Genomic DNA, 57671 nt, shown 5'->3' on the forward strand with positions numbered 1-57671 from the left:
ACCACCCCCGAAATCCTGCGCTGTCTCAAACGCTATCTTGCACGAGAAGTGTTCCGCGCCTTACGCACCGACTACCGGGCGATGGCGGCTTGACATCTATAGGAGCGTCCTTGGCGATCTCCTTCAATGCCGCTTTCTCCAGCTCGGCTTCGGCGAGAAGCCTTTTCAGGGTGGAGTTTTCGCGTTCGAGGTCTTTCAACCGTTTGGCGTCGTCGGCCTTCAGCCCGCCGAACTGGTTTCGCCACCGGTAGTAGGTGGCTTCGGTGATTTGGAGAGTCCGGCACACGTCGGCGACGTCTTTGCCCTCGCCCAACAGCCGATCAGCCTCGCCCAGTTTCCGCACGACCTGTTCAGGGGTGTGCCTCTTGCGTGTCGCCATGGTCTTCGAGCCTTCCTGCCCACTTCGTGGGCCGCAAGGCTCTCACAGTCGCCGGACCGAAATCACGGGGTCAGGTCAGTGGCTCGGCTGCGACGGCCGAGGGCTGGGGCGCGAGTCTCGCGTATCTGAACGAGTCAGGTTGTGGGACAGTCGATTTCGTATCGGCGCGATGTCGTGGGTGCCCTTCGAGGTGGGCGGACCGGCTGCCCCTACGATCCGCACCCGGCGTGCTGGCCGGTACGAGCAGAGGGCGGGCCGAGGAAGCGTCGGGCCCTCCCTCCGTCGAGTCAGGCGGTCTTGCCCGAAAGGCTGCCGAACACCATCTTCTGTACCCGGCCGAGCAGGGCCTGCACGATGAATTGTTCAGCGGACCCCAATATTTCTTGCCTTCCTTCCATCGAGACCGGTGCGCCTCGCGACGAGCATCGGGTTGCGGGACACGAGGCACGCCGGGTGTGAACATCGTTGCTCTCGTAGAAGACCTTATGGGTAGCCGAGAGTTAACAGAAACCAATTTTTTGCGATGCCCCGACAACAAAAAATTGTGCGGTTCCGGCCACAGCCGGCACCGGGCGACATCCAACGCGCCGCGTACCGAACCCCGCAAGACAAAGTCAGCCCACAGACCACCACGCCCCGCTCGACAGGGACCGAGCTGACCACCATCCGATCCGGCCGGCGCGTCGTCATCGCCACACCCCCGTCCTGAATATGAGGCCCCACGCCCCGGCACATCCGACGTGGGCACCACCGTGCCGACACGATCATCGGTCGCAGCCACCCGCGAGATTCTCGACCAGACTCTGGCTGCGAGGCACCCCAGCCCTGATTACCTAATGGGATGGCCGGCCGCGCAAGGCGATCGAGTACTGCCAGTCCGAAGCCACATACGTGCCGGAGTCCCGCTGGGGGCCGTGGCCGGTCTGATCGCAACAGCCGGTGCCGCGAATGTCGGCGGCGCCCATGTCGGGCCCGGCTTGCACAGATGTCCCACCGCGAAAGCCTCACGACAGCAGCCGGACTCAACGCCCGAGGCATCGTTCAGATCGTCATCGCATCGATCGGACTCCGGATGGCTGTATTCGGGCCGGCCACCTAAACAGCCCTCGTGCTCGTTGCCGTCATCACCTCAGTAATGACCGCCCTGCAGTACGCATCCTGATCAAGAGGATTCCGGAAACCACTGCGGAGGGGCTTCATGGAACCCTGTATCCGACGTAATAGGACTGGCACCGGCGCAGATATCCAGCACAGAAGGCTAGACCACTGGCCGACCGCTTGCCCTGCTCAAGATCGGCTGGCTTCTGAAACCGCTACAGTCCAGTCTTTCGGCTCCGTCACGGCCCGATTCGTGAAGTACACAGTGCCGCAACAGCTTCCCACGTCCCTGTCGTGCCCGCTTGCTACCGTTCAGAACGATCACAATGAGCACTGTCCGGGGAGGGCGAGCTAGTGCAAGCAATCGTGGGCCTGATAATCATCGGGCTGATCCTGTTGGTCATCATCGTGGCGGCAGCGAACTGGGTGCTGATCGCATCGGTCGCCGGTGTCGTGCTCGGGGCGTGGGGTCTGGTCCTGTTGATCCGGCACATACTCATGAGGCAGTACTTCGCTAGCGAAGAGTTCCTCGCTCACAAGGCGGCGATCGCCTCGTTCGTCACTGACCACAACGAACTCGCCCGCTACGTCGCCGAGATCCGCAGCCGGGGCACGTTCACCCTCGGCGGGTCCTCCAGTGGCGCGCAGGCGCATCTCGCGTCGTTCCAGAACACCAGCCGGCACAAGTACCGGCGCGACCGCAACATCGCCACCTATCAGACGCCGTTCGTGCACCATTGCTCGTTACAGGTGGTCCGCAACGCCAGCCGCGAACCGATCAAGTACCTCATGAAGTACTTCAACATCAAGGCCACCGAGACCGACCTGGCCGCCGTGGAGAGCCTCGGCGATGCCATCACCCGCCTCGAGGATGCCGTCACCAGCCTTCGGCAGCGCGAGGCCAGCATCACCCAGGCGATCAACCCTCCCAAGTTCATCAGGAAGTACTACGCCGGCGAGTTCATGAGGCATGTCGGGGTCGAGTTGTCGCCGATCACGGTGCCGTACCCGATGTACGTCTTCGAGTACGTCAGTGCCGGCGGGAACAGCTCTCAACGCGCGCCCGTCACGCTCAATCGAGAAGCGATCGACGCGCTGATCGAGACGATGTCGGCGAAGATCAAGTTCCGCAAGAGCGCGGAAGGGCAGCGGGCGCTGATGACCACGAGGCTGCGGACGATGATCAAGGAACGCGACTGGTACACCTGCAGGTACTGCTCTGTCTCGCTCGCTGACGAGCCTCACCTGCTGCTCGAGGTGGACCACATCATTCCGGTGTCCAGGGGCGGGCTGACCACTCCTGACAACCTTCAGACATTGTGCTGGCGGTGCAACCGCACCAAATCGAACAAGATCATAGCCGGGTAGCGGATCCGCGGCTCCCGAGCTTCCACACAGTCGGGAGGCAGGCCCCTCGCTGACAGCGGGTCAATCCGCTCGTGGATAGGCGAATTCCGCGTCAATCGTCAGCGTTCCCCAGGAAAACTGCTCGTCGACCCCGTTCCCATCCTTCTAGCGCCCCACCGGGTGTGTGGTTTCAGGGCATAGGAAACCCATGTCTCGCGACATCGGAAACACCCACCGAACCGAAAACGGTTGCCAGGCATGCCGACCGCCCGCCTGGTCATCACCGCCGTCATCATCGAACACCGCACCCAGGCCGAGGTCGCCCGCACCTACGTGCATCTCACCGGGCTGGGTCTCCAAACTCGTCGCCCGCTACCACGCCGAAGACGACACCGCCCTCGAGCCCCGCTCGCGGCGCCCCCACACCAGCCCGAACGCCACACCACCACACGTCGTGGACCTGATCATCGGGCTGCGCCGCGACCTCGCCGCCCGCGGGCTCGACGCCGGCCCCCACACCATCGCCTGGCACCTGCGTCACCACCACGGCCACACCGTGTCCCCGGCGACGATCTCCCGCACCTGACCCGCAACGGCCTGGTCGAGCCCCAGCCCCGGAAACGCCCGCGCTCCTCCTACATCCGGTTCCAGGCCGACCTGCCCAACGAAACCTGGCAATCCGACTACACCCACTACCGGCTGGCAGGCGGCCGTGACACCGAGATCATCACCTTCCTCGACGACCACTCCCGCTACGCCCTGTCAGTCACCGCCCACCCGCGTGTCACCGGCCTGACCGTGGTCGAGCAGTTCGGCAAAACCACTGCAGCCCACGGAATCCCGGCCTCCACACTCACCGACAACGGACTCGTCTACACCACCCGCTTCGCCGGCGGCGGCACCGGCGGCCGCAACGGCTTCGAAACCGAACTCGCCGCACTCGGCGTCACCCAGAAGAACTCCCGGCCCAACCACCCCACGACCTGCGGCAAGGTCGAACGGTTCCAGCAGACCATGAAGAAGTGGCTGAAAACCCAGACCCCGCAACCACGTTCACTACCTGAGTTGCAGGCCTGCTCGACGAATTCACCGACCACTACAACAACCACCGGCCCCACCGGTCCTTGCCCCACCACAGCACCCCAGCCACCGCCTACCGAGCCCGGCCCAAGGCAACACCAGGCCCAGGCACCGGCGCGGGAGACCACTTCCGGGTCCGCCACGACACCGTCGACACCGCGGGTGTCGTCACGCTGCGTCATAACGGGCGCCTGCACCACATCGGGATCGGCCGAACCTACACCTAGCGCCCCGCCGGGGAATCGAACCTGCGACGGTCATCCGCCGGTCGCTCCATCAGGTTGGGCATAACACAGCAACCTCGAAGACCCGCATTCGGGGCGACGCCGCGAAAGCCAAGGGCCGACCATACAGACGGATACAACCGAAGTGCAGTGCGCGGCAACGAAACCCGAAGCGGTCTCAGCGAAGCGGACAGCAGGCGGTGTTCCAGATCCTTCACCGAAACCCGCGGATGGCCGCGATACCTCCAGACTTGGACTACTCAGCTGTGCCGTGGGCCTGGGCTACGACCCAGGCCGCGATCTGGGCTCGTGAGGTGAAACCCAGTTTGGTCAGAATGTGTTCGACATGCCCCTGCACGGTCCGTTGCGAGACGACCAGACGATCGGCGATCGCCCAGTTGGTCAGCCCCTCCGCGACGAGGCCGGCAACCTCACGTTCGCGCGCGGTGAGGCCCCCGCACGAACGATCGGCAGACGAGGTCCCTCGGGGTTGCTCGCCGAGCGCGAAAGCAACCGCGGCATCGAGACTCATCGCGGCTCCCTCCTGCCGGGCCGCATCGAATGCGCGTACACCCAGTACCCGGCGGCTGCGCTGCTCGCATTCGTCACGAAAGGGGCGATGATGGCGAAGAATTGTGGAGCTGCCGGCCAGTCGTCCCAAGGCGTCCGACGCGCCCATGAGGACAGCCGCACGCCGGACATCACCCTGCTCCGCGGCGATCCAGGCCAGCGTCTCCAGGCAGCCGGTGGCGACGAGCGGATCGGCGACCGTGCGAGCCAATCGAATTCCCGACGCAAGCGAGCGTGTGGCCCGATCGGGCTCACCGCGTCGCCATTCGGCGAATCCAGCTGACCACAGTGTCCACGACCGATAGAGCGTTTCACCCGCGGATTCGGTGAGGTCGATTGCTTTCTGCAGGCAGGCGAGGGCTCGGACGGTATCACCTTGTAGTGCGTAGGCCCATCCCAGCGAGATCCGGGCGTCCAACTGCATCCTGACATCACCGCAGAGCTCATAGGTTCGTAGCGCGTGTTCCAGATCGGCGACCGCCTGGGACGGATCACCCTCGCCACTGGTGAGTGCGTAGTCCGCCTGGATGTTCGCGAGCAATGCTGGGACCATCGGGTCGGCCGTTTGCTCGATCAGGCCGGCCAGTTCCGTGACGTGGCCGACGGCGGACCGCAGGTCACCCTGAAGCCCTGCCATCAACGTGGCGGCGTGGAGCGCCTTGGCCCGGTCCACCGTCGAGCCTGCGGACGGGCGGGCGAGAACCCGTTCGTACCATCGACGTCCCTCGCTGATCCTGCCCCGCGACATCCAGAACATTTGCAGCGTGACAGCGATGCGCAGCCCGCTGTCCTCGGCATCGGTGAGGCTGAACTCCAGCGCCTCGGAGATATTCGGGAGCTCTCGTTCCAGCCGGTCGACCCAGTACATCTGCTGCGGTCCGATCCAGCTGGCACCCGCCTGCGCTACCAGACGCTCGCACCATTGCCGATGCCGTCGACGCAGCAGATGATCCTCACCGGACTCCTCGGCCTTCTCCTGACCGAACGCACGGACCGTCTCGAGCATCTGGAACCGCACCGACCCGGCCACTTCCTTGCGGACGAGGATCGACTTGTCCACCAGACCCGACAACGTATCGAGCAGTTCCGTCTCGGTCGTGTCCGCAGAACACACCTGCAGGACCGCGTCGAGTTCGACCCCGCCGGTGAACACCGACAACCGGCGCCACAGCCGCTGTTCGTCCGGCGTGCACAGGTCATGACTCCAGTCCATGCAGAAGTGCATCGTCTGCTGTCGCCTGGGTGCGCTGCGGCTGCCCCGAGTCAGGAGAGCGAACCGGTCGTCGAGCCGGGTCAGGATCTGTTCGACCGACATCGTCCGCGTCCGCGCCGCAGCCAGTTCTATCGCCAGCGGCAGGCCCTCCAGGCGCGCACAGACTCTGGCGACGGGCAACCGGTTATCGCCGTCGACTTCGAATCCGGGCACGGCCGCAGCGGCCCGCTCCTCGAACAGTGTGACCGCGTCGGAGCGTTGCGCCGCGCCCCCCAGCGGCGGCTCGGCGGACGTATCGGGTATCTCCAGCGGCGACAGCGGATAGACGACCTCCCCTCCGATATCGAGGGGCTCCCGGCTGGTGGCCAGGATCCGCACGCCCGGGCAGGCGCGTATCAGCGATTCGGCCAGCTGGGCGACCGCCACGATCATGTGTTCGCAGTTGTCGAGTACCAGGAGCACATCCTGGTGGGCCAGTAGCTCGATCAGTGTGTCGAGTGGCGGTCCACCGCCGTGGTCGAACACCCCGAGAGTGGCAGCCAGCACGTTCGGTAGTGATTCGTCGGCACGCAGGTTGCCCAGCTCGATCAGCCAGGTCCCGTTCGCGTACTTCTGCCGCAGGTTGTGCGCGACCCGCAAGGCCAAACGTGACTTGCCCACGCCCCCGATCCCGGTCAGCGTCACCAAATGCGAGCCGGACAACAGGTTCTTGACCTCGGACTGCGGGGTCCTGCGATCGACGAAGCTGGAAAGCTCCACAGGGAGATTTCCGGTCCCCGCCCGCAATCCATCGGCCCGGAAACGCGTCACCCTGCGCGGCACGGCATCTTTCGAAGTGGCGGCAAGCTCCTGTGCTGCGCCCGACTCGGCAGGCAGCGCCATCTGGTCGACCGAGAAACCGTGATGTCGCTGGAGCTGCCGCAGCTGTTCACCCAACTCCACGACGGTGGGCCGGTCGTGCGGGTCACGAGCCATCGCCGCCTCGATGGCCGCGCACACATCGTCGGGGATGCCGGATTCGCGCAGGTCCGGGATCGAATGGGTGGTAATCCGCACGAATTGATCCACAACTTTCTCGCCGGTGCGGCGTTCGAATGCGGCGTGCCCGGCGAGTGCCGAGAACAGTGTGGCGCTCAGCCCGTACACATCCGAGGCGGGAGTCTGTGCTCGGCCGCCGAGTACTTCGGGTGCGGTGTAGGCGGGTGTGCCCGCGATCGACCCGGATGCGGTCTCGTAACCGCCGGTGAGGTGGGCGATCCCGAAGTCCGTCAACGCGGGTTCGCCGTAGTCGGTCAGCAGGATATTGGCCGGTTTGACGTCACGATGCACGACTCCCATCCGGTGGGCCGTCTCCAGTGCCCCGGCCGTCTTCACCGCGAGGTGGAGGGCCTCGTCCAGCGGCAGCGGACCGTCGCGCCGGATGTGGTCGTCCAGGGAGCCTCGGGAGTAATAGGGCATCACCAGGTAGGGATGCCCGGTGGCGGTCTCGCCGATCTCGAGCATTCCGGCGATATTCGGGTGACCGGTGAGCCGGCCCATCGCGCGCTGCTCACGCAGGAAACGCACCCGATTCTCCGGGAGCTCACCGGTAAGAACCTTGACCGCCACCGTGCGGTCGGCACTGGCCTGGCGGCATCGGTACACCACGCCGAAGCCGCCCCGCCCGATTTCCTCGGCATCGTCGAATCCGGCAGCGCTCAATTCCGTGATGACATCAGCACCGACATCACGCTGCGTCGAGAGGGGATCGCCGTCAACCACCGGTCGCTCGCAACAGTGGCACACAGTCAGCCTATCCCCGCTGTCGTGAACATGCGTTCGGTCGATCGCGAGTTCCGGGCCGACCGACCCGGCCTCCCCATTCTCCGAGCCCCCGTAACTGTTGCTGACGACCTTGGCGCCCCGCTCTGTCGGCGGAATCTACTTGCCGGCGCTGACGCTGCCGAACAAGCCCTGCAGGGCACCAGGGAGCAGCGATTGCAGGGCACTACCGGTCGATCCGGCGGCCGTGACGCTGACCGTGCTCGCGGTCGTCGCACCGCCGTAGTTCGCGGTGATGGAGTGGCTGCCGGCCACGGCCGGAATCCACGAGAAGGCGGCCTCGCCGTTGCTGTCCACGGTGCCGCCGGTCAGCGTGGTGACCTGGCCCACCGTGGCGCCGGTCACATGCGAGTCGAGATTCGGCTCGTCTCGCACCGCATCATGCGTAATACGGTGCGAGACGAACCATTGGAGCGAGTTTCATACTCCACCACAGACGTTTTCGGCGAAGACCACGGAAGGGAAACCACTGTTCATGGATTGCCGACAACGAACCGTTGTGCAATCCCTGGCATGTCAGCGGCGGGATTCACCTTGTCCGCGCTGCTGGCATCACCGATGCTGCACCCTGGTTCGACGATGTCCTACTCGATTTCTGCATGTCCGATCCATTGATCCAGACGATCCGGCGAAGCTGGTAGGCAGCCCGGCCAAACAAGGCGGTTGCGCAGGATCTACGCGCAGGCCCGCCTGTCACCGGCCGTCTACTCGGCCGTGTCGTGGACCGGGCGCGGCGACTGGCTCCTGGCGGTGAGCAGTGCCTATCCCCCGGTCAGTACTAGCTGACAGCGCTGTCAGGCGACAGGTAGGTGTCCAGTTCGGGGACACCGTGCCGAGAACCATACTGGGCCACAGCTTCCCGCGACGAGCCGGTGGCGGGCGCCGAGCAGGGAACCGGCGATCGCGCCGGCGCCCGTCCAGATGCGCAAGAGCAACATCGCCACCGACAGCGCAAGCCCAAGGCTCGCAACGACACTCGCCGCCGACGCCCTGCGCACCTCGCTCGGTCTGATGGAAGATCAGCCAGTTTCCGCTACGCCGGCCGCCACCACTGGGACCGGATCAGCAGGACCTCGAGCCGGTCTACACGGCACCGACCGAAGCCGCGGCGAAGGAACGGTCCACCGAGTTCGCCGCGGCCCAGGGCGGGCAGTATCCGGCGATCGTGCGGCTCGGGGAGAACTCGTGGGCCGAGTTCGTGCCCTTCCTGGCCTACGACATCGAGATCCGGAAGGTCATCTGCTCGACCAACGCGATCGAGTCGTAGAACACTCGCTACCGGCGGCCGGTCCGGACTAGCTAACGCTCCACAACGCGAACACCCTGACAGCGGTCGGGCCGCAGATCCGGGTCCAACCGGTCGGCACCCGCGCGGCAAGCGGGGTGCTATAGCGGCAGCCGCCGCGCGGAAGACCCCTGTCATGCGAGCGACTGTGGATCGCCCGCTCGCAGCCAATAGCGGACATCCATCAGGGCGGCCGTCGCGGTCGGCCCGAACGACCGGAATGCGGCATGAGCGGATGTCGCCGAGAAGCGCCGATCAGTTCTCGGCGTCGACGATGAACCTCACCGATACCGTCGGCAGATCCAGCTCGCGCCGCGCTGCGTGAATGAAGCGTTCGAACGCCTCCCGAACCGGAAGCCGTGCATCGTTCCATTCGGCGACCGTCAACATACGTTCCTGCGCAGCTGCGGCGAGTTCAGTCATCGCACGATCCACGTCCGATGTCGCTTCGACGACACCGACCGCTCCATGTAGCCACACAGCTGTGCAGGCACTGTCCCACGGCTGGAAACTGCTGGTGCGAGCCTCACGGACCATGTCCGTGGTTGCCGACTCTTTGGGGTCGGCAAGAGCAATCGCACGAATAGTCTCGTACGTGATCCGGAACTGCTCGGCGAGACGTTGGTAGCTCGCGGTCTTCTGGTCACGACGCCACCGGGAGGACTCCGCCCGCGAGTCCCAGAGCCGACCGACCCCGATGCCGACAAGCCCCGCCACGGCCGCCAATATCGCCGAAGTCATCCGCGCTCCCCCGTAGTCGTAGCGGCGAGCTTACCGGCTGAACACCCTTGCAGCGCAGCAGAATATGCGGCACCCGGCACGTGCGACCGCGCGTGATGTCCACGGAACTCCTTGTGCTGGTAGGCCACAATCAAGACGAGCCCAACGGCATCACAGAATTCGACACGAGCGGACGCCGACGGACGGCGCAGGGACACCCTGACATAGGGGACGCATACCTCGCCGGATCGACGGAGCAGACAGGTTGCTCGATCGGGTGTTCGCGCACTGTGGGCTTGTGGGCCTAACGTGCCACAACGCGAACACCCTGACGGCGGTCGGGCCGCAGGTCCGGGTTCGACCGGTCGGTAACCGTGCGGCGAGCGGAGGTCGATAGCGGCGGCACGCTGCTGTCGTTCGACTGCGGATCGGCCCGCTCAGCGGCAGAAGCGGATGCTCAGACCGCGAGTTGCGGTCAGCGGTCAACGTCGTCCTCGAGCGCTGCCCAGGTCTTGAAGAATTCACACAGGGGTTCTCGAGTTCGTTGGCGGTTGAGCCTCGAGTTGCGTCAGCCCACTCCGGGAAGACCCGCTCAGCGATCCGATCACACGATCCGCCTGCGGACAGAACTCGAGGCATGCCCGACAACGTCAAACCTGACGGCCAACGTCCCACCGAACACGATCAGAGCGGTTCATGATTGCTGCTGGTCGGCGCCGGCGCTCACCGCGTTGCGCATCTGCGTGTGGGCGTGGTCGGCGGCGGTGGCTGGGTTGATCACCAGCAATCGAAGTCGCCGATCGCGTGGGCCGAAGACATCCATCACCTGGGGTGGCTGGTCCGGAAGCGGTCCGGTGACCTCGATCCCGTCGGGGGTGTCGATGCGGCGTTGGGAAAGGCTCAGCGCATTCCAGTCGAAACTGATCCGGACGGTCGCGCCCAGTCGCGGGGTGAGTGCGGTGACCAGGTCGTGCAGTTCGCTGGTGAGGTTGTCGGTTCTGGGCCACCAGGCGCCGTCGATGCCGCCGGATTCCTCGTCCGGCTCGCGCAGCAGCAGCCGAGGTGTGCGGGTCGGCGTGTCGAATGGTTGCCCACCGTCGGCGCCGGCCTGAAATCGGCCAAGACCGCGGTCGGCGGCGACACCACCTCCGCGCTGCGGCGGGTGCTGTGTCATATCAGGCCTCCGGCCAGGGCCGGGGATCCTGATGCGCGCCGGTTTGCCGGGTCCATCGGCGCGGGGTGACCGCCTTCGTCGTCCCAGCGACGCAACGCGGCGTCGTTCTGGAGGTACTCGAGGCTGCGCCGGGTGTCGGCGGCCACGAGTTCGTCGGCGGTGAGTTGATTGCCCGGTCGGGATGCGGCCGACAGCAAGGCCTGGGCGGTGGCGTTCGGGGTGCCCGCGGGGATCACCAGCAGGACCAGACGGGTGCGGTCCAGGCCCAGAACGCAGAGTGTGTGGGCAGGCAGGTGCCGGTATCCGTCCAGGTGAATCGACCGCCCGCCGATCGTCGTGCGCCTCGGTGCCGGCTGCCAGGCGTCCACGTTGTACATGATTCGGTCGATGCTGTCTGCCCGCCGACCCAGCAGCACTGCCAGATCGGAAAGCTCGGCGACCAAGTCGGTCGTGCGGGGCCACCAGGCCCCATCCACCGCCGCCGGGCGGGGTGCTCGCCGTGCCGGTGACCGCCGTGACGACGGCGGGTCGCTGCAGAGGGCAAAGCGCGAAGAGCGGTCCAGCAGGACCGGCTCGTGTTGTAGCGTCATCATGACGCTCCTGACCGGGGCCGCGTGGCGGCCCCTGTTCATTCGCCGGGCGACGACCAGACCAGGGGTGGTCTCGTACGAAAAGCCCCCGACACCTCCATGCTACCCGGGTATGTACCGGCCTGAGGTGCACGCATGCACGGTGACGTGCGCTCTTTCTACCGAGTTTGTCTGCGTCGGTGGTGTCGTGGGGAGGACACTCGAGACATGGAAGGCAACGATCGTCGGCGCCCGCGCCGGTCCGGCCAACCCACTGACACGCAGTCGGACACCGCCCCGATTCGCTGCTGTTCAGCAGGGTCCGGTGCGGGTCGGTGACCCTGACCGCTCGCGCGTGGGATCTCGGGTACGCGGCCGGCTGGCGCCTGGTGCGGGCCCTGCCACAGCAGTGGGCGATGCGATCGTTCGAGGTCGCGGCCGATCGCGCGTCCCAGCGAGGTGGACCGGTTCAGCTACGCCGAAATCTGGCCCGGGTGCTGTCCACCACCCCGGCGCAGGTGCCCGACGAACTCGTGCGCGCGAGCATGCGCTCCTACGCACGCTACTGGTGCGAAGTATTCCGGCTGCCGTCGATGGATCCGGTGTGGCTGGCCGAGCACATCGAAACCGCGGCCACCGGGCTCGAACACATCCACGAGTCAGTCCGGGGCGGGAGCGGGGCCGTGCTGGCACTGCCGCACAGCGGCAACTGGGACCTGGCGGGAGTGTGGTTGGTACAGCGGGTCGGCACTCCGACCGTCGTCACCGAGCGGCTGCGACCGGAGTCGTTGTTCCGGCGTTTCGTCCGGTTCCGCGAGCGGCTGGGATTCGAGATCATCCCGCTCACCGGCGGCGCCGTACCGCCATTCGAGGAGCTGACCTCGCGGCTGCGGCAGGGACGGATCGTCGGACTGCTCGCCGACCGGGACCTGACCGATGCGGGTGTTCCGGTCACTTTTTTCGGCGAACCGGCCCGCATGCCGGCAGGCCCAGCCCGGCTGGCGATCGACACCGGTGCACCGCTGCTGCCGGTGCACTGCTGGTTCACCCCCGACGGCTGGGGATTTCACGTCGACGCGCCGATCGACACCGTCGGCGGCGTGCAGCCCACGGCTCAGATCCTGGCCGACCGGTTCGCCACCGGAATCGCCGCGCATCCCGCCGACTGGCATATGCTGCGATCGGTGTGGACCGCCGACCAGCTCATCCGCCGGCAGGCGCGCGGTAATCCGCGCCACTGATCCGGAACAACCGTTCATCAGCGCGCACCGCGTCCCGGTCCCGCTGACACCGCCTGCCCCAGACGGCCACCTCCGGGGCGTAAGCTCGACAGTATCCGGCGGCAACACGCGCGCTGACCAGCAGAGGTTGCGTCGTCACCGGATTCGACGATCCGGCCTTCCGACAAGGCTGTGACAGGAGCGTCCGATGACGCCATCACCACTACCCCTACCACCGCAACCTCTCGCGTCGACATCGCGCCTGCATCTTCATGCGGATCCGAAGGACTACATCGACGCCACCTGGCGGCCACGATCGAGCAACCTCGACACCGAGCTCCCCGATCTGCTCACCGCACTCCAGTTACGTACCGGTCCGATATCCCGCGTGGTGTACGACCCGACCGTCTGGTCACCCGCCGGCTCGCATCTGCTCATGAACGAGCGTGAGATCCGACTCGATCCATACCCGTTCGAGCTGTTCAACACCATTTACGTGTACGGAACCAACGGCACCGTGATCGTCCTGCAGGTCGTCCACCCGAGCACCGACCCCATGCCCCCAGCGCCCGGCGAACCATCCCGATCCACAGCACCGAACATGGCGAGCGGGAGCCACGAACCCCGCCCCATCACCAACCACGCTGCGATGGGCACCTGCGCCGATCAGTGACTCAGCCCGCCTCGGCGTCGGGTGTGGCGGCACCCGAGCCGGGATGCGCCATGGTGGCTGTGAGGCCGGCCAGCAGGATGTCGAGCCCACGCTCCAACACGGCCTCGCCGTCGTAATCGGCCAGCAGCGGGGCGAGTTGTCGCAGTAACGGGAATTCGGTGACCGGTAGCCGATACAGACCGAGGCGCAGCACTTCGTCGGTCTCTTCCGGATGCTCCACCAATTCCTGCACTTCATTGAGCACATGGCCGTAGAGGAAACCGAACAGCGCGCGACAGATGCGCAGCGCGTCGGCTGCGGGAAACCGGCGCGGGTGAGCAAAGTCAGTATGTCCTCCAGCGGGCGCACGACCGCTCGGGGACGTTGCCCGAGCCGTGTCGCCAGTGGTCACGTCACCAGGAGCGGCACCACCCGCGGATGCGCCAACGCCAGTGCGCGGAAATCACGGGCGACCGTCCGCAACCGGCCGGCCCAGTCCGGGTCGGCGCTGTCCACTTTCAGCTGCCCGAAGACGATCTCGGCGACACCGTCGAGCACCGCCGCCTTGTTCGGTACACGCCGGTAGATCACCATCGGGTCCCGGCCCACGGCCTCGGCCAGACGGCGCATCGACAACCCCTCCACGCCCTCACGATCGATGATCGCCAGTGCCGCCGCCAGCACTCTCGCGCGCGTGACCTGGCCGACCACACCGCCGATCGCGGCGCGACCAATGTCGGCACTGGAGGTCACCAAACTGGTCATCACGCAGTGGGCTGGAGCAGGCGCGCAACGCGGGCCGCGGATCCTGGTCACCGGCACGGTGGCCGAGGTGTTCCGCGGCAGAGCCTCGGTCACCGTGCCCGGTATCGATGACGACGTCACCCTATTCGGGGATGGTCCGATGCTGGTGCTGCCGTGCGTACCGGAACTACCGTTCTCGGTGTGCTGATGGCCACCCGCAGCGGCGGGCAACCGCCCTATCCCGGCGAGATCGCCGAACTGTGTGGAGGGTTCACCGGACAGGCCGCGCTGGGGTTGCACCTGGCCCGGACCCAGCAGCGGCTGCGGGAACTGGCCGTGTTCGCCGACCGCGATCGCATCGCCCACGACCTGAACGATCACGTAACCCAGCGAGTCGTCGCGATCGGGCTTTCGCTACAAGGAACCATCGGGCGCACCCACCACGCCGACATGCGCCAACGACTCTGCAGCGCGGTGGACGGCCTGCAAGAGGTGGTCACAGACATCCGTGACAGCGTCTACGACCTGCACGCCGACCCGCACCGCACCCGGCTGCGCCAGCACCTCGCCGACATCGTGCGCCAGCACACCGAGCACTCCGACATACAGGTCACGACCGAGTTCTCCGGGCCACTGGACGCGGTGCCGGCCGAGCTGGCCGACCATGCCGAAGCCGTCGTCCATGAAACCGTCAGCAACGCTGTGCGCCACTCCCATGCCGACGCCCTGACCATCGCCGTCATCGTCGACGACGCCCTCACCATCACCGTCGAAGACAACGGCATCGGTATCCCCGCCGACCCCACCCCCAGCGGCTTGTCCAACCTGGCCACCCGCCGGCACCTCGCTGATCGTGATCAGCGCAAGCGCGGATCCGGCACGGACAGCGCGGCATGCACACCACCCCTGCATCCATTTGCGCAGCTCGCTGGGTGTCAGCGAGTAGGCTGAACAATATCCGGAGGCACCTCGCACGCCGACCAGCCAAGGTCGCGTCGTTTCCGATTCGAATTCCGGCCCCGGCGGGGGCTGCGACAGGAGCCTCTCATGGCGCCACGATCGACGAGTTTGCCCCCCGCACCACCTCGTCGCCTACCGCCTCATACACCACGATTGCGATTGCGAGTGCGTCCGCGCGGCGATGGCACCGGATATGTCGACGGCATCTGGTGGCCGCGCACGCAGCACCTCGCCGCCGAACTCCCCGGACTGATCACCGTCCTCCGGCCGCGTCTGGGACCGGTATGGCGGGTCGTCTACGACCCCACCGGATGGTCAGCCTCCGCTCGGCGCCTCCAGCTCGGCAGTCGTCGGATCCGCTTGGACCCCTATCCTTTCGTGCTGTTCAACACGATGTACGTCTGCAGTGCGCACGGCATCGTCGTCGTGCTACAGGTCATTCCCTCCACCACCGACGGTAATGTGGCTGATGCGGCGCTGGCAGCCGACAACGCCTACCAGGACATCGACCAGACCAGCGCTCAACTGGCGACATGGGGTCCCGACAGCAAGCACTTCATCCAAAGATAAGGCGTGTCACCGCGCGAACCCAGACCGGTGACGGCTGCGTCGCGAACGGCCGGCCCAGTGGTCGTTCGTCGGCTGACGCTCAATCGCCGCTGTCGCAGCATATTTCGCGAGAACGCCGGTGGCTGCGGCGGTGCGCCCGCATCGGGTCGACGGGCCGTTCCGGTTCGATACCGCGACGCAACTGGCTGCCGCGGCCGATGCGGCCGTAATCGCGACGACATCCAGTGCGGCCAAGGCGGACAGGTTACGGAAGCTGGGCGTCCACCGCTGGCGTCCGGTGATCGACCGCATGTTCATCCTGCGGTCAGCTCCCGCAGGCGCTGACCTACGTCGAATCCGGTGGCGGTATCGGCAAGGCCATCCTCAGCCACAACTGACCGCCAGCACCAAAACGGAGGTCACCGGTGATTGCCGGTTCTGTCCGAACTATCGCGATCCGGAGTTTCATCCCTACCATTCAGGGTAAGCCGACACCAGAAGCGCAATTTCGCGGCATTGCCGCTCATGCTCGCCGAGGGTATTTGCCCGAATCCTGCGGGAGTCTCACACCCAGATGAGGCTCACCGATTCGACCTTTGGGGTGAGACTTCTGCCATGATTTCCCGACGCCACGGCGTAGCCGCAGTGCGGGGTTGGGGCGCGGAAACAACCGCACCGCCATATCCCCCGGCAACCTGGCACGCCCGCACGATCGGCGTGCGAATCGCGGCCCGCTCTCAGGACCTGCCGACACTGCGATGCCTTACCGAAACAGTCTGCTACATAGCCGATTTCAGAGTCGACGAAGTGTGCGACCTGGCGATCGCCGTGGATGAGGTCGCAGCCGCACTGATCAGCCAGGCCGTGGAAAGCGCCGTGCTGGCCTGCGATTTCGATTACGACTCGGCGCGCATGCACGTCACGGTCACGACAGATGTCACTGCCCCTGACGCGGTGGACGAGCATAGCTTCGGCTGGTATGCGGTGTCCGCGATCACCGACTTCTTGTCGGCAACAGTCGACCCGTACGACCCCCTCGTCGGCGGGTATCGCGTTGCCGTCGAGTTCAGCCGATCCCGAGGTGAGATCGATGACGACTGATCGAGATCGAAGCGCCGCGGCACCGACGGCTACGGATCGGAAACGTGCGTAGCCTCGCGCCCAGCGGCCCGATTCGGGAGGAGTTGTGCGCGCACCGCGAGCACTGCTGGTCCCCGCCGACTGCGATCGCCGAGCAGGCAGCCCGCACGTCGACAGGAATCGCTGCTCCTCGAGGCACTTCGCATGCTCGATGCAACCTGCCTGCTCGCCGCCAGCCTATTCGGCGAGTCGGACAACCGTATGTGCCGCAAATCTCGCGATACCGGCCCGCTCGGGCCCATAGCCGAACCACCCGCCATATGCTCAGCTGCGCAACGGCTTTCGGAGTTTCCGAACAGAATTGCCCACGCTGCTCAGAGCTACCGGCCTATCGCTCGTCGAGGGACGGACAACCGGAAATGGCGCTTTCGCCTGCGCAACCTCGACGGACAGACGCTCGCTGCGGGATCCCGACGCCCACGCCGACAACTGAACCGTCTACTTTCGGTGCCGCGATCGAGGAACCTACCATCGGACAGCGGCGGGGCGGCCGCAGGCGGTTCATTATCGAGTGCCGGTCACCCTCTTCGGCGATTGGGCCTGCATGCCGGCCGGTCCGGCCCAGCTGCCGATCGACACCGGTGCACCACTGCTGCCGGTGCACCGCTGGCTCACCCCAGACGGCTGGGGCTTCCACGTCAGCGCGCCGATCGGCACCACCGATGGCGTGCAGGCCACGACCCAAGCCTTGGCCGACCGGTTCGCCATCGGCATCGCCGCGCACCCGGCCGACTGGCACATGCTGCAACCGGTGTGGAACGCCGACCATCGTGCCCGCGAGCAGGCGCGAAGTAGTCCGCACCACCGATCCGGCCGCGATCGAGCAACCTCGTCGCCGAGCTCCCGTCGTGTTCCGCAACTGGAACCGGTAGGGCGCGAGGCTGATCGAACGAACTCCCACCGTCATCTGCCGCGGCGGCGGAGACCAGCTGTCAGGGTCGTAGACGATCCGATCGACCGGCCCGATCCGTACGGTCGACACAGTCGACAAATCTGGGAGCTCAGTAGCCAGATCGGTGGATATGGGCCACCACACGCCATGTCGAAGTAGCGTCGATACCACCGGCGACGATCTTGGGTGTCGGCGTCGAGGACGTCGGGACGGATCGCGCGTCGGCCTCGGGTGGAGGCATCAGGCATCCAGTTGAGGACTACCCGCAAGGAGTCTTGATACGTGATGACCTCGATCCGAAACACCCGTCTTGTCGATGACCAGAGCGCTTTCGCGAACATGCGGGCGGCCGAGAAGGCGTTCCGTGTCCAGCAGGATGTTCTGGCAGCGAAAATAGTTGCGGGACATTCGCGAAACACCGCCGACTGCGCGCAACTGCTGGCCATGCTCGGCCTCGATCTCTCCGAATTGAGCTGACACCTAGCCAGAACCCGGCCACAGCGCGGCATCGTCGCCACCGGGACCCGGACGAGGTCGACCCGCAGTTCCGGACGCCGTCGATGCCGGGATACTCATGCGCGAAAAGGACCACATAGAGCTGATGCGGTAGACGGTTGCGCTACGGCAGTCCCAACCGTCTACCGGGGACTGCGTCGAACTCGACCGTTTCGTACACGAGCACGAAGAAGAGTTGCGCCGCCGCGACCACCACACCCGCTGACTCGTCACACGCGCCACTGCCGGAGATCGAACCCGCGAAGCGGTGGCCTGCCCCGCTGCGCGCCATCTGGGCGGTCATTTCCGCCCGTTCGGCTTCGCCCGTCGTCGTCGAAGCGCGGCGCTTGGTCAGCCGCTGGCCGATCCCGTTGCGCCACCGGTCAATCCGGCGGCGGCGACATCGGCCGTGCCGGCAGTCGTCGCGGTACCCGTGCCCGAGTAGTCGGCGGTGATCGGCTGGCAGCCGCGCTGCGCGGCTACGGGTACGCGGTCCCACCGAATTCGGCGAACTTCTCGTTCATACCCTGCGATACCGAACACATGGCGCGCCTCGCCGCCATACTGAGCCGTTCCGGCATCTCGGTCAAATCCTTCGATGGCGCGGAGATTCGCACCACCGTCGCCGACCGATCGGCGTCCGACGCAGTAATGCAGCTTCTCGCCAGATAGAAGATCGGCATAGACGGACCACAGGTACCGAACCGCCCGACACCATGGAACGATGACAACTGAATCTAATCCGTGGGGTAAACGCGGGGTCGGTGAAATAAAACAGGTCAGGCCCGGATTGAATCCGGGCCTGAACTGCATAAATGAGTGGGCCTAACGTGCCACAACGCGAACACCTTGACGGCGGTCGGGCCGCAGATCCAGGTCCAACCGGTCGGCACCCGCGCCGCGAGCAGTGTTCACTGACAAGAGGTCATCGTAGGCATGTACCAGGTATCCGCCTGCGGCACTCGGGGCTGCTGACGGAGGTGTCGCACCTGCGACCTCCCTGAGACGGTCGGCGCGAACGCCGGATAAGCGGCATGCTCCGGTTTCGATAGCGGCGCAATCAACAAGCCCACACGAAGGCATCCGCCGACGACCCCACAGCACATCGGGCAGGTGGGGTGGTCGGCGTATCGCGGGTTCAGTGGTGTGCGGAGCCTGCGGACGATCCGGATTTGAGGCCGGCGGCCGATCCGCTGGGCAGGCGGAGGTGGGCGTCAGGGATGCCGGTGCCGTCCGGGTCGTTGAGGTCGCCGCCTGTGTCGGGGCTCCGGCCGGGGTCGACGTTGCGGATGGTGAGATATTTCCACAGTCCGCCGACCGCGCCCGTGCCGCCACCGGCGATAGTGCCGGTGATACCGCCGCCGCTGGCGAACGCGGCGACCGCGGCCGGCACGGTGGCCAGGCATCCTGGGCCGACGACGAGACAGGAGGCCAGGCCGACGGCGCCGCCGACGAGAGCTCCCGCGACAGTGCCGATGACCAGCCCGGCGAGGGTGTTGCGGGTCAAGCCGCTGGCCAGGTCGTCGAGGGCGCGTTGTTCTTCCAGCGGGGAGGCGATCTCGGTGGCGGTTGCCGGGCGCAGGCTCGTCAGGTCCGGAGTGAGGGTCACGGTGCGGGCGTCATCGGAGAGGCTGTAGCCGAGGTCGCCGCGCTGGTCGTCGAGCAGGAACCCCAGCGGCAAGGCAGCCAGCCGGGCGCCGGAGAGGTCGCTGATCTGCAGGGTCCGGTCAGGGCCCGCGGCGATGGTGGCGCGGTCGACGGTGAGGACGACCGCACCGCCGGTGAGGGTGGCGTGGTAGGCCGGGTCCGCTGGTTGAGCGTCGGCGGTGGTGGCGGCGGCCAGCACGAGCGAGGCGGCGGCGGCGCCGGCGAGGCCGAGAGAGCCGATTTTCACGAGGTCTCCTGAAAGAGGGTGCTGTCTAGCGGGATTCGTCGGCGGCGGAGGTCTGCTGCCGACGGTTGTTGTAGTAGTCGCCGTACTGGGAGGTGCCCGGCGGGGCCTGCAGAGTCTGCATGTACTGATAGAGGGAATAGGCGGCGATCGGGCCGCCCCCGACGGCGAGTCCGGCGATACCACCGATGCCGCCGACCAAGGCGACGACCGGCAGGACCGCGACGACGCAGCCCAGCGACAGCACCAGGCACGATGCCCCGGCGACGGCGAAGCCGACCCCGATACCGGCGGTGGCACCGATGACGGTGCCGACAAGGCTGCCTAGGGAGGTGCCGATGCTGACACTGTTGATCAGGTCGTTCATCGCGAGCTGGTTCTCCACCGGCGAGGCGATCGATTCCAGCGTGGTCGCCTCGACTCCGCTGGTGTCCGGAGTCAGGCGCAGCGTGCGGCCGTCGGCGGAGATCTCGTGGCGGATCGCATGCGCGACGTCGGCGAGGGTGTAGGACAAGGGGATCGCGTCGAGTGGCTGCGCTGCGGCGTCGCGCACCGTCACGGCGCGGCCGTCACCGGAATCGGTGAAACTGCCCTGATCCAGGGTCGCGACGATGTCCGTGCCGTCCACGCTCGCGTGGTAGTGCACCGGAACGGGTGCGGGCGCGGTGTCGGCGTGGACGACGGTGGCGGTGGCGACTTCGATGCTCGCGGCCGCCATCAGCGCGGTCAGGACGTGTCGGCTGTTTCTCATCGGTTTCCTCATTCACGGTGTGGGCGGGCGCGGCGGTCGCTCACCGGGAAGCGTCTGGGCCGCAAGGTCAGAGGATGCGTCCCTTGCGCCGTCGAGCGCAGCGCGCATCCTCCTGCCCGGCTGAATGCCCTGAGTCACAACCATGCGAGAGAGTGACGTGTATCTCAGGTGCGGGTCCGAAGCTAACACGTTTCACTACACTGTGTCTACTAGTAGATTCACTGTTGATTAACGCGGATGTCACCTGAACCCTTGGGCACCCCCCAATGTCGGTGTGCGTCAATGCGCTCCGCTCACGCCGGTCGTGGTCCGCCGGTCTGATGGCTACTATTGGACACATCGTCTGTATTCATCCTTCGTGTCCATTTTCGATAGGATGTCGACCATCGTTGAGTAGCCGGAAGGGGCCCTGGTGGTATCCGAAGATCGCCGCAGCCGCCGCAGCCGCCGCCTGTTGCGGGAGGCGTTCGTGTCATTGACCCTCGAACGCGGCTACGCGTCGGTGACCGTGGAGGACATCACCGAACGCGCTGATCTGAGCCGGGCCACCTTCTACGGCCACTACACCGACAAGGACGCCCTCCTGGACGCGGTCGTCACCGAACTGATCGAGGAGATGCAGCGGCGATTGCAGCCCCTTGTCGCGAACTCCGTGAAGGGGTTCACCGGCAAACCGGTCTTGGAGTTGTTCCGGCACGCTGCCGAGGAACGCGACGCCTACCGGGTCGTGCTCCGCGGCGAAGGCGACGGACGCGCGCTGCGCCGCTTCGTCGAGGACCGCGCCGCCGCCACCGCGACCGTGTTCGCCGACCGCGCCGCCGCCGCGGGCGTCGAGCTGCGGATCCCCGCGGACATGCTCGCCCGCGCCTGGGTCGGAGAAATGGTGCAGGTGATGGCCTGGTGGCTCGAGCAGGGCATGCCCCAGTCGGCCGAGCAGATCACCGACGAGCTGCTCAACCTGTCCTTGCGCGGCCGCTACTGGGCCTCGGGCTTCGGAGACATCCCGCCCGCACGCCCCTGACCGGCCCACCGGTCGCCGATCGGCCACCGGGTCCGACCGGTTCCCGGGCCCCGCCCTCGCCGCCATTTCACAGCAGGCGGGGTTTGTTGCCTGGGCGGATCCCATCGGCGACCGGGGGCCCAGGCCCGGACAACGTGGCCGCCGAATTGCCAGTGCACGGCTGCGCTGATCACCTGCACCCGTTTCCCCGCGCCAGCCCGCGGCAGTGTCCGGCAGGAGCCGGCTCCGGCTCCGGACCTCCTTCATCGCACGCTTCGCTGGCCGCCGGGGCCAAAGCCCTCGGCGTCGATCCCGAACCGCGCAGGCCTCCGCCGCGCCGTTCGCGCCGGCTTCAGCCCGGGCGGCCGCCGATAGCTGTTGCGTCACTTCATGGTCGGGAGTGAGACCTGCGACCGAATTCGGGCGGTTCGACCAGCACCGAGGACATCGCCGGACCGCTGTTGGCGTTGCCGCTGTCACCGTCAGGCCTCGAGCCTCGATTCTCCAAGCCCTTGTCCACGGCCTCTGGATGATGTTTCGCCTTCACACGCGAGTTAGCCGTTGCAGCTTCCCGACCACACCTGCCATTCCTGTGAACTTCCACAGGTTTCTGGACATCATGTCTGTTTCTAGTCATGATGTTTAACAGGGGGTTGAGTGTTGGATCGCGACAGATCAAGGACGAACGACGTGTGCAGCCCCACCAGCGAACAGGCCACCGAGGTCTCCGGCCCCCACCCGGCCGAAAGTGGCCAGAGGGATGCCGGGCCGATCGACTACCGGTTCAGCCTGGCCAACGAGCGCACTTTCCTGGCGTGGATCCGTACGGCGCTCGGATTGCTGGCCGGTGCGGTGGCGGTGCAGACCCTGGCCGAGCAGTTCTCGACCTCGGGCTTCCGGCGCGCCGTCGCCGCGGTGTGTGCCGGTTTGGCAGTCGCGATCGCGGCGTACGCGCACCGGCAGTGGAAAAGCGTCGAGTCCGCCATGACCCGTGGCGAGCATCTACCGGGATCGGCGCTCGTGCCGGTGCTCGCGATCGGAGTCGGCGCGGTCGCGCTGGCAGCGGACGTCGCAGTGCTGGCGTCGTGAGCGTGGCAGTGCCATGGCCGGCGGATACAGGTCTAGCGGTCGAACGGACCGCATTGGCCTGGCGGCGCACCGCGCTGTCGTCGGTGCTCGCCGCGTCGGTGCTCACCCACGCCGCGATCAACGCCACAACGGTCGCGTTCGCTGTGACAGCCGCGGCGGCAGTCGCCGCGCTCGCCGTCACCGCAGCCTGCTGCTACCGCCGAAACCTCACACTGCGGGCACGGCGCCCACACCGGATCAGCCCGGTGATCGCGACCGTCGCGGCCGCGGCGACTCTCGCCGCAGCCACCGCGACCCTCGGCCTCGGCCTGTGAACAGCAACTCTCTGGAAGGAGAACCCGCCATGCACCCACCCACACCCGGCCACGAGCCGAACCGCGAGCCGACCGGCGGATGCTGTTGCGCCCCGGCACGTCCGGGCTCCAGCCCGACCGGCGAGAATCCCGCGCCATCACGCCCCAGCACCGCCCTCGGCGCTCCCGAGCCGCTCACCGCGCTGCCGGCCGCCACTGCGGCCTCGGCACTGGTCCGGCTCCCGGGCGGCCAGTTCTGGATGGGCAGCGAGGACCCCTACTGTTATGCGGCCGATGGAGAGGGACCGGTGCGGCCGGTCCGGGTTTCGGAGTTCGCCATCGCCGCGCACACGGTCACCAACGCCGAGTTCGCCCGCTTCGTCAGTGCGACCGGGTATCTCAGCGACGCCGAACGTTTCGGCTGGTCATACGTGTTCGCCGGATTCCTGCCGGCGACGCTGCGCCGCAACGCCCGCCGCCCCGACCACACCCCATGGTGGTGCGCGGTACCCGGGGCCAGCTGGAACGCACCGGAAGGCCCCGGCAGCAACGCCGACGACCGCGCCGACCACCCCGTCGTGCACGTGTCCTGGCACGACGCGCAGGCCTTCTGTGCGTGGGCGGGAGCGCGACTGCCCAGCGAGGCCGAATGGGAGTACGCCGCACGCGGCGGCCTCGAGCACGCCCGCTACCCGTGGGGCGACGAACCAGAGGACGAAGGCCGCTACCGCGCCAACATCTTCCGCGGCCGATTCCCCGCCCACAACACCGCCGCCGACGGCTACCCCGGCACCGCGCCGGTGAAGGCGTTCGCACCCAACGCCTTCGGCCTGTACCAGATGGTCGGCAACGTGTGGGAATGGTGCGCTGACAACTGGTCCAGCGAGCACACCGACGGCCCGGCTGTCGATCCGCGCGGGCCCGCCCACGGTGAGACCCGTGTGCTGCGCGGCGGGTCGTATCTGTGCCACGACAGCTACTGCAACCGCTACCGCGTCGCGGCCCGCATCCACAACTCACCCGATTCCTCCAGCGGCAACACCGGATTCCGCGTCGCCGCCTGAGCACCCATCCACCTCCGGGCCTTGCGTCACCCGTTACGGCCCGGCCGCACCGAAAGGGGACATCACCATGTCCGAACAACCGATGAACGTACTGGTCGTCATGTCCGACCAGCACAATCCGAAAATCCTCGGCGCCGCAGGCAATCCGATCATCTCGACCCCGAACATGGACGCGCTGGCCGCGCGCGGCACCCGTTTCTCCAACGCGTATTGCCCGAGCCCGATCTGCGTGCCGTCACGGGCGTCCTTCGCGACCGGGCTCTATCCGCATCAGACCGGGTACTGGGACAACGCGATGGGCTACGACGGCGCCGTCGAGGGCTGGGGCCATCAGCTTCAGCGTGCGGGCCGCCGGGTCGAGTCGATCGGGAAGCTGCACTACCGCAACGCTTCCGACCCGACCGGGTTCGATGTCCAGCATCTGCCGATGCACCTCGCGGGCGGGATCGGGCAGGTGTGGGGGTCGGTGCGCGACCCGCTGCCGCGCCGCGACAACGCCCCGCTCATGGTGTCGATCTCCGGTGGCGCGGAATCGGACTACACCCGTTACGACGGCGCGGTCACCGACCGCACCTGCGAGTGGCTGACGCACGACGCCGGCGCGGAGCCGTGGGTGCTCTACACCGGGCTGTTGGCCCCGCACTTCCCCTACCTCGCGCCACCGGAATACTTCGAAATGTACGACCCCGCGCAGATGCCGGTCCCGACGATGCGGCCCGAGCACGGCCACACCCGCCACCCGTGGGTCGAGACATTCGCCGGAGTCCTACCGGGCCTGGACCACTCGAACACAGAGGAGGAGCGCCGCCGCGCCGCGGCCGCCTACTACGGGCTGGTGTCCTACCTCGACCACAATCTCGGCCGTATCCTGGCCGCCCTCGAAGAGTCCGGCCAGGCCGACAACACCCTGGTCGTGTACACCAGCGACCACGGCGACATGGTCGGCAGCCGAGGCCTGTGGGGCAAATCGCTGATGTACACCGAATCCTCCGGTGTCCCACTGATCATGGCCGGGCCCGGCGTGCCGACCGGGCAGGTATGCGACACCCCGGCCAGCCTCGTCGACCTGTATCCCACGATCCTCGACGCCGCCGACGTCGTCCCGTCCGGTCCCGCCCGGCCGGGCCGGTCACTGCGCGAACTCGCGACCGGCCCCACCGATCCGCAGCGAGTGGTGTTCAGCGAGTACCACGCCATGGGCGCGCCGAGCGCGGCGTTCCTCATCCGCAAGGGCGACTACGCGCTGCACCACTACGTCGGCTACGGCCCCGAGCTCTACAACGTGGCGGGCGACCCGGACCAGACCCGCGACCTGGCCGCCGATCCCGACCATGCAGGGATGGTCGCCGAGCTGACCTCGGAACTCACCCGGATTCTCGACCCGGAGACCAGCGAGGGTGTCGACAAGCAAGCCAAGGCCGATCAGGCGGCTCTGGTGGACCGCTTCGGCGGGCCCGAAGCGGCCGCAGCCTTGGGCACCCCCGGCGAGACCCCGCCCCCGGCCGTTGGCTAACGCCCCACGCGCAGCCCTCGGCGCACCTCCGCACGGCACGTCGAGCGCGCCGAGGCCTGCGTTCCCCCTTATCAGAGAGGATTTCACATTGTCGACTGCACAGGTCGCCGACGTCATCATCGTCGGCACCGGATTGGCCGGCCTGGCCGCGGCCGCGGAGTTGGCCGACGCCGGCCGCCGGGTCCTGTTCGTCGAACAGGAGAACGCCGAAAATGTCGGCGGGCAAGCATATTGGTCGTTCGGCGGCCTGTTCTTCGTCGACAGCCCCGAACAACGCCGCGCCGGAATCCGTGACTCGCACGAACTGGCATGGCGCGACTGGCAGGCCACCGCCGGGTTCGACCGCGACCGCGACGATCACTGGCCCCGCCAATGGGCCGAGGCATATGTGGACTTCGCGGCCGGGGAGAAACGCGCCTGGCTCGGTCGCATGGGCTTGAAAGTTTTCCCGGCGGTGGGTTGGGCCGAGCGTGGTGGGGCGGGCGCGGACGCGCCCGGTAACTCGGTGCCGCGGTTCCACATCACCTGGGGCACCGGGCCCGCATTGGTTGAACTGTTCACTCGGCGCCTAGCCCCGGCCGTGGCGGCCGGGCGGGTGCGATTCGCGCACCGCCACCGCGTCGACGAACTGATCGTCGAGGCCGGCGCGGTGGCCGGGGTGCGCGGGTCGGTCCTGGAACCCAGTGATGCCGCGCGCGGCGTCGCATCATCGCGAACTACAGTGGGAGACTTCGAGTTCCGCGCCCAAGCGGTGGTGGTCGCCTCCGGCGGCATCGGCGGCGATCCGGCCTTGGTTCGCCGGTTCTGGCCGGCGCGGCTGGGGACTCCGCCCCGGCACATGCTGACCGGGGTGCCCGCCCATGTCGACGGCCGCATGCTCGCCGTCAGTGAGACCGCGGGCGCGAATCTGGTGAACCGCGACCGCATGTGGCACTACACCGAGGGCATCACCAACTACGACCCGATCTGGCCCAACCACGGCATCCGCATCCTGCCCGGGCCTTCCTCGCTGTGGCTCGATGCCACCGGTACCCGGCTGCCCGCCCCGCTGTTCCCCGGTTACGACACCCTCGCCACCACCGAGCACATTCTGTCCACCGGCCACGATCACACCTGGTTCATCGCGACCCAGAAGATCATCGAGAAGGAATTCGGGCTCTCCGGGCAGGAACAGAACCCCGACCTCACCGGCCGCGACCTGCGCAAACTACTGCAACGCGCCAAAGGTGGGGCGCCCGGTCCGGTCGACGCGTTCACCCGGCGCGGGGTCGACTTCATCGTCCGCGACACCCTGCCCGAGCTCGTGGCGGCGATGAACGCGCTGACCGGGGAGAATCTGCTCGACTACGAGCGCGTCCACGCGCAGGTCGCGGCTCGCGACGCGCAGCTGGCCAACCCGTACGGCAAGGACCCGCAACTCGCCGCGATCACGGTGGCGCGCAAGTACCTGCCCGACCGGATCATTCGCGTCGCCGCGCCGCACCGGCTGCTCGATCCCGCCGCCGGCCCGCTGATCGCGGTGCGGCTGCACCTGCTGACCCGAAAGACGCTCGGCGGCATCGAAACCGACCTCGGCGCACGTGTCATCGCTCCCGACGGAGGAGTGCTGCCCGGCCTGTACGCGGTCGGAGAGGTCGCCGGATTCGGCGGCGGCGGTATGCACGGCTACCGCGCCCTGGAGGGCAGCTTCCTCGGCGGTTGCCTGTTCTCCGGCCGCACCGCCGGCCGCGCCCTGCACGCCACCCTCTGACTTCCCGACGTATCGAAGGCGTTGACTCGCATGACAATTCCCCCCGAACCCAGCACCCCGGCCCCACCCGGCCCTGGCACCACGTCCGCCGCGGTGCCGGGAATGCGGGCGTTGTGGTCGAAGGTCCGTGAGATGGGCGGTGCCCGCCACCTCGTCGACGGCGCCGCACCCGTCCTGGGCTACGTGGCCGGCTTCTCGATGGCCGGCATCGTGGCCGGGATCACCGCCGCCGTCGGGACAGCTCTGATCGTGGGGGTGGTGCGGCTGCGGCACGGCGACCGCCCCAAGGTCGTGGCCGTCTCCACCGCGATCGTGCTGGTGTTCTCGGCCTTGGCCGCCACCACCGGCCAAGGCCGCGACTTCTTCCTACCGCCGCTGATCCTCTACGCCGCACTCACGGTCGCGTTCGCGCTCAGCCTCGCCGCCACCCCGCTCACGCTGCCGATCTGCCGCAAGCTCCGGATCGAACCCATCGAGACGTCCGATCCGGCCGCGCGGGCGCGGTTGCACCGGCGCCTGACCGCCGCCTGGGCGGTGTTCTGTGCCGCGCACGTGCTGATCATGACCCCGGTGTACCTGGCCGACAACGTGGTACTGCTGGGGACCCTCGCGCTGATCCTCAACAAACCCGCCCTGCTCACCGCCTCCGCCGGCACCTGGGTCTGGGTCCGTGGCAGCGGCCGCCGCAGCTCGGCTCACACCTGAACCACCCGCCCGGCCCTGGCACACCACTCCGTGAAAACGAGACAGCCACAAGGAGATCCCGATGACCCTCCAGCACGACAACCTCTCGCCCACGCTGCTCGCCTGGGCCGAGCAGGGCCGCGTCGTCAACCCCAACGGCATGGACATCTTCGTCACCGAACACGGCCCCCGCCAGGCTCCCACCTTGCTGTTCATCCACGGGTTCCCCACCTCCAGCCACGACTGGCGGCACCCCGTCGCGTTGCTGGCCGCCGACTACCATTGCGTCGCCCTGGACCTGCCCGGATTCGGGCTGTCCGACAAGCCGATCGCCTACAGCTATTCGCTGTTCCAGCAGGCCGACACGGTCGAAGCCGTCGCCGCCGCCCTCGACCTCGCCGATGTCCACGTGATCTCCCACGACATGGGCACGAGCCTGCACACCGAACTGCTGGCCCGTAAACACCGCGGGACCCTCACCTTCACGCTGGCGTCCTCGACCTTCCTCAACGGCAGCATCCTGAAAACCCACGCCCAGCTGACCGAATTCCAGAAGATGCTCGAAACCCCCTCCCGCATCCCCGAAGCCGTGCAGGTGTGCGCGCAGATGCTGCCCGACTACGTGCCCGGCCTGAAGCAGATCATGACCCGCCCCGACCGGATCAGCGACGACGACGCCCAGGTCATGACCGAACTCATGGCCTACCGCGGCGGCAACGCCCGCTTGCCCAACGCATACGGCTACGTCCGTGAGCGCTACCTGCACCAGCAGCGCTGGCTCGAAGCCCTCATCCACGAATCCGAGACCGCGCCCGTGCAATTGGTGTGGGCGATCGACGACCCCGTCGCCGTGATCGCCATGGGCCGCTCGCTGGCCGAGATGGCACCCAACGCCTGTTACACGGAAGTCCCGGACAGCGGCCACTTCCTGCCCTTCGAAAACCCGCAAGCCGTCGCCGCCGCCGTCACCGCGTTCGTGCCCATCAGCCACTGATCGCCCGGCCACCTCCGAACACTCTGTCCCACAACCAGATCCACACCGATCCCCGCACTCTGGAGAACCGATCCCTATGTCCGCATTCTGGCCGCTGTCGGCAACCGTGCTCGCCTGCCTGGCCGCGCTCCCCGCCGTGCCCGCCGCCGCTGCTCCCACACCCAGCACCGGCGTCATCGAATCGATCGAACCCCTGCCCACAGCGGCGACACCACCCGGCTCGGTCGACGCTGCCCGCATCATCTATTCGACCACCACCGCGGGTGGAGCGCCCGCCACCTCCAGCGGCGCGGTCTACTTCCCACCGGGCCAGCCACCAGCAGGCGGCTGGCCGATCATCGCCTGGGCACACGGCACACTCGGCTTGGCCGACGAATGCGCCTACTCCGTGCGCGGACCCGCCGAGGTCGACCGGGACTGGGCCTACCTCGGCGCCTGGCTCAACCAGGGCTACGCCGTTGTCGCCTCCGACTACGCGGGCCTCGGCACCCCCGGCGGGCAGCCCTACCTCAACGGCAAAGTCGAAGCCGCCAATATCGTCGACGGCGTCAAAGCCGCCACCCGCCACTACCAGAACTTGTCCAACAAATGGGTTGTAGTCGGCCAATCCCAAGGCGGAGAAGCCGCCATGTTCACCGCCCGCTATGCCACCGAATTCGGCGGCGGCGAACTGGACTACCGCGGCGCGGTCGGCACCGGGGTCCCCGCCTACAACGAAGAACTCATCGGTCTGACCGGACCGGCGTTCCCGCCGATCAAACTCAGCGGCTACAACACCCGCGCCACTCTCTACGTCCTGAACGGACTGGCCACCAGCCACCCCGACCTCGACATCGACTCCTACCTCACTGACGCAGGCCGCTACTGGTTCACCCGCGCCCAACAGATCTGCGGAGACGACATGTACACCGAACTCACCGATGCCGGAGTCTCGCTGAAAGACCTGCTGGCCCGCCCGCTGGCCGATCTTCCGCCCGGGGTGCTGCACGACGACCTCGCCCTGCCCGAAACCGGTTTCGACAAGCCGATATTCATCGGTCAAGGCCTGCGCGACACCAACATCATCATGCCCAACACCCTGCGCTACGCGGCCACCCTGACCGCCAACCATCAACCCCTGACCCTGCACACCTACCCCACCGACCACCCCGGCACCGTCAACGCTTCCCTGGTCGACTCGATCCCCTTCGTCGCCAAAGCCTTCGCCTGACCCCATCACCAGCGGCGGGCCGGACCACCACCGGCCTGCCGCCGGACCCGGCCATTGACCGCGGCTCACCATCCGGCCGACGCCGACAGGCAATCTCAGCATCGCCCCTGTATCGGTTCCCAACCACTCCTTGCGGCCGCCCGCACCTAGCTTCCCCGGCGTGGCCAGGTTGCCGAGGAGATGAAACGTCGCCACCCAATCCAAGTGTTCGCACACTGAACAGAGGACTCAAGCTGCGTGCCCCTGACCTGCGACTTCGTCTTCAAGTGGGCCTAACGCTCCACAACGCGAACACCCTGACAGCGGTCGGGCCGCAGATCCGAGTCCAACCAGTAGAGGGCGACGCATTCGGGGACATGCTGATCGACGAGCTCGGGGCGCCAGGGGTAGCGGAGATCGTCGAGCGTGACGACGGCCACATCTTCGCAACACCTGCCGCTCGCTACGTCGCCGTCGGCGAAGAGTGGCCAGAGCTGGACCGGGCGGCGGTCGCGGCGTGTGCGGGACGTGTTCTCGACGTCGGTGCCGGCGCAGGTCGGGCGAGCCTGGCCTTACAGCAGGCCGGTGTTCCAGTGCTGGCGCTGGACACCTCGGCGGGCGCGATCGCGGTGTGCGGCAGCAGGGGCGTATCCGACACCTTCCACGGCGAAGTCGGTGAACTGGCGAATCAGGACCAGCCGGTGTGGGACTCGGTATTGTTGCTGGGCAACAACCTCGGCCTGCTTGCATCACCGAAGCAGGCGCCGCAGTTTCTGGATGCGCTCGCGGCGGTGACCAGCCACGGCGCGCGGATCTACGGTCGTGGCACCGACCCGTACCGGACCAGCGACCCACTGCACCTGGAATATCACGACCGCAACCGGACCGCAGGCCGACCAGGAGGGCAACTACGGTTGCGTGTGCGGCACCGCCGCACCGCCACCGGGTGGTTTGATTACTGGCTAACCTCGGCCGATGAACTCGTCGAAGTGTTGGCGGCGACACCATGGCGGCTCGAAGACCTGCACCACAGCGACCAGCAGGATTACCTCGCCGTCCTGGTCAAGCGGTAGACGGTACGGCCGAGTGGCGGACCGCTTCATGGCATGGGAATTCGGTTGCCGACGGCCAAGTTGGCGCGTTTGCTGAGGTGATGACACGGCGATTCCCAGACTGTGTACCACTTCTCCGGGATGGGCGGCTACTGCTGCGCGAGCACCGCGCCGACGACCTGCCGGCGATCGTCGAGCAGTGTAATGACGCGGGCATGCTCCGGTACACCACAGTGCCCAGGCCCTACGGTCCAGACCAAGCCGCCGAATTCCTGGCACGCGTCAAGTCAGCATGGGGCCGGGAATCCCGAATTGTGCGTGCGATATCGACGAACGATCGGACCAGAGCGCTTTCTCGGCAGCCGCGCCAGCCGACCGCCACCTCGTTCGGCGGCACATCGACGATCGGGATCAGCCGCACGCCGGGAAACGGGATCCACCGCGCGTACGCCACCGTGATCACCACTCCGGCTCCGGTGGCGACCTTGGGCAGCTCCTCGAGCAGTGAATTCGAACGCGAGACCACAGGCGCGGCGCCTCCGCCGCGATGAGCCCGCAGCTCCCAGAATGCATTCCAGACCGGGTCGCCGGTGGTCGCGCCGAGCAGTGGCTCGTCCAGCAGTTCCCTGGCGCGGACCGAGGTGCGGCCGGCCAGGCGGTGCCGCGCGGGAACCATCACCATCAGCGGCTCGGCGAACAGTGTGTCGAATCAGACCCCGTCGTCGGCGAACGGCCTGCGGGCGAAGGCCACGTTCATAGAATTTCTCCTTTCCTTCAACGAGATCGGTGCGTCTCATCACGTGCATGGGATTGCGGGGATGCACGGCGCGCCGGGTGTGAGCGTCGTTGCTCTCGGGGAAGACCTTAAGCGGGGAGAAGGGCGAACGGAAACCACTCTTCGTAGTGCCTCGACAATGAACTGTTGTCTAATTCCGGTTACCGGCCAGTCCGCCGAACCCCAGGCCGACCCGACCCCGGCCGCCGCCGGGGCAGTTCCGGTTCGACACGCCCACCGGCCGACGCGATCCCACGATGCTGCTCCAATTCCAGCAACCGACGCACTCGCTCCACTACATCACCTTCGCAGTCGATTCACTGCTCCATCAGCTGGGCATGAACCCCGCCCCTTGCCGACCGGCTCACACCATTGCGGAACGGCGCCGCACCACCGGAAACAGCCCCGCAACCACTGATTCAAGGGCCTCTTCGCGGCGGACTATTGTGTTCGATGAGGCCCGACTCGCGCCTAAACCACAGTAATTTCTTGTGACCTATCCGGAAACTGCGGTTTCTCTTGCGCTCCGTCGAATTTTAGTATTTCCCGATGTGAGCGGAACGGCTCACGGTCGCATGTAGTTCGACGTCACTCGAGGAAAATCCCCTCCCCTATGCATGCGCCTCCGAGCTCGAATAATCGGTCACTGACCGAGTCGATACCCGCCGGCCGCCCTACACGGCGGCCGATGACATGCCCACCACTCAGCCAGCATTCGAAGGAAAGCGATGACTCAGACCGTCGCGACGCACCACGCCGCGCAGCGGGGCCGGCCCCGGCCGCCCACGGAGGAGATCGATCGGCGCCGGCCTGCGCTGCCGTCGCTGACCGGAGCCCGATGGTGGGCGGCGTTCGCCGTATTCCTCCTGCACGCCATGGTGTTCCTGCCGGTCTACCCGTTCCAATGGTCGGCCCTGTTCCGCCGGATCGACTGGTTCGCGCCCATGCAGCTGGGCGCGTGCGGAGTCACCTTCTTCTTCGTGCTGTCCGGCTTCATCATCTACTGGTCGTTCAAACCCGGCACCGACGTGCGCGCGTTCTACCGGCGGCGGGTCCTGAAGATCTATCCGTCGCATCTGGTCGGTATGGCGGCCTTCATCCTCGCCGCCGGTGGCATTCCGTGGTCACACCTGCACGTGTGGCTGCCGAACCTGCTGCTGGTGCACACCTGGGTGCCGACCTGGACCCTGGTCGGCGGACTGAACGTGCCGTCGTGGTCGCTGGGCGCGGAAATGCTCTTCTATCTGACCTTCCCGTTGTTTCTGCCGGTACTGCGGCGGATCCCGTCCCACCACCTGTGGCTGGCCGCCGCAGTGATCTTCGTCCTCATCGTCGCCCTGCACACCTCCTACTACCTGTGGGTGGACGGCCCGAAGGGCATCACCAACGAATTCGCACCCCGACTGCGGGCACCGCACGACGTCTCACCGCACTTCGAACCGCACGCCGACCCGCGCTGGTTCACCCTCGACACGATGGCGCCGCCGCGCTCCTACTGGCTGAGCTACACCTTCCCGCTCACCCGGCTGCCCGAATTCCTGCTCGGCGTGCTCACAGCGCGGATGGTGCTCGAGGGCAAGTGGCGCAACACCCGGATCTGGCCGCCGTTGATCGCGCTGGCCGCCTCGTTCGTGGCGACCTGGTTCGTGCCGGTGAACTACAAGATGGGCGTGCTGCTACTGGTTCCGACGACCGCGGTGATCGCCACGATGGCAGCCCGGGACCTGGCCGGCGTCCGGGGACTGAACGCATCACCACCAATGGTGTGGCTGGGCAATGTGTCCTTCGCCTTCTACCTGATCCAGTACCCGGTCATGGCCGCGGTCACGCGCTTCCTGATCGGCGGCCACTCGTTCGGGTTCCTGGGCTGGCTCGGCTTCGCGGCGCTGTGCCTGGCGCTGTCGGTCGGCGCCGGCGCGCTCATCTACCACTGGGTCGATTTGCCGATCATGCGGAATCTCGCGCGCGGCAAAGAGAGGCCGAGGGCGGCCGCGGCTGCTGTACACGCCGCATAGGAACCCACACGATTCCCCCTGCCCCACAGCCAATACAGATACATCACTTGTCGATTGAAGAACCATGAACAAACCCGGTAAGCGGCTCCTGTGGATCGGTCTCGCGGTCGTTGCCGCTGCTGCACAGCTCGGGGCGGCAGGGGCGGCCCATGCCGACGATGCCGCCACACCCGGCAAGTCCCTTGTCGTCCTGGGTGATTCGATGGCCGCGAACGTGCCCTACGAGTGGCACACCGGCGGGACGATCTGCAACCACGGGGCGACGTCGTGGCCGAATCAGCTCAGTACGCGGCTGGGGACGGGTCCCGACGACTTCGTCGACGAATCCTGCACCGGCGCGACGATCGACAGCGGACAGGACTACACACTGACGGTCCAGGCCCGCGCGGCGGCGGCCGCCGACGCGTTCGGTCCGCAGACGAAGATGGTCGCGCTCCAGTTCGGGCTCAACGACACCTGGCGTGACGGTGAACCCAACCCGTACTCCCAGGTCTTCGTGAACTGTGCGATCACCGCCGGGCTGCTGTGCAGCAACGACGATCAATCCTGGGTGACCGACGACCACGGTCTCAACGGCAGCCACTACGCCGACAAAGTGCGAAAGGTGGTGCAGTACATGCGCTACTACGCGCCCGCCGCCAAGATCGTCCTGGTCGGCTATCCGCAGGAGTTCGTCCCTGGGCAGAACACGCTGTGCGTGGACCTCGGCCCGGTCCAGATCCAGGAGCACAACGGCGCGGTGGCGGGATACTTCGACCGCTTGGAGGCCGCCCAGCGCGACGCCGCTCAGCTGCTCGGCGTCGAATACCTCGATGTGCGCGCACTCAACGCCGGTCACGAGGAATGCGCCACCGATCCATGGGTGCAGACCTTCGACCTGCCCGACGTCGGGCTGCCGCTCGTGTTGCATCCGCGACCGCAGCTCGAGACCGCGGTGAGTGAGGCGCTGGCCGCCGAGGTCGCCGGCTGACACCCCGCGCTTCTCGGTGAGACAGTCAGCAGTGGCTCGTCGTGAAGGTGGCCGGGTCGATCGTGTCGGCCATGCGCCGGTAGCCCGCCGGGCTCGGATGCAGGCCGTCGGGCTCGCGTACGGCGCGAGCAGTGCCGCCGGATTCGCTGGATCCCTGAGTACGGCATCGAAACTGAAGCTGAGACCGTTCACTACACCAGGATCGAGACGACGCCGGATGGTGGTTCGAGGTTCACAGACGAGCAGCTCCCGCTGTCGGTGCGTCCTGTGGCGGCTGGAGTGGAACCCATGGCAACCGGCGAATTGGCCACTGCGGGAGTGGTGTTCGTGCGCAGCGGTGGATTCGACAGCGCACCCCATACGGCACCGGCGCGGCAATCGGTGGTGATGACTCGCGGCACGATCGAGGTTACCGTCACCTCAGGACAGACGCACGTGTTCGGTCTGGGAGATCTCTTGCTGGCCGCCGATGTCGATGGGCTCGGGCACAGCACGGTCACATTCGGCGATCCGCCGTTCGAAGCTCTGTTCATCGCAGCGCGCGAAGATGCATGAACCAGGCGAGCACTCGCAATTCGGTATGAGCGCGCCCTGCCGGCGGGCGGGAGTCGTTCGGGCGCGGGGGTGGTGGAACAAATGCAGGTCGGGCCCGGCATCAAGCCGGGCCCGACCTGCATTTGATGGGTGGGCACAGCCTGCTGGCGCTGGAGATCTGACGTCCATTCGCGGGCGTAGGGAGTGAGTTGGCGCTTCACATCCTGCCGCTGAAAAAACCGCCTCTTTCAGCTCACCCCGCGCCCCGCGTCACCAACGTCACGACCCGCAACAACTAGGGCCCGCAGGCGCTTGTGCGGGAAATACGCACAGACCTGCCCACAACGACCGTCTACTCGGCCGCGTCATCAACGTGTGCAACAGCCCATGCCGCGATCTGAGCGCGTGAGGTGAAGCCCAGTTTGGTGAGAATATGCTCGACGTGCCCCTGCGCGGCCGCAGGGAAATGACCAGGCGATCGGCGATCGCCCTGTTTGTCAGTCCCTCGGCGACGAGACCGGCGACCTGGCGCTCGCGCGCGGTGAGACTCCCGAGCCGACTATCCGACGACGAGGTGGCACAGGATCGCTCGCTGAGTGCGAAAGCGACCGCGGCATCGAGACCCATCGCGGCGCCCTCGTGGCGTGCCGCGGCGAACGTGCGCGCACCGAGCGCCCGGCTGCTGCGCTGCTCGCATTCCTCACGTAGGCAGAGCAGAGTGCGAAGAATGGTGGAGCTACCGACCAGGCGTCCCAAGGCATCCGACGCGCCCATGAGGACAGCCGCACGCCGAGCATCGTGCTGCTCCCCCGCAGTCCAGGCCAGCATCTCGAGACACCCGGTCGCGACGAGCGGATCGGTGACCCTGCGGGCCAATCGAATTCCGTCCGCGAGCGAGCGTGCGGCACGGTCGGGTTCACCGCCGCGCCACGCGGCGAAGCCCGCTGTCCACAGTGCATGCGACCGGTAGATCGTTTCACCGGCGGATTCGGTGAGATCGACTGCCTTCTCCAGACAGCCGAGGGCCCTGTCGGTTTCGCCCAGTAGGCCGTAGGCCCATCCCAGCGAGATCCGAGCGTCCAGCTGCATCTTGCCGTCACCGCAGAGCATGTAGGTGCGCAGCGCGCATTCCAGATCGGCAAGGGTCCGGGACGGATCACCCTCGCCACCGGTGAGAACGTAATTTGCCCGGGTGTGCGCGAGCAGCGCCGGGACCATCGGGTCGGTGGTCTGCTCGGCCAAGCCGGCCAGTTCCGTTACGTGGCCGGCGGCGGTCTGCAGGTCATCCTGAAGCCCGGCCATCAAGGTGGCGGCGAAGAGCGCCTTGGCCCGGTCCACCGTCGGGCCGCCGGACGGGCGGGCGAGAATCCGCTCGTACCACCGGCGCCCCTCGCTGATCCGGCCCCGTAACATCCAGAACACGTACAGGGCGGTGACGATCCGCAGCCCGCTGTCCTCGGACTCGGTCAGGCTGAACTCCAACGCCTTCGAGATGCTCGGTAGCTCGCGCTCCAGCCGTCGGGCTCCGGTTGGCCGCTGGATCCGATTCGGGTGCGGGCTTCCCGCTCACCGCGATAGAGCCCGGTTCTCGTTTTCGCGCACGTGCCTCGATGAAACGGAAGGCGGGGGTGGCAGTGAACGTGGTGACCAGCGCCATCACGGTAAGGATGGTGTACAGGGCGGGGGTGATAATGCCTTGGGTCAGGCCGATGTTCACCAGCACCAGCTCCATCAGGCCGCGGGCGTTGGCCAGGGCGCCGATGGAACTCGCTTCCCGCCAGTTCATTCCGTTGGCACGCGCGGCGAGCGTGATCGCGCCGAACTTGCCGCCGAACGAGACCACGAGCACCACCAGAGCAACGACCAGTACCGACGGCTCGAAAACCAAGCTCAGTCGGGTGTTCAGGCCGGAGAAGACGAAATAGGCGGGCAGCAGCAGGTACGAAACCAGCGGTTCGAGTCGGGTGCGCATCATGTCCACGAAGCGGTCGCGCGGTACCACCACGCCGGCCAAGAACGCCCCGAACACCGAGGAGGCTCCCACGAAATCGGTGAACCACGCACTCACCAGACCGAGGACCAGGATCACGACGAACGGACCGATCGGCAGGCCGCCGACGAGGGCTTCGGGTCGGTCCCAATAGTCGAGTCTGCGCAGCACCGGTCGCGCGATCAGGATCATCACGAGGGTGAACCCCACACCACCGGCGAGCGCCAGAATCGCGTCGGCTGGATTGTGCCGGGCGAACGCGATGACGACGGCGAGCAGTATCCAGGCGCACGCGTCATCGATGGCGGCGCACGACAGCGCCATCGTGCCCAGCCGGGTTCGGCCGAGACCGGAATCCTGAATGATCCACGCCAACACGGGAAACGACGTGACGGCCACGGCGGCGGCCAGGAACAGTGCGGCTTCCCACGGCGTGACCTTGCCGGTGAAATAGCCTCCCCGGACGGCTAAAACCAAGCCGGTTGCGCCACCCAGCAGCATCGGCACGACGACACCGGTCGTCGCCGTGATCCCGGCCGTGCGCAGATGTGAGGTGAAAATGCTTGTGTCGAACGATGTTCCGACCAGAAACATGTAGAGCACGAGGCCGAGTTGGCCGACCGCATAGAGCACGGTGAGCGTCGGATGGGGGACGGCCGCGTCGGCGATCCGGAGCGTGGCGGGGAACAGCCAATTCTGAGCTGCCGGCCAGGCAGCACCCAGAACCGAGGGGCCGAGCAGAAACCCGGCGGCCATGATCGCGACCACCTCCACTTGGCCCATCCGCCGGAATACTGACCACAGCAGCCGGTAGGCGACCAGGATCGCCGCCATCTGCAGGAAGAAGTGCGTAGATACATCGGGTAGCGACGGATAGACGTTCACCGGCGCAGCACACCCACGTTCGAGCTCAATGCCAGCCCGCTCCATCCGGTCTCCGCGATCAAGTCCTGGACGCCGACGGTGTACCAGTCGTTGACGTACTCGACGGTACGCAGAATCCGCTGCTGCCGGGAGACGGTCCACCGGGTGCGCCACCGCATCAGATCAGGTCCGGCGGGTTCACCGGATATCCAGCCCTCGTAGTCGTCCTCGCCGACCGACTCGCGGGCGAAGCGCATCTCCGGCATCGAGGCGGGGGCGGGCAACGGGATCACTTCGACGATGACCGGTGCACCCGCTGGAAGGCGGTCTGCGAGTCGCTGCCACAACGCCGTTCGCTCTTGTCGGTCGAGATGGCCGACCATGCCCAAGAGCACGACGGCGGACAGGCGGTCCGGCAGTGGTGCGTTCTGGGCGGTGTCGGCCAGGACTGTGACCCGGCGGCGCAGATCATCGTCGGACACGACCCGGCTGAGCAACACCGCCCGCATAGCGGTCGCCGGCTCGACGGCGAGGATACGGGCATCGGGCAGCGCGGCGGCGATGGTCTCGACGGCACGCCCGGTGCCCGCACCCAAATCGAGTACCGGGCCGTAGCCGGTGTCGACGTCGGCGAGCGTTTCGGTGAGCAGCCTCGCCGTTTCGGTCTGCGTGCGGGCAGCCAAGTCGTAGAACTCGGCTACGGGTGAATACGATTCGGACATCATGTCTTTCGGTCTCGTCACGGGGTGGATGGCTGCGGCAGAACAGCAGCCAGCAGGGCCGCCACCACGCGGGCGCGATGCGGCACGAGGTAGAAGTGGTCGCCCGGGAACCGGCGCACTGCGAAGGCGCCGGTTGTCTCGGTTCGCCAGTCCCCGGCTTCGGCTTCGGTGAGTTCCCTGTCCTCTTCGCCGAGGAACACCGTTACCGGACAGCGCAATACGGTGCTCGGCACCGCTCGATAGGTCTCGACGAGGCGGTAGTCAGCCCGGATCGCCGGCGTCATTACGTCGAGGAGCGCGGGGTTGTCCACCAGCGGGCGGTTCGCCGCGCTGAGGCGCAGTAGCTCGGCACGCAATCCCTCGGAGTCGGCGCGGTGGACCTGTCCCGCGCGATGGTGCGCTGGAGGCTGCCGGCCGGAGACCACCAGGTGAGCCACCGGGCGGACGCCGGCCAACCGTTTGGCCACCTCGTGGGCCACCGCGCCACCCATGCTGTGCCCGAACAACACGGTCGGCCGATCAGCCAGCGTGCGCACCGCTTCGGCAGCCTGATCGGCAAGGTCGGACAGGTCGGCCGGAAACGGCTCGCCGAACCGGTCCTCGCGACCCGGATACTGCACTGCGACCAGGTCTACCGTGGTCGGGAGATACGGCACCCAACTCCGGTAAGCGCTGGCCGCGCCGCCGGCATGCGGGAAGCACACCAGGCGAATGACGGCGTGAGGATACCGGGTGAACGGCCGCAGCCACGTATTCATGGTCACGATGGGAGCCTTTCGTTGCGCTCGGCGCCGGCCAGCAGTTCCGGCAACGCCAAGGGCCGCGGTTCGGACGGCCGGATGATGTCGGGCGGGCCCAGGCCCGTGAGGATCTCGTGCCACAACTGCGTAGTGGTCAGATCGCGCTGGGTCTTGGCGAGCGAATCGGCCCGGCCGCCGATCACGTCGGCCAGCCCGCGCAGCGCATCGATCACCGCCTGCGGCCACAGCCGGGTGAAGACCTCGCGGAACGTGGGATATGCGGTGGGGCCGAGGATCCGGGTGCTCGGCGCGTCGAGCCGTTCGGTGCCCGCGCCGTCGACCACCAGTCTCCCCTCCGGTCCCTTCTCGGCGTGGATGCGTGGACTCCACAGCACCGGTCCGTGTGTGTCGGCGAGCGTGAGGACTCCGCCCTCGCACCCGATGCTGACCCGATGTAGCAGATGAGCGTGGTTGTCGGGGTTGCCCGGATCGACTTGGTGCTGCACCCGGAGCTGCACCGGAACCCCAGCAAGGACACCGGCCACCGACCGGAACGGCACGCCGCGAGACGGTGCGGGCGGCTCCCATGTCCAGGGCCGCAGCCCGCCGACAGCGGCGCCGATGATATCGGCCGTCGAATGCAGGACTTGGCTGGCGCACACGGCGTCGACGAACAACGGCGGCTGGTGCGCGGACATGGCCCGCGCGGCGCCGAGAAACCTTCGTACCGGCTCCACGTGCGGGTAGAAGGTGTTCAGGTGGTAGTAGACCCCGTGCCGCCGGGCAGCACGCACACACGCCGCGAGTTCATCCGGATGCAGCGAGTGTTCTTGCAGCACATGAATTCCCCTGGCCAGTAGGGCCTGGGCGAGTTCCGCACCTGAACCACCCGCCACGCCCGCCCGTACGACGACGCAGGCGATGTCGACGTCCGCTGGAAGCTGCTCGACGTCGGTGTACAACGGAACACCGTGCTCCCGTGCGCAATCCGCGGAGAAGGCGCTGCCCCGCGCCACGATCCCGACGAGCTGGAACTCCGGGTCCCGGCTCCGGAGCGCACGCAGATAGAACCGTCCGAAACCGGTGCCGCACACCACCACCCGCAGCGGACGCTCAGCGGCGGCGGCCATCACAGGACCCCCTCCTCGACGACGCCAGGTGCGCCGTCGACTAGGTGCACGAAGTCGATCGCTCCCAGACGCTCCAGTCCCGCCACGAACCAGGCGGGGTCGAGGACGGTGTCGATGAAATGGACACCGGGCCCGATTGTTTCGTCGATCAGGGCACGTACCGCGAGCGCGGCGGTGGCCGAGGTGAGCCGGTAACTGTCGGAAGCCCGCAGGACTGCTGTGCGCTCGGTTGCGTGCCCGTCGCGCTCCCCCGCGAGGTGAAAGACCAGCAGGTGATACGGATCGCGGCCGGCCAGATCGAGTTCGGCCGCCGCACGGATCTCCTGCGCGGCCGCGGTCAGCGCAGGGCGTTGCGCCGCCGGGAGTCCGCGCTGTGTACTCAGCGCCGTACTCAGCCGCGTCCCACCGGACACCGTGTACCAGTCCAGCTCGGTGAGATCGAGGACCGCACCGACTCGTTCACAACCGGTGCTCAAGTACGGTTGCAGGCTGACTGTGCCGGGAAAATACGGCACTCCGACGCCGCTCACCGGCAACAGGGCGCGGGAGGCGCGGCGGCCACCCCGCCACGCCGCCAACGACTCGCCATACCAGGCACCGTCCGGTACGTCGAATACCGACAACACCAGGTCCTGCGCCGCGATCGGAGTGAACCGCTCGAGACCTCCGACCTGGGCGACCAGCCGAAAGACCCGGTCGAAGGCCAGGCCGGCCGCCCAGCGCACAACCAGATTGGCTGCGCCGGGCAGCATCCCGGCCGAGAGCACCGCCGCAGTGCCGAGGTCCAGGCCCGCCAGCGCTGCGTAGGCGGGGTCGTCCCCGGACACGTCCACATAGTCCGCGCCGACCGCGACGGCCGCGAGTGCGACGCGTTCCTTGAACAGGTACGACGGTCCGGCGCAGTTGAGCACCACACGCGCGCCCCGGCAGAATTCCGCCAGGGCCGGCGGGTCGTCGATATCGACATGCCTGACCTCGGCGCCGAGCTCGCCGGCCGTGGCGGCGAGCAGCTCGGGGTTCCGTCCGCCGAGTCGCAGCCGCACCCCGCCGAGCTCGGCGAGCATCTCGACCGCGGCTCGGCCCACCCGGCCGGAGGCACCGACCACTGCGACCAGTGGCGCGGTCATCGGCCGCCGCCCGGCAGCAGATCGCAGACGGAGCCGGCGTGCGAGGCGGACAGGCAGTCGAAATGGTCACCGGGGACGTCAGCCACCCGCAGGTCGCCGAGACAGACCTGCTGCCAGTAGGCGGCGACGTCGGAACGCATGCCCGGGAGCAGCATGTAGCCGCTGTGCCGCAACAGGGAGATGTCGGCCGCGTATGTCCGCGGTCGGTAGCGGGTGACGGCGAAGACGCTCTGCCGGAAGATGTGGAACAGTTCGGTGAACTTCTCCAGGGTGTAGCCGTGCTCCTCCTCGGCGCTGGGCAGTGTGGCGTGCAGTGCGGCCAGGCGGTCGGCGCGGCCGCGTTGGGCGAGAGCCCGGAATTGCGCTGCGATGCCGCTGAACTCGCCGTCCAGGGTGGCGAAGCAGCCGTCTGCCAGCCGGTCCGGCGTGCGATCCAGCACCGCCCGGACTGCTCGTCCGAAGACATTCGTTTCGGCCGGAAATCCGATGTCACCCGGATGCGCGCCCATGGCGAGTCCGAACGAGAACTCCACCAGCAGTTCGTCGTCCACCCGGAACGGAGGATGGTAGGAGCTGATCGCTGTGAGGCTCTCCACCGTGGCACCCGCCTCGGTGAGCGCGGACGCGACCTCGGTGGCGATCAGGCCGCCGAGGCAATAACCCACGACGTGGAAGCGCCGGGCACCGCTCTCCAGCAACTGCCGGGCGTAATCGGCCCCGAGGTGCTCGACCAGGGTGTCCGGGTTCAACGCCAGGTACGCCTCGGCGTCGGCGACCTCCAAACCGATGAGCGAACCGATACCCGTCCACCGCTTCCGCAGTTCGGTGACCACGAACTGGTACGGGAGCAGCGTGCCGGTTCCGGCGTGCACCAGTACGTGTACGGGATCGCTGTCTCCTTGCAGCGGAACCAGATTGGAGTGCGCGGTCGCAGCGGTGCGGGCGGCGTCGCCCGGACCTGAGCGCAGGTACGCGGCCAGCCCAGCCACCGTGGGCCGCCGCAACATCTGGCCGAGCATCACCTCCCAGTCCAGATCCGCCGCGGTGGGCTCGGTCTCGCGCAGCTTGCCGACCATGCGCGCGATCAACAGCGAATCACCGCCCAGGGCATAGAAATCCTCGTTACGGCCCACCTGCTCGACCCGCAGGAGCTCGCCCCACAGTACGGCGAGCCGACGCTCCAGATCGTCGGCCGGCGCTTCCCGGCCGACCCGCGCCGCGCACTGGTCAGCCGCCTTCGGCAACGACGCGAGTACCGCAGCCCGGTCGAGTTTCGCGTTCACCGACCGGGGCAGGGCGTCGGTCAGCCGAATCTGTTTGGGCACCATGTACTCCGGCAACAGCCCGGCGAGGTGCGTGCTCAGCTCGCCGGGGGTCACCCGACTGCGGTCGGACTTGAACTGGGCGAAGAACACCTGCTGACCGGCCTCGGACAAGGCGTTCGCGGTATCGGGTACACACTCGACCGGATCCGCGCCCGCCTCCGCGAGCAGGGTGAGCCACTGAGCACGGGTAAGGAAGGTCTGGTCCGTGGCCTGACGCAGGTCGGTGAACCCGGTGAGCTCCTCGAAGAACTCCATCGATACCAACAGCGGATAGTTGTGCACCCGGGTGGGCTCGATGAAGACCAACCAGCCCCCGGGAGCAAGGATTTCGCGGAACCGGTCGAGCACGCGCGGCAGGTCCCGGCCGTTGTGCAGGACGTTCGAGCAGAGGATGACGTCGGCGGAGTGCGGCGCGATGCCCTGCGGTTGCGCGTCCGCGTTGAGGTCGAACAGTCCGTAACGCACGAAGGGGTAGTCGGTGAAGCGTTCCTGCGCGGCGGTGAGGAAGTAGGTGGAGATATCGGTGTAGAGATAGTCGACGGCGGCCGCGGCCTCGGCCAGCGCCGGTACCAGGTCGCGGCTGGTGCCGCCGACTCCGGCGCCGACTTCCAGAATCCGCAGCGGACCGTCACCTCGATGCTGCGCGGCGATCCGGCCCACACCGCCGACAACGATCCGGTTCATGCCCTGGCTGACCAGGTTGGCGCCGTAGGCGGCGTGCGCGGTGTACTGCTCCCCGTCCGGGAACAGCAGCGTGCGCACATCGATCTCGCCGCGCAGGAGTTCACCGAGCCGCTCGCTACAGTCGCGGGTGTAACGCAGCGTTTCGGCACCGTATCCGATTGCGGCATCGAGCTTCTCGACCTGTTGCCACTCCCGCGCCGCATCTTCGGGGGTCGCGTCGGCCAAGCCGAAGTAGGGGCCACCCGGCCGGTCCTGCGCGAGTGCGCCCGCGGCGACGAGGCCGGACAGCCAGCGCCGCAGCAGTCTGCGATGCACGTCGGCCACCTGTAGCGATCGCACGATGTCGGTCTCGGTGTGCTTGCGGTCCGCGCCGGCGAACAAGCCACCGTCGCGCAGCGCGCACACCATCGCGAGCACGGATGCCCGTTCGGCGTGGCGGATCATCTCGGTGAACGCGGCACCGTCGAGCGGCGCGGCGGCCGCCGCGGCCGCGTGCACCCCGGCCGCCACCACTACCTCGGCGGTGGCCGCCACGAGAGCCGGATCGTCGATCCGCTGGCTCTCCACGACGGCGACGAGCCGGCGGTCGCTACCTGTACCGTCCACGACGACGGCGGCGTCACCGACGCCGGGGTGGGCGCGCAGCGCCGCCTCGATCTCGCCCAGCTCGATACGGTGACCTCGGATCTTGACCTGATGATCCTCGCGGCCCAGGAATTCGATGGAGCCATCCGGGAGATAGCGACCCAGGTCGCCGGTGCGGTACAGCCGCTCGCCGGTCAGCGGGTGCGGGATGAACCGCTTTGCGGTGGTGGCCTCGTCACCGAGATAGCCGAGGGCCAAGCCGACACCGCCGATATAGAGTTCCCCCGGAATCCATTCCGGTGCCGGCCGGTACGCGGCATCGAGCACGTGGAACTGCTGGTTGGCCAGCGGAGTGCCGTACGGAATGCTGCGCCACTGCGGCTGCACCGACCGGATCGGATGGAAGATCGACCAGATCGAGACCTCGGTCGCGCCCCCGAGACCGACCAGTTCGACGGCGGGCAGCACGCGCCACACTTGATCCGGCAGGCTCAACGGAATCCAGTCACCCGACAGCAGCGCTACCCGCAGCGAACCCAGGTCCTCCGGTGCGCCGTCCAGGTACTCCTGCAGCATCTGCAGTTGCGCCGGAACGGAATTCCACACCGTCACCCGGTGACCGGCCACCAGGTCGGCCCAGTGCGACGGGTCGGTCCGCCGACCGGGGCTGGGCAGCACCACGGTTCCGCCCGCACCGAGCAGTCCGAAGATGTCGTACACCGAAAGATCGAAGCCCAGGTTGGCGATACTGAGTACTCGGTCCGACGCGCCGACACCGAACCGGTGATTGATATCGATGATGGTGTTGAGGGCACCCCGATGGCTGATCATCACGCCCTTCGGGGTACCGGTTGACCCGGAGGTGTAGATGACGTAGGCGAGATCGTCCGGCAGGCGCGGGGGCTTCGGTGGTTCGGTGACATCGGCGCCGCGCGGTAGCAGGTCGACCGCGATCCATTCCGGCCCGACAGTTTCCGGTGGCAGCCATGATTGGGTCAGTACGAGGTCGGCGCCGGCGGCGGCGAGCATGCGGTTGCGGCGTTCGGTGGGCTGTGACGTGTCGATCGGCAGATAGGCGCCGCCGGCCAACAGGATTCCGAGCACGCCGACGATCTGTTCCCAGCCCTTGTCCATCACGAGCGCGACCACCGAACCGGGTTCGGCACCGCGTGAGCTCAGTGTCTCGGCGACCGTGGCCGCGCGGGCCAGCAGCTCGCCGTAGTCGAGCGTGGCCCGCTCGTCGATCACCGCCGGTGCCGCCGGATCGTGGAACGCCTGTGCGACAACGGCATCGGTGAGCAGACCATCGGGCTGCGGTGCGGCCGTGTCGTTGGCGGATTCCCGGCGCACCCGCTGATGGGTGGGGAGTTCGACGGGCGACTCCGCGGCCCAAGCCGCGTCGTCGGCGACCAGCCGCCGGACCAGGCCGACGAAGGCCGCGAACGCGTCCTCGGCCAGGCCGGACGGAAACGCGTCCTCGCGAACATCCCAGCCAAGCAGGAGTCCGCCGTTGTGCTCGAGCACCTGACAGTCGATCCACACCTGCGGAGTTCGGGTCAGTCCGTGGACGATGCGGCCCACCACCGGATTCGCGGCCCCGAGCGTGCTGGTGAAGACCACCGGCATGATCGCCGCGTCCGGCCCCTGCCGCCGGCGCAGTTCGGCGAGCACGTCGAGACCGGTGTACGTACGGTGGTCGAGATCCTCGAACAGCCTGCCGGACAACGCCCGCACATGCTCGATGAAGCTCGTCGACGCCGTCGGATCGACCTCGAGCAGTTCCATCGAGGTGAAGTCCCCGACCAGATTCGGCACATCGGGATGCAACGGGATCCGGTTGAATGTCGGCAGGTTGAGGGTGAACCGGGGTCGGCGACTCCACCGTCCGATCACTTCCGCGAAGGCGGTCAGCAGGACGGCCGAAGCTGTCACGCCACGAGCCCGGGCCCGCTCGTCGAGCACGGCGAACTCCGCCACACTCAGATCGGCCTGGAGGCGATGGAATCGCCCCACTTCCTGGGCGGCACCGTTGAGCACCGGCAGGTCGGGACCCGGTGGCAGCTCATCGATCCGGTCCATCCAGTAGACCCGGTCACGATGGAATCGAGCGGTTTCACGGAGCCGGTTCTCGGCGAGGACGTAGTCCCGGAAGCCGAGCTGCAACGGCGGCAGGTCCGCGCTCTCGTCGTTCAGCAACACGGCCAGTTCGCCGAGCAGGATCTGGATGCCCGCCGAATCGGTGACGAGCAGATCGATGGCCAGGTGCAGCAGCAGCCCGTCGTCGGTGTGGGTGGCGCGAAGTCCGAACAACGGCCACCGGTCGGGCGACCGGTCGGCGCCGAGTACGTTGCGAACGGTCTCGATCGCGGTCCGTACGGCTTCGGCATCGGCACCCCGGACGTCGCCTACCTCGAGCTGATAGCCGGGTACCTCAGGCAGCACCCGCTGGCTGCCCTGTTCGATGTCGACCACGGTGCGCAGCGCGTCGTGTCGCGTCACCAGGGTCCGCCACGCGGTCGCGACCTGTTCGGGCTCGGCACCCGGGAACAGCACTTCGAGATAGGCCGAGGCGGCGGTGCCGCCGTAGGCGAAGGCGGAGCTGCGGCCCAGCGCGTAGGCCTGTTGCACACCCGTCAGCGGGAAGGGCGCATATCGATTGTCCGGGTCCGGGATCAGGGTGTCCGGTTGCCGCGTCAGGTGTTCGACCAGTGCGTCCCGGCGCTCACGCAGCGTCTCCCGGCGCCGGTCGTCCATGACGCCCTGCGGCGCCCGGAATCGGAGCTGTCCGGACTCGACCCACAATGCGATACCTGCCCGCGACATCTCGTCGACGAGTTCACGAACGTTCATATGACGCCTTCTTCCGAAATCTGAGTGCTGCGGTGGCGTTCGATCACGCGACCGAGGGCCGCCACCGTGGGAGTGGTGAAGAATTCACGCAGCGACAGCTCGACACCGAAACTGCGCTGCACCCGCTGAGCCAGCCGGGTGGCCAGCAGGCTGTTGCCGCCGGCGGTGAAAAAGTTGTCGTGCCTGCCGATGTCGGCCGTACCCAACAGCTCGGCGCACAGCCGGGCCAGCGTGGTCTCGACCTCGCCCGCGGGCGGTTCGCCGGCCCCGGCCGGGCGGGCGGGTGCGCGCTCCCGCAGGGCGTTCCGGTCGAGCTTGCCGTTCGCGGTCAGGGGAAACGCGTCGACCACCGTGACGCGGACCGGCACGGCGTAACCCGGCACCAGGCCGGCGACGTGATCCAGCACGTCCTGCTCGGCAAACAGCTCGGCGCCCGGGACGACCCAGGCATGCAGCGCCAGGCCGTCGATCGCCACGACCACCGCGGCGGCGACGTCGGGATGGCTGCGCAGGGCGGCCTCGACCTCACCGAGTTCCACTCTGTGGCCGCGGACCTTCACCTGGTCGTCGAGCCGGCCCAGCAGTTCGATGTTCCCGCCGGGCAGATAGCGCGCCCGGTCGCCGGTGCGATACCACCGCGTGCCCGCGCGGACCACGAAGCGTTCGGCGGTCCGCGCCGCGTCGGCTCGGTACCCGGTGGCCAAACCCGCTCCGCCGATCCATAGTTCGCCCGCCACCCAGTCCGGGCAGTCCGCTTCCCACTCGTCGACGACGCGGAAGTACTGTCCGCGCAGCGGCGGTCCGTACGGGATCGTGGTCCATCGCGGGTCCACCGGCGTCGGCTCAAGCGCGGTCGACCAGATCGCCGCCTCGGTGGCACCGCCCAGCGCGAGCAGCCGGCAACGGCCGTCGCTCGCCCGGGCCAGCCGGTCGGGCAGATCGATATCGACGCGATCACCGGAGACCAGCGCGACCCGCAGCCGGTCCGGCAGCTGCTCGGGCTCGGCCCCGGCGAGCAGCATCTCCAGCAGCATGGGAACCGAATTCCAGACCGAAACACCATGCAGTCGAATCGAATTCAGCCACGCGGCCGGGTCGCGACGCGCGCCGTCGTCGAGCAGCACTACCGCGCCGCCGACCGACAGCGGGCCGAACAGGTCGTAGACCGACAGGTCGAAGTCGAGCGCCGACACCGCGAGCACGCGATCGCCACTGCCCAGTCCGATCCGGGCGCTGACGTCGCCCACGGTGTTCGACGCCGCGCGGTGGGAGATCTCCACACCCTTGGGCGCACCCGTGGTTCCCGACGTGAAGATCACATAGGCCGGGCCGTCGCAGTGGACCGCGAGCGGCTCGTCCAACGGGACCGCGTGTGTGGCGGCAGCGAGATCCGTTATCACGTAACGGATTCCGGCCGCGTCGCGGATGCGGCGCCGTCGGGACACCGGCTGATCGGTCCCGACCGGTACGTACACCGCGCCGGCGGCGAGCACACCCAGCACCGCGATCACCTGTTCCGGACCGCGCGGCATGGTGACCACGACCAGATCACCCGGCACCACCCCGGCATCCCGCAACCAGGACGCGACCCGCAGGGCCGCATCGGCGAGCTCGCCGTAGGACAGGCGCAAGTCCTCGCCCCAGCACACGGCAGGACGGTCCGGGCGGGTGGCAGCGAGCGCGAAGAACGGTGCGTGCAACAGAATTTCGCCGTCCGGCGCACTACCTGTCGCGTTGACCGCGTCCCGGACCTCGCGTTGCCGGGCGGGCAGTCCCGGCGTTACCGCGTCCGCGAGCCCGGTTGTGGCCAACCCGCAGAGCAGCTCGCGGTAGGCGGCGAACATATCGTCGAGAACGGCCGGTTCGACCAGATCCGCCACGGCGTCCCAGGCCACGTGCAGGCCGTCGGCGCACTCCACGACCTGGTTGTCCAGCCAGACCTGGGGGGTCTGAGAGATGCCCCAGGTAGGCCAGCGCAGGGCTTGCGATACCCCGCCCCCGACGCCGACCATGCTGGTGAACACCACCGGCGAGGCCGTACCGGACCCGCCGGTCTGCTGGGCGAGTTCGCGGGCGGCCCAGATCCCGGAGACCTGTGCGTGGTCGAGATCGCGGCCGAGCTGTACCTGTAGTCGCCGCACGCTGTCGAGCCACGGCTCGCCTGCGATGGGGGCGTAGCCCACCGGCAGGACCGAGGTGAAGTCGCCGATCACCCGGTGTACGTCGGGATGTACGTCCTGCCGGTCGAACAGTGTCACTGTGACCGACAGGTCGCGGCGGCCGCTCCACCGGCCGAGCACCTCGGCGTACGCGGCGAGCAACGGTACCGACGGTGTCAGGCCGGCCGCCCGCGCGACCCGTTCGAGCTCGGCCCAGACCTCCGTGGCGATCACGGTGTGGCGACGCACGAAACGCGGCACCGACATCGCAGTGGGTTCGGTCACCAACGGCAACGTCGGCGGTGGCGGCAACTCGCGCACCCTCACCCGCCAGTAGTCCTCGGCGGCGGCCAGCGCTTCCGGATCCGGGGCGCGCTGCAGCAGATAGTCGCGGAACGACAGATCCAGCTGCGGCAGTTCCACATCCGGCTCGTGGTAGAGCCGGTCCAGCTCGGTGAGCAGGATCATCATGCTGATGCCGTCGAGGACGAGATTGTCCAGGCTCACCCCGACCCGAGCGCGCGGCCCGGTCTCCGAGTCGTAGCGGACGGCCCGCACGTCCAGAACCGGCCAGCGCGTCGGGTCGAGCACCTGGTGTGACAGCTCCGCGCGCAGTGCCGTCAGTGCGGTCTCGGGGTCGCCGTGCGCTTCGACCACTCGAATGGACAGCGGCGGGACGTCGGGCAGGATCCGCTGCATGCCATCGGTATCGATGACGGCGCGCAGCATCTCGTGCCGTGCGATGAGCCGGTTCCAGGCCCGCCCCAGCCTCTCCAGATCGACATCGGGGTCGTCGTACTCGAGGTAATAGTGGGAGCCGACGCCGCCCAGGACGAGTCCGCGAGTGCGTCCGATCAGGTACGCCTGCTGGACGTCGGTGAGTTCGAACGGCTCGTGGCGTGCCGCGGGCGCGGGGATGATCGGCTTCGATGTGATGGCTTGTCCGGTACGCAGACCGGCCGCGAAGGTGGCGAGATCGCGTGCGGCGAACAGATTCGCCAGCTCCACTCCAGCCAGGCCGGCCGCCCGCAAGCGCGGGATGAGCCGGGTCGCCAGCAGGCTGTCGCCGCCCAGCGTGAAGAAGTTGTCGTGTCTGCCGACTGCGGCTACCCCGAGCAGGTCCGACCACGACTCGGCCACCGTGCTCTCGATGAGTCCGCGCGGCGGCTCGCTGCCGGTCTCGACCTCGGCCGCCGCGGCCTGTGCTTCCAGCGCCCGCCGATCGACTTTCCCGTTGGCGGTCAGCGGTAGTGCGCCCACGATGACGACAGTGGTAGGCACGGCGTAGGGAGGCAGGCTGGTGGACAGGTAGTCCGTGATCTCGTCCGGCTCCAATGCATCCGCCACGACGAAGCCCACCAGCCGCCTGCGGTTGCGCTCGCCCGGCGCGACCACGACGGCGCGGTCGACCCTTGGGTGGGTGCGCAGTGCGGTCTCGATCTCGCCCAGGTCGATCCGGTGTCCCCGGACCTTCACCTGACTGTCGCGGCGGCCGAGGAACTCGAGCACACCACCCGGCCGATATCGGCCGAAATCGCCTGTGCGATACCATCGTTGGCCATCTACCAGAGGGAAGGCGCGGGCGGTCGTCTCGGCGTCGGCATGGTAACCGCGGGCGATCCCCGCGCCGCCGATCCACAGCTCCCCCGCCACCCACTCCGGGCAGTCCGCGCCCAGCGGATCGACCACGCGGAAATGCTGACCGCGCAGGGGGAATCCGTACGGAATCGACGTCCAGCCCTCCAGCTCGCCGGCCGTGTCGGCGGGAAAGGCGTTGGACCAGATGCCCGCCTCGGTGGCACCGCCGAGGGCGACCGTACGGCAGCCCCCATCGCTGTGCCGGGCCACCCGTGCGGGCAGGTCGACGCCGACCCAGTCGCCCGAGACCAGCGCCAGCCGCAGGGACGCGGGGAAACCGTCGTGTTCGGCGGCGACCAGCAACATGTCCAGCAAGGTGGGGACGGTGTTCCAGATGGTGACGCCGAATCGTCGGGCCGACCGGATCCAGGCCGCCGCGTCGCGGCGCTGCTCGTCCGCGACGAGTACCAGCGCACCACCGACCGACAGCAGGCCGAAGATGTCGTACACCGAGAGGTCGAAATCCAAGGCGGACACCGCTAGTACCCGATCGCGACCGGTCACCTGGTAGCGGGCGTTGATATCGCTCACCGTGTTCATGGCCGCGGCGTGGGTCATGCAGACGCCCTTCGGCTCGCCTGTCGAACCCGATGTGAAGATGACATAGCCGAGCTCGTCGGCACCCACGTCGACCGGCGCGGCGAGCGGTTCGACCTGCGTGGTGTCGGCCAGATCGACCAGTACTGCCCGGGGGTCGACTGCGCGCAGGATGCGGTCGCGGCGGGCGGCCGGCTGGTCGAGACCGATCGGGACGTACGCAGCGCCTGCGGCGAGCACGCCCAGTACCGCGGCGATCTGCTCCGGACCTCGGGGCATCGACACGGCGACGAGATCCCCGGGCCGGGTTCCGGTACGGACCAGACCGGCCGCTACGCGTAGCGCCCGATCGGCGAGTTCGCCGTAGCTGTACCGCCCGCCGTCCCACAGCAACGCCGTCCGGTCGGGTTCGCGTCGCGCGGTGGCGAAGAACGCGGCGTGCAGGGTTGCCGGAGCGGCGGGCTGCCCTGTGTCGTTGATCTGCTGCCGGACCGCGCGCTGCGTGTCGGGAATCAGATCCGGTACCGGGGCCGACCAGTCGCCGTCGGCCAGGCGGCCGATCAGGAAGAGGTAGGCCTCGAACATCGCGTCCAGGACACCCGGTGGGAACAGCTCCGTGACCGCGTCCCACTCCACCACCAGGCCGCCGTCGGACTCGTACACCTTGCAGTCCAACCAGGTCTGCGGCGTCTGCATCACACCCCAGACCCGCTCGCCGTAGGCGGTGGACTGCACCAATCCGCTTTCCTCGGGAAGACCCAGCACGCTGGTGAACACCACCGGCATGGCCGTCTCGTTGGCACCCGAGCTGCGGGCGAGCTCTCGCAGGACCCACACCGCCGAGACTTCGCGGTGGCTCAGGTCGCGACCCAATTGGTCCTGGACCCGCCGCACTCCGGCCACGAACGGCTCGTCCGCATTCCGTCGGCAGGCGACCAGCAGCAGGGAGGTGAAATCACCGACTACGCGGTTGATGTCGGGGTGCACCTCCTGGCGGTCGAACACGGTGAGGTTGACGGTGAGGTCGCGCTGGCCGCTCCACACCCCCAGCACCTCCGCGTAACAGGTCAGCAGGGTGGTCGCCGCGGTGACTCCGTGGGCGCGGGCCGCGGCTCCGATCGCCCGCCACTGCCCGGCGTCGATCCGCCGGACGCGCCGTTCGAAGCGCGGCGCGCGCAGTGTCGCCGGATCGACCGCCAACGGCAGTGCCGGCGCGGGCGGGAGGTCCACCAGCCGGTCCTGCCAATACGCGCGCGCCCGGTCGACGGCGTCGGGTTCGGGTGCCACCTGCTGGACGTAGTCCCGGAACGCCAGGGTGACGGGCGGCAGCTCGACTTCCGGGTCGCGGTAGAGCCGGTCGAGTTCCGCCAGCACGATCATGATGCTGAGACCGTCGAGCACGAGGTTGTTCATGCTCACCCCGATCCGCATCCGCGGCCGGCCGTCGAGCCGGTAGCGGACGGCCCGCACGTCGCACAACGGCCAGTGCCGTGGGTCGCGCACCTGATGCGACATCCGCGCGCGCAGATCCGCAAGGGCGCCTCGGTATTCCGTGGGCGCTTCGGCCACGGGGATGCGGCACCAGGGCACCTCGGACCGCACCCGCTGCCGGCCGTCGGCGTCGATCACCGCCCGCAGCATCGGATGGCGCGCGATCAGCCGGTTCCAGGCGGCCTCCAACCGGGTTGCATCGACATCGGCACCGTCGAACTCCGTGTAGAAATGCGCGTCGACACCACCGAGCGTCAAACCCGCATCGCGGCCGATCCAGTACGCGCGCTGCACATCCGAGAGCGGAAACGGTTCGAACCAGGAGCCCGGATCGGCCACGATCTCGGTGTCGCTCGCCCCGATTCGCGCTGCGGGCACGCTGCTCGCCGGCAGCGCGGACGCGAATTCCGCCAGCGTGCGATGGTCGTAGAGGTCGGCCAGTGTCGTCCCAGGGAACCTGCCGATCATCCTGGTGGCGAGCATCGAATCCCCGCCGAGGACGAAGAAGTCGTGCTCGCGGCCGATCTCGACCACGCCGAGCAGCTGTGACCACACAGCCGCCACCTGGCATTCGACGAGCGTGGCGGGCGGTGTCGACACGGTCTCGGCGGCACGGGGTTCGGCGAGCGACTGCCGCAACGCCGCACGGTCGATCTTGCCGTTCGGCGACAGGGGCAGCCGCTCGAGCACCCGAATATGGCTCGGCAGCATGGCTTCCGGCAGCAGGTCCTTCACGAACGCCGTCACCTCCGTGGTGTCGACGTCCGCACCTGATGCCGCAGTGACGGCGGCGGCCGTCCGGTTGCCGATCACAACCGCGACCGCACTGCTGACAGCCGGATGCGCGGTGAGTGCGGACTCGATCTCGCCGAGGTCGACGCGGTGGCCGCGGATCTTCACCTGATGGTCGGTGCGGCCGAGGAATTCCACTGTCCCGTCGGGCCAATAGCGTGCGAGGTCGCCGGTGCGGTACCAGTCCGAGTCGAACTTGGCCCGGGTCCGGTCCGGGTCGCCGAGGTATCCCCGGGCCACGCCCGCACCACCGATGTGCAGTTCGCCGGGAACCCAGTCCGGTCGGTCACGATCGAGCGCATCGACGACCCGGCATCGGACGTTGTCCAGCGGAACGCCGTAGGGCACCGAACGCCAGTGCGGCGCAACGCTGTCCACGAGCTGGATAGTCGAGTGGATCGCGGTCTCGGTGGTTCCGCCCAGGGCCGCGAACACGCAGTCCGCCGCCACATCGCGTAGCCGGCCGGGTAGATCGGGCCCGACCCGGTCGCCACCGACCAGCACTACTCGCAACGGCAGCTCTGCCCGAGGGGTGCGATCGGTGAGCAGCAGGTCGAGCACGGCCGGCACGCAATTGAGCACCGTGGCGTGGTGGGTCACCATGAGGTCGGCCCAAACCGCCGGATCCCGGCGCTCGTGTTCGCCCATCAGCACAACGGCGCCGCCGGTGGACAGTGGCGCGAAGATATCGAAGACGGAGAGGTCGAAGTCGAGTGCCGAGACCGCCAATGTCCGGTCGCCGGAAGATATCTCGAACCTGGCGGTGAGGTCGTCGATGGTGTTGACGGCAGCCGAGTGCGGGATCTGCACGCCCTTGGGTTCTCCGGTGGAACCGGAGGTGAACAGCACGTAGGCCAGGTCGCGATCGGCCTCGGGAAGAGGTCCGGCGTTAGCGAGGATGCGGTCGCGACGATGCGGCGGTTGGTCGATCCCAACCGGCAGATACGCCGATCCGGCGGCGAGAATGCCCAGCACCCGGACGATCTGCTCCGGCCCCTTCGGAAGGTGTACCGGAATCAGCTGTCCCGCAGGCAATGTCGCGGCAAGCTCCCGCGCCCGCCGCGCCAGCTCACCGTAGCTGAGACGGCCGTCCGTGCCCCACAACACGGCGGGCGCCTCCGGCGCCGCCTCGGCGAGCGCGAAGAACCGCTCGTGCAGGGCAGCGCCCGATCGCGGTGCCGCCGTGGCGTTCACCTCCGCGCGGACAGCCCGCTGCGCCGCGGGAAGCAGGGCGGGCACCGGCTCGTCCCAGGCGGTCTCGGTGGCACACAATCGGTCGAGCAGCCTGGTATACGCCTCAAACATGGCTTCCAAGGCGCCGGGCGGCAGTGCATCACGGCGAACGTCCCAGTTCACCAGCAGACCACCGTCGAACTCAGTGACCTGCGCGTCCAGCAGGACCTGCGGACCTTGGGACACGATCCACACCGGGTCGCCGAAACATTCGCGCACGAGCGGATCGAACAGTTCGCCCAGACCCAGAGCGCTGGTGTAGACGATGGGCGCCAGCACGGTCTCACCGTGGTGGCGGCTCAGGTCGCGCAGTACCTCCACGCCCGGGTAGGCAGCGTGGGCGACATCGGCGCGAAACCGCGCCTGTACCGCGCGGGCCCGCTCGGTGAACGTGCCCGGCACCGTCGCGTCGACGGCCACCAGCACCGAGGAGGTGAAGTCGCCCACCAGCGCCGCCACGTCGGGGTGTACCGGTTCCCGGTCGAACAGTGGGAGGTTCAGCAGGAACTTCTGCTCGGAACTCCAGGCCGCGATCACCTCGGCGAACACCGCGGCAACGGCGACGGCCGGGGTCAGTCCCCTACCGCGCGCCCGGCGTTCCAGCTCGCGGCGCGCATCAGGGGCGAGCCAGTGATGCTTGCGAATCACCCGAGAGTCCACTGCGACAGTCGATTTCGGCAGATCCGGAGCGCCGGGCAGCTCCGCCAGCCGAGCACGCCAGTATGACCGGGCCGCGTCGTACTCAGCCGAGTCGGACACCCGGCGCGCGTGGTCGGCCAGATAGCGGGCATAGCCGTAGCCCAAGTCGGGAAGCCGGACCTGCGGATCCCGGTACAGTGCGGCCAGATCGGCGAACAGGATCCGCAGGCTCTGCGCATCCGCGGCAAGCATGTCGAGGTTGACGTGCACCCTGGTGGTGCCCGCGGGGGTCAGTGACAGCTGAACGTCGAACACCTCACCCCGGGCGACATCCAGCTGCCGATGCGACAATTCGGCGCGCAGCCGGGCCGGCCCGTCGGGATCGTGTCGCAGGTCGTGCACGCGCAGGCCCGGCCAGGGGCTGTCGGCCAGAATCCGTTGCTTGCCATCGGTTTCGAAGGTGGCCCGCAGCATCTCGTGGCGGCGCAGCAGCGCCCGCACCGCCGCCTCCAGCCGGTCGGGTTCGATGTCGCGGCCGTCGAACTCGTTGTAGAACTGCGCGGCCACACCACCGAGACGCCGGGTGTCCTGACGGCCCGCCCAGTACGCGTGCTGCATCGTGGCCAGGTCGAACGGCTGTTCCGGCGAGAAGGCTTGGGGCGTACCGTTGTTCGCCGATTCGATGGCGGGCGCCTCGCCGACCAGCGCGATCCAGTCCGACAGTGTCGGCCGCTCGAGCAGATCCACGAAGCGGACGGCGGCTCCCGCGCGGCGCCACTGTCCGGCCAGGCGCATCGCGCTGATGGAGTCGAGTCCGCGCAGCGTCAGGTCCTCGTGCGGATCGAGCGCTGCGGCGGGGACGCCGAGAATGTCTGCGACGCAGGTGATTACCGCGTGAGGGGCGATCGACACCCATTACCTCCTGTGGGAACTCTGTCCGATGTACGGTACATTATTGAAAATGATTTTCATATGCAACAGAGCGGTGGTGGCTGCGTGACGGTTCGAGCTAGCCGCGAATTCGGCTGGTGGCCAACAGGGGCGGCACCGACTCGGGCAGTGCCAGGAGGACATGGATGGGTGAGTTGACACGGGCGGGCCGGGGACGGTTGGCGACCGCACTGGTCTGCCAAGCCCTGGCCGCGGTAACGGGGGTGCTGCCGTTCGCGGCCGTCGCCGAGCTGGGCCGCAGGTTGCTGCGCCACGACGACCCATGGCCCGCGGTCGTCGTAGCGGTCGCGGCCCTCGTCGTCCGGCTCGCGTTGTCACTGGCGGCCGCAACGCTGACGCACTACGCCGACAACGACATTCAGTTGTCGGTGCGCCGTTCGATCGCCGCGCGGGTGGGGCGGGTGCCGCTCGGCTGGTACGACGATCGCGGGTCCGGAGCGGTCCGCAAGGCGGTCGGCGACGATGTGGCGGCGATGCACCAGGTCATCGCGCACTCCTCCCTCGATATCACCGATGCT

42 protein-coding genes and 5 pseudogenes (1 of these 47 running past the window's edge) are annotated in these 57671 nt (G+C 67.7%); 26 read left to right on the forward strand and 21 right to left on the reverse strand.

Annotation, left to right across the window (positions count from 1 at the left end; genetic code table 11):
- Window positions 1-109 precede the first annotated feature (109 nt).
- A pseudogene (locus tag EBN03_RS31135) lies at window positions 110-379 on the reverse strand (transposase); the annotation flags it as partial.
- 1527 nt (window positions 380-1906) lie between these two features.
- Here EBN03_RS31135 and EBN03_RS31140 point away from each other — a divergent pair.
- From EBN03_RS31140 to EBN03_RS35935, 3 genes are all read left to right on the forward strand, one after another.
- On the forward strand, window positions 1907-2845 hold the full coding sequence (locus EBN03_RS31140) for an HNH endonuclease (protein ID WP_325052116.1): 939 nt from the start codon (window positions 1907-1909) through the stop codon (window positions 2843-2845).
- Between the two features lie 187 nt (window positions 2846-3032).
- Window positions 3033-3410: a helix-turn-helix domain-containing protein gene (locus EBN03_RS31145; protein ID WP_122191753.1), complete on the forward strand. Its 378-nt coding sequence runs from the start codon at window positions 3033-3035 to the stop codon at window positions 3408-3410.
- Window positions 3411-3523: 113 nt separating this feature from the next.
- Complete coding sequence (locus EBN03_RS35935; protein WP_407671279.1) at window positions 3524-4195, forward strand: integrase core domain-containing protein; 672 nt, start codon at window positions 3524-3526, stop codon at window positions 4193-4195.
- Between the two features lie 189 nt (window positions 4196-4384).
- Here the strand turns inward: EBN03_RS35935 and EBN03_RS31155 are convergent, their stop codons facing one another.
- The gene (locus EBN03_RS31155) at window positions 4385-7612 is read right to left on the reverse strand and encodes a protein kinase domain-containing protein (protein WP_325052114.1); all 3228 of its coding nucleotides are present in this window, start codon (window positions 7610-7612) and stop codon (window positions 4385-4387) included.
- Window positions 7613-7831: 219 nt separating this feature from the next.
- Window positions 7832-8107, reverse strand: coding sequence for a hypothetical protein (locus EBN03_RS31160; RefSeq protein ID WP_122191755.1), 276 nt, complete (start codon window positions 8105-8107; stop codon window positions 7832-7834).
- A gap of 620 nt (window positions 8108-8727) precedes the next feature.
- Between EBN03_RS31160 and EBN03_RS31165 the strand changes: the two are divergent.
- A pseudogene (locus tag EBN03_RS31165) lies at window positions 8728-8996 on the forward strand (transposase); the annotation flags it as partial.
- 276 nt (window positions 8997-9272) lie between these two features.
- Here the strand turns inward: EBN03_RS31165 and EBN03_RS31170 are convergent.
- The 3 genes from EBN03_RS31170 to EBN03_RS31180 all read right to left on the reverse strand — a co-directional run bounded on the left by EBN03_RS31170 (window position 9273) and on the right by EBN03_RS31180 (window position 11543).
- Entirely contained in the window at window positions 9273-9758 is a 486-nt protein-coding gene (locus EBN03_RS31170; protein ID WP_122191756.1) for a hypothetical protein, read from the reverse strand.
- A gap of 673 nt (window positions 9759-10431) precedes the next feature.
- Window positions 10432-10911 carry a DUF5994 family protein gene (locus tag EBN03_RS31175; RefSeq protein WP_122191757.1) on the reverse strand — a complete coding sequence of 160 codons (480 nt, stop codon included), beginning with the start codon at window positions 10909-10911 and terminating at the stop codon, window positions 10432-10434.
- Window positions 10908-11543 (reverse strand): DUF5994 family protein, encoded by a 636-nt coding sequence (locus EBN03_RS31180; RefSeq protein WP_325052115.1) that lies wholly within the window; start codon window positions 11541-11543, stop codon window positions 10908-10910. The genes EBN03_RS31175 and EBN03_RS31180 overlap by 4 nt, the downstream gene beginning before the upstream one ends.
- A 272-nt stretch (window positions 11544-11815) precedes the next feature.
- On the opposite strand from EBN03_RS31180, the gene EBN03_RS31185 reads away from it, so the two are divergent.
- Both EBN03_RS31185 and EBN03_RS33900 read left to right on the forward strand, forming a co-directional pair.
- Window positions 11816-12721, forward strand: a complete 906-nt coding sequence (locus EBN03_RS31185) for a phosphatidylinositol mannoside acyltransferase (RefSeq protein WP_122191758.1) — start codon at window positions 11816-11818, stop codon at window positions 12719-12721.
- A gap of 187 nt (window positions 12722-12908) precedes the next feature.
- Entirely contained in the window at window positions 12909-13373 is a 465-nt protein-coding gene (locus EBN03_RS33900) for a DUF5994 family protein (RefSeq protein ID WP_147471770.1), read from the forward strand.
- Between the two features lies 1 nt (window position 13374).
- Here the strand turns inward: EBN03_RS33900 and EBN03_RS31195 are convergent.
- Window positions 13375-14117, reverse strand: a pseudogene (locus EBN03_RS31195) (TetR/AcrR family transcriptional regulator C-terminal domain-containing protein).
- On the opposite strand from EBN03_RS31195, the gene EBN03_RS33905 reads away from it, so the two are divergent.
- The 5 genes and pseudogenes from EBN03_RS33905 to EBN03_RS35360 all read left to right on the forward strand — a co-directional run.
- On the forward strand, window positions 14086-14304 hold the full coding sequence (locus tag EBN03_RS33905) for a hypothetical protein (protein ID WP_147471771.1): 219 nt from the start codon (window positions 14086-14088) through the stop codon (window positions 14302-14304). The pseudogene EBN03_RS31195 and the gene EBN03_RS33905 overlap by 32 nt on opposite strands.
- A complete protein-coding gene (locus EBN03_RS31200) occupies window positions 14271-15047 on the forward strand; it encodes a sensor histidine kinase (protein ID WP_147471772.1) in 777 nt (258 codons plus the stop codon). The genes EBN03_RS33905 and EBN03_RS31200 overlap by 34 nt, the downstream gene beginning before the upstream one ends.
- Window positions 15048-15221: 174 nt before the next feature.
- Entirely contained in the window at window positions 15222-15626 is a 405-nt protein-coding gene (locus tag EBN03_RS31205) for a DUF5994 family protein (RefSeq protein ID WP_122191761.1), read from the forward strand.
- A 594-nt stretch (window positions 15627-16220) separates the two neighbouring features.
- The gene (locus EBN03_RS33910; RefSeq protein ID WP_147471774.1) at window positions 16221-16706 is read left to right on the forward strand and encodes an anti-sigma factor; all 486 of its coding nucleotides are present in this window, start codon (window positions 16221-16223) and stop codon (window positions 16704-16706) included.
- A gap of 550 nt (window positions 16707-17256) precedes the next feature.
- A pseudogene (locus tag EBN03_RS35360) lies at window positions 17257-17526 on the forward strand (LpxL/LpxP family acyltransferase); the annotation flags it as partial.
- An 81-nt stretch (window positions 17527-17607) separates the two neighbouring features.
- On the opposite strand, the pseudogene EBN03_RS35940 reads toward EBN03_RS35360, so the two are convergent.
- A pseudogene (locus EBN03_RS35940) lies at window positions 17608-17808 on the reverse strand (DUF5994 family protein); the annotation flags it as partial.
- A 114-nt stretch (window positions 17809-17922) separates the two neighbouring features.
- Here EBN03_RS35940 and EBN03_RS33915 point away from each other — a divergent pair.
- A complete protein-coding gene (locus EBN03_RS33915; protein WP_199743051.1) occupies window positions 17923-18114 on the forward strand; it encodes a hypothetical protein in 192 nt (63 codons plus the stop codon).
- A gap of 142 nt (window positions 18115-18256) precedes the next feature.
- Here the strand turns inward: EBN03_RS33915 and EBN03_RS31220 are convergent, their stop codons facing one another.
- From EBN03_RS31220 to EBN03_RS31235, 4 genes are all read right to left on the reverse strand, one after another.
- Window positions 18257-18436, reverse strand: a complete 180-nt coding sequence (locus EBN03_RS31220) for a hypothetical protein (RefSeq protein ID WP_122191763.1) — start codon at window positions 18434-18436, stop codon at window positions 18257-18259.
- 47 nt (window positions 18437-18483) lie between these two features.
- Window positions 18484-18945, reverse strand: a complete 462-nt coding sequence (locus EBN03_RS33920) for a hypothetical protein (RefSeq protein ID WP_147471776.1) — start codon at window positions 18943-18945, stop codon at window positions 18484-18486.
- Between the two features lie 325 nt (window positions 18946-19270).
- Window positions 19271-20026, reverse strand: coding sequence for a hypothetical protein (locus EBN03_RS31230; RefSeq protein ID WP_122191765.1), 756 nt, complete (start codon window positions 20024-20026; stop codon window positions 19271-19273).
- A 25-nt stretch (window positions 20027-20051) separates the two neighbouring features.
- A complete protein-coding gene (locus EBN03_RS31235) occupies window positions 20052-20774 on the reverse strand; it encodes a hypothetical protein (RefSeq protein ID WP_147471777.1) in 723 nt (240 codons plus the stop codon).
- A 412-nt stretch (window positions 20775-21186) separates the two neighbouring features.
- Between EBN03_RS31235 and EBN03_RS31240 the strand changes: the two genes are divergently transcribed.
- The 10 genes from EBN03_RS31240 (at window position 21187) to EBN03_RS31285 (ending at window position 31423) form a co-directional block, all read left to right on the forward strand.
- Window positions 21187-21795 carry a TetR/AcrR family transcriptional regulator gene (locus tag EBN03_RS31240; RefSeq protein ID WP_122191767.1) on the forward strand — a complete coding sequence of 203 codons (609 nt, stop codon included), beginning with the start codon at window positions 21187-21189 and terminating at the stop codon, window positions 21793-21795.
- A gap of 750 nt (window positions 21796-22545) precedes the next feature.
- Window positions 22546-22863: a YidH family protein gene (locus tag EBN03_RS31245; protein WP_122191796.1), complete on the forward strand. Its 318-nt coding sequence runs from the start codon at window positions 22546-22548 to the stop codon at window positions 22861-22863.
- A 2-nt stretch (window positions 22864-22865) separates the two neighbouring features.
- Window positions 22866-23177 carry a DUF202 domain-containing protein gene (locus EBN03_RS31250; protein ID WP_233608761.1) on the forward strand — a complete coding sequence of 104 codons (312 nt, stop codon included), beginning with the start codon at window positions 22866-22868 and terminating at the stop codon, window positions 23175-23177.
- A gap of 29 nt (window positions 23178-23206) precedes the next feature.
- Entirely contained in the window at window positions 23207-24220 is a 1014-nt protein-coding gene (locus tag EBN03_RS31255) for a formylglycine-generating enzyme family protein (RefSeq protein ID WP_122191769.1), read from the forward strand.
- A gap of 67 nt (window positions 24221-24287) precedes the next feature.
- On the forward strand, window positions 24288-25733 hold the full coding sequence (locus EBN03_RS31260; RefSeq protein WP_122191770.1) for a sulfatase-like hydrolase/transferase: 1446 nt from the start codon (window positions 24288-24290) through the stop codon (window positions 25731-25733).
- A gap of 88 nt (window positions 25734-25821) precedes the next feature.
- Complete coding sequence (locus EBN03_RS31265) at window positions 25822-27483, forward strand: FAD-binding dehydrogenase (RefSeq protein WP_122191771.1); 1662 nt, start codon at window positions 25822-25824, stop codon at window positions 27481-27483.
- A 30-nt stretch (window positions 27484-27513) separates the two neighbouring features.
- Window positions 27514-28188, forward strand: coding sequence for a DUF3159 domain-containing protein (locus tag EBN03_RS31270; RefSeq protein WP_122191772.1), 675 nt, complete (start codon window positions 27514-27516; stop codon window positions 28186-28188).
- 61 nt (window positions 28189-28249) lie between these two features.
- The gene (locus EBN03_RS31275; RefSeq protein WP_122191773.1) at window positions 28250-29161 is read left to right on the forward strand and encodes an alpha/beta fold hydrolase; all 912 of its coding nucleotides are present in this window, start codon (window positions 28250-28252) and stop codon (window positions 29159-29161) included.
- A gap of 76 nt (window positions 29162-29237) precedes the next feature.
- Window positions 29238-30371, forward strand: a complete 1134-nt coding sequence (locus EBN03_RS31280) for an alpha/beta hydrolase family protein (RefSeq protein WP_122191774.1) — start codon at window positions 29238-29240, stop codon at window positions 30369-30371.
- Between the two features lie 356 nt (window positions 30372-30727).
- Window positions 30728-31423 (forward strand): class I SAM-dependent methyltransferase, encoded by a 696-nt coding sequence (locus EBN03_RS31285; protein ID WP_199743046.1) that lies wholly within the window; start codon window positions 30728-30730, stop codon window positions 31421-31423.
- 223 nt (window positions 31424-31646) lie between these two features.
- Here EBN03_RS31285 and EBN03_RS31290 read toward each other — a convergent pair whose 3' ends face one another.
- Window positions 31647-32102: a LysR substrate-binding domain-containing protein gene (locus tag EBN03_RS31290; protein WP_267899323.1), complete on the reverse strand. Its 456-nt coding sequence runs from the start codon at window positions 32100-32102 to the stop codon at window positions 31647-31649.
- A gap of 803 nt (window positions 32103-32905) precedes the next feature.
- Between EBN03_RS31290 and EBN03_RS31295 the strand changes: the two genes are divergently transcribed.
- From EBN03_RS31295 to EBN03_RS31305, 3 genes are all read left to right on the forward strand, one after another.
- On the forward strand, window positions 32906-34192 hold the full coding sequence (locus EBN03_RS31295) for an acyltransferase family protein (protein ID WP_122191776.1): 1287 nt from the start codon (window positions 32906-32908) through the stop codon (window positions 34190-34192).
- 64 nt (window positions 34193-34256) lie between these two features.
- Window positions 34257-35162: an SGNH/GDSL hydrolase family protein gene (locus EBN03_RS31300; RefSeq protein WP_122191777.1), complete on the forward strand. Its 906-nt coding sequence runs from the start codon at window positions 34257-34259 to the stop codon at window positions 35160-35162.
- 288 nt (window positions 35163-35450) lie between these two features.
- A complete protein-coding gene (locus tag EBN03_RS31305; protein ID WP_122191778.1) occupies window positions 35451-35717 on the forward strand; it encodes a cupin domain-containing protein in 267 nt (88 codons plus the stop codon).
- 258 nt (window positions 35718-35975) lie between these two features.
- Here the strand turns inward: EBN03_RS31305 and EBN03_RS31310 are convergent, their stop codons facing one another.
- Genes EBN03_RS31310 through EBN03_RS31345 form a run of 8 tightly spaced genes read right to left on the reverse strand, consistent with a single transcriptional unit; the run spans window position 35976 to window position 57114 of the window.
- Entirely contained in the window at window positions 35976-37034 is a 1059-nt protein-coding gene (locus EBN03_RS31310) for a helix-turn-helix transcriptional regulator (RefSeq protein WP_158675796.1), read from the reverse strand.
- Complete coding sequence (locus tag EBN03_RS31315; protein WP_233608762.1) at window positions 36979-38571, reverse strand: cation:proton antiporter; 1593 nt, start codon at window positions 38569-38571, stop codon at window positions 36979-36981. The genes EBN03_RS31310 and EBN03_RS31315 overlap by 56 nt, the downstream gene beginning before the upstream one ends.
- Window positions 38568-39275, reverse strand: coding sequence for a class I SAM-dependent methyltransferase (locus EBN03_RS31320; protein ID WP_122191781.1), 708 nt, complete (start codon window positions 39273-39275; stop codon window positions 38568-38570). Before EBN03_RS31320 ends, EBN03_RS31315 begins: the two co-directional genes overlap by 4 nt.
- 14 nt (window positions 39276-39289) lie before the next feature.
- Window positions 39290-40030 (reverse strand): thioesterase II family protein, encoded by a 741-nt coding sequence (locus tag EBN03_RS31325; RefSeq protein WP_122191782.1) that lies wholly within the window; start codon window positions 40028-40030, stop codon window positions 39290-39292.
- 2 nt (window positions 40031-40032) lie between these two features.
- Window positions 40033-41142, reverse strand: a complete 1110-nt coding sequence (locus EBN03_RS31330) for a Gfo/Idh/MocA family oxidoreductase (RefSeq protein ID WP_122191783.1) — start codon at window positions 41140-41142, stop codon at window positions 40033-40035.
- The gene (locus EBN03_RS31335; protein ID WP_199743048.1) at window positions 41142-42269 is read right to left on the reverse strand and encodes a saccharopine dehydrogenase NADP-binding domain-containing protein; all 1128 of its coding nucleotides are present in this window, start codon (window positions 42267-42269) and stop codon (window positions 41142-41144) included. The genes EBN03_RS31330 and EBN03_RS31335 overlap by 1 nt, the downstream gene beginning before the upstream one ends.
- Complete coding sequence (locus EBN03_RS31340) at window positions 42266-47713, reverse strand: non-ribosomal peptide synthetase (protein WP_122191784.1); 5448 nt, start codon at window positions 47711-47713, stop codon at window positions 42266-42268. Before EBN03_RS31340 ends, EBN03_RS31335 begins: the two co-directional genes overlap by 4 nt.
- Window positions 47710-57114, reverse strand: coding sequence for a non-ribosomal peptide synthetase (locus EBN03_RS31345; RefSeq protein WP_122191785.1), 9405 nt, complete (start codon window positions 57112-57114; stop codon window positions 47710-47712). Before EBN03_RS31345 ends, EBN03_RS31340 begins: the two co-directional genes overlap by 4 nt.
- A 164-nt stretch (window positions 57115-57278) precedes the next feature.
- Between EBN03_RS31345 and EBN03_RS31350 the strand changes: the two genes are divergently transcribed.
- Window positions 57279-57671, forward strand: partial view of an ABC transporter ATP-binding protein gene (locus EBN03_RS31350; protein ID WP_122191786.1) — the beginning only. It continues 1290 nt past the right edge of the window; 393 of the gene's 1683 nt are visible here — the first part of the coding sequence; it begins with the start codon at window positions 57279-57281; its stop codon lies off the right edge, out of view.

The organism is Nocardia stercoris, from assembly GCF_003696265.1.
Lineage (GTDB): Bacteria > Actinomycetota > Actinomycetes > Mycobacteriales > Mycobacteriaceae > Nocardia > Nocardia stercoris.

Bases quoted from the DNA above. Each gene is read 5' to 3' on its own strand.
- EBN03_RS31335 (WP_199743048.1), bottom strand. From the start codon at position 42,269: ATGACCGCGCCACTGGTCGCAGTGGTCGGTGCCTCCGGCCGGGTGGGC.
- EBN03_RS31235 (WP_147471777.1), bottom strand. From the start codon at position 20,774: ATGAGAAACAGCCGACACGTCCTGACCGCGCTGATGGCGGCCGCGAGC.
- EBN03_RS31305 (WP_122191778.1), top strand. From the start codon at position 35,451: ATGGCAACCGGCGAATTGGCCACTGCGGGAGTGGTGTTCGTGCGCAGC.
- EBN03_RS31285 (WP_199743046.1), top strand. From the start codon at position 30,728: ATGCTGATCGACGAGCTCGGGGCGCCAGGGGTAGCGGAGATCGTCGAG.
- EBN03_RS31170 (WP_122191756.1), bottom strand. From the start codon at position 9,758: ATGACTTCGGCGATATTGGCGGCCGTGGCGGGGCTTGTCGGCATCGGG.
- EBN03_RS31145 (WP_122191753.1), top strand. From the start codon at position 3,033: ATGTCTCGCGACATCGGAAACACCCACCGAACCGAAAACGGTTGCCAG.
- EBN03_RS33920 (WP_147471776.1), bottom strand. From the start codon at position 18,945: ATGCAGTTCAGGCCCGGATTCAATCCGGGCCTGACCTGTTTTATTTCA.
- EBN03_RS31275 (WP_122191773.1), top strand. From the start codon at position 28,250: ATGACCCTCCAGCACGACAACCTCTCGCCCACGCTGCTCGCCTGGGCC.
- EBN03_RS31220 (WP_122191763.1), bottom strand. From the start codon at position 18,436: ATGACCGCCCAGATGGCGCGCAGCGGGGCAGGCCACCGCTTCGCGGGT.
- EBN03_RS31260 (WP_122191770.1), top strand. From the start codon at position 24,288: ATGTCCGAACAACCGATGAACGTACTGGTCGTCATGTCCGACCAGCAC.
- EBN03_RS31175 (WP_122191757.1), bottom strand. From the start codon at position 10,911: ATGACACAGCACCCGCCGCAGCGCGGAGGTGGTGTCGCCGCCGACCGC.
- EBN03_RS31180 (WP_325052115.1), bottom strand. From the start codon at position 11,543: ATGAACAGGGGCCGCCACGCGGCCCCGGTCAGGAGCGTCATGATGACG.
- EBN03_RS33900 (WP_147471770.1), top strand. From the start codon at position 12,909: ATGACGCCATCACCACTACCCCTACCACCGCAACCTCTCGCGTCGACA.
- EBN03_RS31325 (WP_122191782.1), bottom strand. From the start codon at position 40,030: ATGAATACGTGGCTGCGGCCGTTCACCCGGTATCCTCACGCCGTCATT.
- EBN03_RS33910 (WP_147471774.1), top strand. From the start codon at position 16,221: ATGATTTCCCGACGCCACGGCGTAGCCGCAGTGCGGGGTTGGGGCGCG.
- EBN03_RS31340 (WP_122191784.1), bottom strand. From the start codon at position 47,713: ATGAACGTTCGTGAACTCGTCGACGAGATGTCGCGGGCAGGTATCGCA.
- EBN03_RS31320 (WP_122191781.1), bottom strand. From the start codon at position 39,275: ATGATGTCCGAATCGTATTCACCCGTAGCCGAGTTCTACGACTTGGCT.
- EBN03_RS33905 (WP_147471771.1), top strand. From the start codon at position 14,086: ATGTCGGCACTGGAGGTCACCAAACTGGTCATCACGCAGTGGGCTGGA.
- EBN03_RS31330 (WP_122191783.1), bottom strand. From the start codon at position 41,142: ATGGCCGCCGCCGCTGAGCGTCCGCTGCGGGTGGTGGTGTGCGGCACC.
- EBN03_RS33915 (WP_199743051.1), top strand. From the start codon at position 17,923: ATGACCTCGATCCGAAACACCCGTCTTGTCGATGACCAGAGCGCTTTC.
- EBN03_RS31295 (WP_122191776.1), top strand. From the start codon at position 32,906: ATGACTCAGACCGTCGCGACGCACCACGCCGCGCAGCGGGGCCGGCCC.
- EBN03_RS31255 (WP_122191769.1), top strand. From the start codon at position 23,207: ATGCACCCACCCACACCCGGCCACGAGCCGAACCGCGAGCCGACCGGC.
- EBN03_RS31280 (WP_122191774.1), top strand. From the start codon at position 29,238: ATGTCCGCATTCTGGCCGCTGTCGGCAACCGTGCTCGCCTGCCTGGCC.
- EBN03_RS31300 (WP_122191777.1), top strand. From the start codon at position 34,257: ATGAACAAACCCGGTAAGCGGCTCCTGTGGATCGGTCTCGCGGTCGTT.
- EBN03_RS31270 (WP_122191772.1), top strand. From the start codon at position 27,514: ATGACAATTCCCCCCGAACCCAGCACCCCGGCCCCACCCGGCCCTGGC.